General features: G+C 71.7%; 50 protein-coding genes and 5 tRNA genes (2 of these 55 only partly in view). 22 read left to right on the top strand and 33 right to left on the bottom strand.

Going from position 1 to position 57,116, the window contains the following annotated elements; all coding sequences use genetic code 11:
- Both AC4OXY_RS33335 and AC4OXY_RS33330 read left to right on the top strand, forming a co-directional pair.
- Positions 1-1,589: the 3' portion of an HSP90 family protein gene (locus AC4OXY_RS33335; RefSeq protein ID WP_402066864.1), read on the top strand. It extends 283 nt beyond the left edge of the window; only the last 1,589 of its 1,872 coding nucleotides appear in the window; its start codon lies beyond the left edge, outside the window; it ends in the stop codon at positions 1,587-1,589.
- On the top strand, positions 1,586-4,765 hold the full coding sequence (locus AC4OXY_RS33330) for a tetratricopeptide repeat protein (RefSeq protein ID WP_491991544.1): 3,180 nt from the start codon (positions 1,586-1,588) through the stop codon (positions 4,763-4,765). Before AC4OXY_RS33335 ends, AC4OXY_RS33330 begins: the two co-directional genes overlap by 4 nt.
- Before the next feature lie 4 nt (positions 4,766-4,769).
- On the opposite strand, the gene AC4OXY_RS33325 is transcribed toward AC4OXY_RS33330, so the two are convergent.
- A complete protein-coding gene (locus AC4OXY_RS33325; RefSeq protein WP_491994670.1) occupies positions 4,770-6,467 on the bottom strand; it encodes a DAK2 domain-containing protein in 1,698 nt (565 codons plus the stop codon).
- 257 nt (positions 6,468-6,724) lie between these two features.
- On the opposite strand from AC4OXY_RS33325, the gene rpmB reads away from it, so the two are divergent.
- A complete protein-coding gene (gene rpmB, locus AC4OXY_RS33320) occupies positions 6,725-6,910 on the top strand; it encodes a 50S ribosomal protein L28 (protein ID WP_004924906.1) in 186 nt (61 codons plus the stop codon).
- Between the two features lie 103 nt (positions 6,911-7,013).
- Here the strand turns inward: rpmB and thiD are convergent, their stop codons facing one another.
- Both thiD and AC4OXY_RS33310 read right to left on the bottom strand, forming a co-directional pair.
- Positions 7,014-7,805, bottom strand: coding sequence for a bifunctional hydroxymethylpyrimidine kinase/phosphomethylpyrimidine kinase (gene thiD, locus AC4OXY_RS33315; protein ID WP_491991543.1), 792 nt, complete (start codon positions 7,803-7,805; stop codon positions 7,014-7,016).
- Complete coding sequence (locus AC4OXY_RS33310) at positions 7,802-8,767, bottom strand: thiamine-phosphate kinase (RefSeq protein WP_356024618.1); 966 nt, start codon at positions 8,765-8,767, stop codon at positions 7,802-7,804. Before AC4OXY_RS33310 ends, thiD begins: the two co-directional genes overlap by 4 nt.
- A gap of 233 nt (positions 8,768-9,000) precedes the next feature.
- Between AC4OXY_RS33310 and AC4OXY_RS33305 the strand changes: the two genes are divergently transcribed.
- Together AC4OXY_RS33305 and AC4OXY_RS33300 are read left to right on the top strand one after the other, a co-directional pair.
- Entirely contained in the window at positions 9,001-9,234 is a 234-nt protein-coding gene (locus AC4OXY_RS33305) for an Lrp/AsnC family transcriptional regulator (RefSeq protein ID WP_003997603.1), read from the top strand.
- 20 nt (positions 9,235-9,254) lie between these two features.
- On the top strand, positions 9,255-9,776 hold the full coding sequence (locus AC4OXY_RS33300) for a DUF3515 domain-containing protein (protein WP_491991542.1): 522 nt from the start codon (positions 9,255-9,257) through the stop codon (positions 9,774-9,776).
- Between the two features lie 12 nt (positions 9,777-9,788).
- Here the strand turns inward: AC4OXY_RS33300 and AC4OXY_RS33295 are convergent, their stop codons facing one another.
- The 3 genes from AC4OXY_RS33295 to AC4OXY_RS33285 form a co-directional block, all read right to left on the bottom strand.
- A complete protein-coding gene (locus tag AC4OXY_RS33295; RefSeq protein WP_362823229.1) occupies positions 9,789-10,946 on the bottom strand; it encodes a D-alanine--D-alanine ligase family protein in 1,158 nt (385 codons plus the stop codon).
- A gap of 81 nt (positions 10,947-11,027) precedes the next feature.
- Positions 11,028-12,038 carry an NAD(P)H-dependent glycerol-3-phosphate dehydrogenase gene (locus AC4OXY_RS33290; RefSeq protein WP_356024625.1) on the bottom strand — a complete coding sequence of 337 codons (1,011 nt, stop codon included), beginning with the start codon at positions 12,036-12,038 and terminating at the stop codon, positions 11,028-11,030.
- On the bottom strand, positions 12,035-12,823 hold the full coding sequence (locus AC4OXY_RS33285; RefSeq protein ID WP_356024628.1) for a lysophospholipid acyltransferase family protein: 789 nt from the start codon (positions 12,821-12,823) through the stop codon (positions 12,035-12,037). Before AC4OXY_RS33285 ends, AC4OXY_RS33290 begins: the two co-directional genes overlap by 4 nt.
- Positions 12,824-12,976: 153 nt before the next feature.
- Between AC4OXY_RS33285 and cofC the strand changes: the two genes are divergently transcribed.
- Positions 12,977-13,612 carry a 2-phospho-L-lactate guanylyltransferase gene (gene cofC / locus AC4OXY_RS33280; protein WP_491991541.1) on the top strand — a complete coding sequence of 212 codons (636 nt, stop codon included), beginning with the start codon at positions 12,977-12,979 and terminating at the stop codon, positions 13,610-13,612.
- A gap of 10 nt (positions 13,613-13,622) precedes the next feature.
- Positions 13,623-13,826: a hypothetical protein gene (locus AC4OXY_RS33275; protein ID WP_356024632.1), complete on the top strand. Its 204-nt coding sequence runs from the start codon at positions 13,623-13,625 to the stop codon at positions 13,824-13,826.
- A gap of 71 nt (positions 13,827-13,897) precedes the next feature.
- Here AC4OXY_RS33275 and AC4OXY_RS33270 read toward each other — a convergent pair whose 3' ends face one another.
- From AC4OXY_RS33270 to leuC, 4 genes are all read right to left on the bottom strand, one after another.
- The gene (locus AC4OXY_RS33270) at positions 13,898-14,548 is read right to left on the bottom strand and encodes an HU family DNA-binding protein (RefSeq protein WP_356024635.1); all 651 of its coding nucleotides are present in this window, start codon (positions 14,546-14,548) and stop codon (positions 13,898-13,900) included.
- 136 nt (positions 14,549-14,684) lie between these two features.
- Positions 14,685-14,915, bottom strand: a complete 231-nt coding sequence (locus tag AC4OXY_RS33265) for an SCO5555 family protein (protein ID WP_356024637.1) — start codon at positions 14,913-14,915, stop codon at positions 14,685-14,687.
- A 267-nt stretch (positions 14,916-15,182) separates the two neighbouring features.
- Positions 15,183-15,776 (bottom strand): 3-isopropylmalate dehydratase small subunit, encoded by a 594-nt coding sequence (leuD, locus tag AC4OXY_RS33260; protein ID WP_362823226.1) that lies wholly within the window; start codon positions 15,774-15,776, stop codon positions 15,183-15,185.
- Between the two features lie 5 nt (positions 15,777-15,781).
- The gene (leuC, locus tag AC4OXY_RS33255) at positions 15,782-17,209 is read right to left on the bottom strand and encodes a 3-isopropylmalate dehydratase large subunit (RefSeq protein ID WP_356024641.1); all 1,428 of its coding nucleotides are present in this window, start codon (positions 17,207-17,209) and stop codon (positions 15,782-15,784) included.
- A 209-nt stretch (positions 17,210-17,418) separates the two neighbouring features.
- Between leuC and ndgR the strand changes: the two genes are divergently transcribed.
- Positions 17,419-18,135 (top strand): IclR family transcriptional regulator NdgR, encoded by a 717-nt coding sequence (ndgR, locus tag AC4OXY_RS33250; protein ID WP_009320373.1) that lies wholly within the window; start codon positions 17,419-17,421, stop codon positions 18,133-18,135.
- Between the two features lie 99 nt (positions 18,136-18,234).
- Here the strand turns inward: ndgR and AC4OXY_RS33245 are convergent, their stop codons facing one another.
- The gene (locus AC4OXY_RS33245) at positions 18,235-18,744 is read right to left on the bottom strand and encodes a DUF4188 domain-containing protein (protein ID WP_356024644.1); all 510 of its coding nucleotides are present in this window, start codon (positions 18,742-18,744) and stop codon (positions 18,235-18,237) included.
- A gap of 83 nt (positions 18,745-18,827) precedes the next feature.
- Here AC4OXY_RS33245 and AC4OXY_RS33240 point away from each other — a divergent pair, with 83 nt between their 5' ends.
- Positions 18,828-19,472 (top strand): MerR family transcriptional regulator, encoded by a 645-nt coding sequence (locus AC4OXY_RS33240; protein WP_356024645.1) that lies wholly within the window; start codon positions 18,828-18,830, stop codon positions 19,470-19,472.
- Positions 19,473-19,524: 52 nt separating this feature from the next.
- Here AC4OXY_RS33240 and AC4OXY_RS33235 read toward each other — a convergent pair.
- The 9 genes from AC4OXY_RS33235 to AC4OXY_RS33195 all read right to left on the bottom strand — a co-directional run bounded on the left by AC4OXY_RS33235 (position 19,525) and on the right by AC4OXY_RS33195 (position 23,525).
- Positions 19,525-19,597 (bottom strand) — tRNA-Glu (locus AC4OXY_RS33235).
- 28 nt (positions 19,598-19,625) lie between these two features.
- Positions 19,626-19,697, bottom strand: a tRNA-Gln gene (locus AC4OXY_RS33230).
- 21 nt (positions 19,698-19,718) lie between these two features.
- Positions 19,719-19,791, bottom strand: a tRNA-Glu gene (locus tag AC4OXY_RS33225).
- A 29-nt stretch (positions 19,792-19,820) separates the two neighbouring features.
- A tRNA-Glu gene (locus tag AC4OXY_RS33220) sits at positions 19,821-19,893 on the bottom strand.
- Between the two features lie 21 nt (positions 19,894-19,914).
- Positions 19,915-19,986 (bottom strand) — tRNA-Gln (locus tag AC4OXY_RS33215).
- Positions 19,987-20,076: 90 nt separating this feature from the next.
- On the bottom strand, positions 20,077-20,820 hold the full coding sequence (locus AC4OXY_RS33210) for an HAD family hydrolase (protein WP_402066849.1): 744 nt from the start codon (positions 20,818-20,820) through the stop codon (positions 20,077-20,079).
- 88 nt (positions 20,821-20,908) lie between these two features.
- Entirely contained in the window at positions 20,909-22,393 is a 1,485-nt protein-coding gene (gene gltX / locus AC4OXY_RS33205) for a glutamate--tRNA ligase (protein ID WP_362823222.1), read from the bottom strand.
- Positions 22,386-23,174, bottom strand: coding sequence for a fumarylacetoacetate hydrolase family protein (locus AC4OXY_RS33200; RefSeq protein WP_356024652.1), 789 nt, complete (start codon positions 23,172-23,174; stop codon positions 22,386-22,388). Before AC4OXY_RS33200 ends, gltX begins: the two co-directional genes overlap by 8 nt.
- A 162-nt stretch (positions 23,175-23,336) precedes the next feature.
- Complete coding sequence (locus AC4OXY_RS33195; protein WP_356024654.1) at positions 23,337-23,525, bottom strand: hypothetical protein; 189 nt, start codon at positions 23,523-23,525, stop codon at positions 23,337-23,339.
- A gap of 568 nt (positions 23,526-24,093) precedes the next feature.
- Here AC4OXY_RS33195 and AC4OXY_RS33190 point away from each other — a divergent pair.
- The 8 genes from AC4OXY_RS33190 (at position 24,094) to AC4OXY_RS33155 (ending at position 34,785) form a co-directional block, all read left to right on the top strand.
- A complete protein-coding gene (locus AC4OXY_RS33190; protein ID WP_376289305.1) occupies positions 24,094-27,969 on the top strand; it encodes a sensor histidine kinase in 3,876 nt (1,291 codons plus the stop codon).
- Between the two features lie 9 nt (positions 27,970-27,978).
- A complete protein-coding gene (locus tag AC4OXY_RS33185; RefSeq protein ID WP_003973453.1) occupies positions 27,979-28,392 on the top strand; it encodes a roadblock/LC7 domain-containing protein in 414 nt (137 codons plus the stop codon).
- Positions 28,393-28,504: 112 nt separating this feature from the next.
- A complete protein-coding gene (locus AC4OXY_RS33180; protein ID WP_009190816.1) occupies positions 28,505-28,903 on the top strand; it encodes a DUF742 domain-containing protein in 399 nt (132 codons plus the stop codon).
- Positions 28,884-29,459 (top strand): GTP-binding protein, encoded by a 576-nt coding sequence (locus AC4OXY_RS33175; RefSeq protein WP_356024659.1) that lies wholly within the window; start codon positions 28,884-28,886, stop codon positions 29,457-29,459. Before AC4OXY_RS33180 ends, AC4OXY_RS33175 begins: the two co-directional genes overlap by 20 nt.
- Before the next feature lie 407 nt (positions 29,460-29,866).
- The gene (locus AC4OXY_RS33170; protein WP_491991540.1) at positions 29,867-33,133 is read left to right on the top strand and encodes a nitrate- and nitrite sensing domain-containing protein; all 3,267 of its coding nucleotides are present in this window, start codon (positions 29,867-29,869) and stop codon (positions 33,131-33,133) included.
- A 10-nt stretch (positions 33,134-33,143) separates the two neighbouring features.
- Positions 33,144-33,557 carry a roadblock/LC7 domain-containing protein gene (locus tag AC4OXY_RS33165; protein ID WP_003993185.1) on the top strand — a complete coding sequence of 138 codons (414 nt, stop codon included), beginning with the start codon at positions 33,144-33,146 and terminating at the stop codon, positions 33,555-33,557.
- A 96-nt stretch (positions 33,558-33,653) separates the two neighbouring features.
- A complete protein-coding gene (locus tag AC4OXY_RS33160; protein ID WP_071370711.1) occupies positions 33,654-34,223 on the top strand; it encodes a DUF742 domain-containing protein in 570 nt (189 codons plus the stop codon).
- Positions 34,204-34,785: a GTP-binding protein gene (locus AC4OXY_RS33155; protein WP_009314218.1), complete on the top strand. Its 582-nt coding sequence runs from the start codon at positions 34,204-34,206 to the stop codon at positions 34,783-34,785. Before AC4OXY_RS33160 ends, AC4OXY_RS33155 begins: the two co-directional genes overlap by 20 nt.
- Positions 34,786-34,859: 74 nt before the next feature.
- Here the strand turns inward: AC4OXY_RS33155 and AC4OXY_RS33150 are convergent, their stop codons facing one another.
- The 4 genes from AC4OXY_RS33150 to AC4OXY_RS33135 form a co-directional block, all read right to left on the bottom strand.
- Positions 34,860-35,795, bottom strand: a complete 936-nt coding sequence (locus AC4OXY_RS33150; protein ID WP_491991539.1) for a hypothetical protein — start codon at positions 35,793-35,795, stop codon at positions 34,860-34,862.
- 215 nt (positions 35,796-36,010) lie between these two features.
- The gene (locus AC4OXY_RS33145; RefSeq protein ID WP_356024666.1) at positions 36,011-36,202 is read right to left on the bottom strand and encodes an acyl-CoA carboxylase subunit epsilon; all 192 of its coding nucleotides are present in this window, start codon (positions 36,200-36,202) and stop codon (positions 36,011-36,013) included.
- Between the two features lie 57 nt (positions 36,203-36,259).
- A complete protein-coding gene (locus tag AC4OXY_RS33140; RefSeq protein ID WP_376289312.1) occupies positions 36,260-37,855 on the bottom strand; it encodes an acyl-CoA carboxylase subunit beta in 1,596 nt (531 codons plus the stop codon).
- Positions 37,856-38,009: 154 nt separating this feature from the next.
- The gene (locus AC4OXY_RS33135; protein ID WP_491991538.1) at positions 38,010-40,394 is read right to left on the bottom strand and encodes a polysaccharide lyase 8 family protein; all 2,385 of its coding nucleotides are present in this window, start codon (positions 40,392-40,394) and stop codon (positions 38,010-38,012) included.
- A 197-nt stretch (positions 40,395-40,591) separates the two neighbouring features.
- On the opposite strand from AC4OXY_RS33135, the gene AC4OXY_RS33130 reads away from it, so the two are divergent.
- Positions 40,592-41,194: a YceI family protein gene (locus AC4OXY_RS33130; protein WP_356024673.1), complete on the top strand. Its 603-nt coding sequence runs from the start codon at positions 40,592-40,594 to the stop codon at positions 41,192-41,194.
- Between the two features lie 149 nt (positions 41,195-41,343).
- On the opposite strand, the gene AC4OXY_RS33125 is transcribed toward AC4OXY_RS33130, so the two are convergent.
- On the bottom strand, positions 41,344-42,495 hold the full coding sequence (locus AC4OXY_RS33125) for an FUSC family protein (RefSeq protein ID WP_491991537.1): 1,152 nt from the start codon (positions 42,493-42,495) through the stop codon (positions 41,344-41,346).
- A gap of 59 nt (positions 42,496-42,554) precedes the next feature.
- Here AC4OXY_RS33125 and AC4OXY_RS33120 point away from each other — a divergent pair, with 59 nt between their 5' ends.
- The gene (locus AC4OXY_RS33120) at positions 42,555-43,010 is read left to right on the top strand and encodes a MarR family winged helix-turn-helix transcriptional regulator (RefSeq protein WP_402066840.1); all 456 of its coding nucleotides are present in this window, start codon (positions 42,555-42,557) and stop codon (positions 43,008-43,010) included.
- 18 nt (positions 43,011-43,028) lie between these two features.
- Here the strand turns inward: AC4OXY_RS33120 and AC4OXY_RS33115 are convergent, their stop codons facing one another.
- The gene (locus AC4OXY_RS33115) at positions 43,029-44,441 is read right to left on the bottom strand and encodes a hypothetical protein (protein ID WP_491991536.1); all 1,413 of its coding nucleotides are present in this window, start codon (positions 44,439-44,441) and stop codon (positions 43,029-43,031) included.
- Positions 44,442-44,613: 172 nt separating this feature from the next.
- Here AC4OXY_RS33115 and AC4OXY_RS33110 point away from each other — a divergent pair, with 172 nt between their 5' ends.
- Both AC4OXY_RS33110 and AC4OXY_RS33105 read left to right on the top strand, forming a co-directional pair.
- Entirely contained in the window at positions 44,614-46,488 is a 1,875-nt protein-coding gene (locus tag AC4OXY_RS33110) for a ricin-type beta-trefoil lectin domain protein (RefSeq protein WP_356024681.1), read from the top strand.
- Positions 46,489-46,551: 63 nt separating this feature from the next.
- Entirely contained in the window at positions 46,552-47,151 is a 600-nt protein-coding gene (locus AC4OXY_RS33105) for a GOLPH3/VPS74 family protein (RefSeq protein ID WP_356024684.1), read from the top strand.
- Between the two features lie 10 nt (positions 47,152-47,161).
- Here the strand turns inward: AC4OXY_RS33105 and cimA are convergent, their stop codons facing one another.
- The 6 genes from cimA to ureA all read right to left on the bottom strand — a co-directional run bounded on the left by cimA (position 47,162) and on the right by ureA (position 54,473).
- A complete protein-coding gene (gene cimA / locus AC4OXY_RS33100; RefSeq protein ID WP_356024686.1) occupies positions 47,162-48,769 on the bottom strand; it encodes a citramalate synthase in 1,608 nt (535 codons plus the stop codon).
- 285 nt (positions 48,770-49,054) lie between these two features.
- Positions 49,055-50,365: an MFS transporter gene (locus AC4OXY_RS33095; protein WP_402066833.1), complete on the bottom strand. Its 1,311-nt coding sequence runs from the start codon at positions 50,363-50,365 to the stop codon at positions 49,055-49,057.
- A 52-nt stretch (positions 50,366-50,417) separates the two neighbouring features.
- Entirely contained in the window at positions 50,418-51,023 is a 606-nt protein-coding gene (locus AC4OXY_RS33090) for a TetR/AcrR family transcriptional regulator (RefSeq protein WP_356024743.1), read from the bottom strand.
- 20 nt (positions 51,024-51,043) lie between these two features.
- Complete coding sequence (locus AC4OXY_RS33085; protein ID WP_402066831.1) at positions 51,044-52,084, bottom strand: agmatine deiminase family protein; 1,041 nt, start codon at positions 52,082-52,084, stop codon at positions 51,044-51,046.
- An 11-nt stretch (positions 52,085-52,095) separates the two neighbouring features.
- Positions 52,096-53,790, bottom strand: coding sequence for an urease subunit alpha (locus AC4OXY_RS33080; RefSeq protein ID WP_491991535.1), 1,695 nt, complete (start codon positions 53,788-53,790; stop codon positions 52,096-52,098).
- A complete protein-coding gene (gene ureA, locus AC4OXY_RS33075) occupies positions 53,787-54,473 on the bottom strand; it encodes an urease subunit gamma (RefSeq protein WP_362823509.1) in 687 nt (228 codons plus the stop codon). Before ureA ends, AC4OXY_RS33080 begins: the two co-directional genes overlap by 4 nt.
- A 144-nt stretch (positions 54,474-54,617) precedes the next feature.
- On the opposite strand from ureA, the gene AC4OXY_RS33070 reads away from it, so the two are divergent.
- Positions 54,618-56,054 (top strand): cytosine permease, encoded by a 1,437-nt coding sequence (locus AC4OXY_RS33070; protein WP_491991534.1) that lies wholly within the window; start codon positions 54,618-54,620, stop codon positions 56,052-56,054.
- 3 nt (positions 56,055-56,057) lie between these two features.
- Here AC4OXY_RS33070 and AC4OXY_RS33065 read toward each other — a convergent pair whose 3' ends face one another.
- Positions 56,058-57,116, bottom strand: the 3' portion of a protein-coding gene (locus tag AC4OXY_RS33065; RefSeq protein ID WP_356024696.1) for a branched-chain amino acid aminotransferase. The gene runs 30 nt beyond the window's last position; the window shows 1,059 of its 1,089 coding nt (coding positions 31-1,089); its start codon lies beyond the right edge, outside the window; it ends in the stop codon at positions 56,058-56,060.

Raw genomic sequence — 57,116 nt, 5'->3', positions numbered from 1 at the left:
TGCACGAGCTGCTGGCCACCATCGGGCGCAGTTCCAAGCGGGCCGAGGGCCTGCGGGAGGCGCGCTCCGGCTTCCTCGGCCAGTTCGGCATCGGGCTGCTCGCCTGCTTCGTGGTCGCCGAGCGGATCCGCGTGGTCAGCCGCAGCGCCCGTACGCCCGACGCGCCGCCGGTCGAGTGGACGGCCCGCGACGACGGGTCGTACACCGTGCGCACGCTGGACGGCTCGGCGCGGCCCGAGCCGGGCACCACCGTGTACCTGACCGCGCGTCCGGGCGCCGCCGAGTGGCTCGCGCCCGAGCGGGTCCTGGCCCTGGCCCGGGACTTCGGCTCGCTGCTGCCGTACGACGTCCGGGTCGGCGAGGAGCCGGTCACCGAGCTGCCCGCGCCCTGGGACCGGCCGTATCCGAGCCCGGCGGGCCGAAGGGTGGCGCTGGCCCGGCACTGTCGGGAGCTGTTCGGGTTCGCGCCGCTGGACTCGATCGACCTGGACGTGCCGCTGGCCGGGATCCGCGGGGTGGCGTACGTGCTGCCGGCCTCGGTCGGACCGGCCCAGCGGGCACGGCACCGGGTGCATCTCAAGGGCATGCTGCTGACCGAGCGGGCCGAACAGGTACTGCCGGACTGGGCGTTCTTCGTGCGCTGTGTGCTGGACACCGACAGCCTGCGGCCCACGGCCTCGCGCGAGTCGCTGTACGAGGACGAGACGCTGGCCGCGGTCCGCGACGCGCTCGGCGACCGGATCCGCTCCTGGCTCACGGGGCTCGCCGCCGGTGATCCGGAGCGGCTGCGGGCCTTCCTCGCCGTGCACCACCTGGGGGTCAAGTCCCTGGCCCGGCACGATGCCGGGATGCTGCGCACGATGCTGCCGTGGCTGCCGTTCGAGACGACCGACGGGCAGCTGTCCCTGGAGGAGTTCGCGCAGCGCCACCCGGTGGTGCACTTCACGCGGACCGTCGAGGAGTACCGGCAGGTCGCGCCGATCGCGTCCGCGCAGGGTGTGGGCGTCGTCAACGGCGGCTACACGTACGACAGCGAGCTGGTCGAGGCGCTGCCGTCGGTGCGGCCGGGGACGGTGGTCGCCGAGTTGGACGCGGACACCGTGACCGCGCACCTGGACTCCGTGGACCCGGCCGAGGAACTGGCGCTGTCGGGCTTCCTGGCGGCCGCGCGGGCCAAGCTCGACCCGCTGGGCTGCGACGTCGTGCTGCGGGCCTTCCACCCCCTGTCCGTGCCCGCGCTGCACCTGGACGACCGGGGCGCCCGGCACGAGCAGGCGCGCGCGGACGCCGAGGAGCGGGCCGACGACCTGTGGGCGGGCATCCTGGGCTCGCTGCGCGGCAGCGCCCCGCGCGCGCGTCTGGTGCTCAACCATCTCAACCCGCTGGTGCGGCGCATCGGTTCGCTGGCGGACCCGGAACTGATCGGCACCGCCACCGAGTCGCTGTACGGGCAGGCCCTGCTGATGGCGCAGCGCCCGCTGCGGCCGGCCGACTCGGCGCTGCTCAACCGGGCGTTCCTCGGCCTCCTGGAATGGGCCACGCACGGAGAGTCCGCTCAGGGGGCTCGGGGAGAGGACGATCACCGATGAGCGGAATCGACGGCACGCACGGGACCGGCGGGAGCGAGGGGGCCACGGACTTCGACACGCTGCGCCGGGCGATGGCGGAGAACTCCGAGCAGCCGGAGGGGCCCGCCCGCAACGCGCGCGCGGAGCGGCTGCTGGCCGACGCCGAGCGGCTGGACGTCCGGCTCGCCGTGATCGAGGCGCTCGGACACCAGCTGAAGGTCTACAACTACAGCTCCGAGAAGGACAAGATGTTCGTCCCGTTCGCGCGGCTGCTGCGCATGTGGGACGAACGGCCGGAGGACTTCGACGCGTACGAGGCGCACTCGCTGCACTGGGTCTTCAAGTGGATGTCGGCGGGCATGCTCGACCAGCCGCACGTGCCGCTCGCCTCCATCGAGAAGTGGCTCGGCGAGATGGCGCACCGCTACCGGCTCGCCGGGCACTCCGAACGGGCCGTGCGCAGCGCGGAGTTCAGCGTGGCCGCGCACGTCGGCGACCACGCGCGCGCGGAGCGGGCGTACGCCGCGTGGCTGGCCGCCGACCGGGACGAGATGGCCGACTGCCACGCGTGCGAGCTGCACGGGCAGGGTGAATGGCAGGTGACGCTCGGCCGGGACGAGGAGGCCCTGGAGCTGTGGCGGCCGGTGCTGGAGGGCGAGTTCGCGTGCGCGCACGAACCGCACACCGTGCTGGCGTCCTCCCTGGCCCCGCTGCTGCGCCTGGGCCGCGTGGACGAGGCCCGGGCGCATCACCTGCGGGGCTTTCGTCTCGTACGCCCGATGGAGTCGATGCGGGGTGCGTACGCCGACCATGTGGAGTTCTGCGCGCTGAGCGGCAACGAGGCGCGCGGTCTGGAGCTGCTCGCCGAGCGGCCGGCGTACTTCACCGACACCGGGCATCCGCGCAGCCTGCTGGACTTCATGGCCGTGGTGGCGCTGCTCATGGACCGGCTGACCGAGCTGGGCCTCGGCGACCGGCGGGTGCCGGGGCCGGCCGGGCGGACCTGGACCGCGGGCGAACTCGCGGTCCACGCGCGCGCGGAGGCGCTGGCGCTGGCCGAGCGGTTCGACCGGCGCAACGGCACGGCGTACGTCGGCGACCGGGCACGCGCGCGTATGGCCCAGCGGCCGCTCGCTGACCGGCTCCCGCTGGGCGTCCGTACGCCCCGCACCGCAGCGGCGCCGGTGGCACCTGCCGCGCCCTCCGGAACGGCGGCGGCACCCGGCCTGCCCGCCCTGCTCGCCGAGGCCCGGCGCCTGTCGGAGACGCTGCGCCCGCACGCCCTGGAGGCCTGGGCGGCGGTCGCGGAGGCGGCGCGGGGCGCGGAGCTGGAGCCGCGGGCCCGCGCGGAGATCACCGACCACGAGGCGATGGCCCGCGGCCCCGAGGGCGTCGCGCTGTTCGCACGGGCGGCGGAGCTGTACGCGGAGGCGGGCGACCCCGGCGAGGCACTGGGCGCACGCGCGCGTGGCGCCTACGTCCGCGCCCTGACGGGCGAGGTGACGGCCGCCCTGACCTCCGTCACAGCCCTGTACGACGAGATCCTCGCCCTGTACGCCGAGGAGGGCACCGGTCTGCGGCAGACGGCCTCGGTGGCGATGAGCCGGGCACGGATCCTGATGCGGGGCGTACACGAGGGAGCGGTGTTCGAGGAGACCGCACGCCAAGAGGCCGAAGCCGCGTCGGACGGGCCCGCGCCCGCAGAGGCCGATCCGAGCGGCCCGGCGTCCGAAGAGACCGGCTCGCGCGGGCCCGCGGCCGAGCGGCAGGCACCCGGCCGGCCGGGGCCCGAGGGATCGGCGCCCGGAGAACTGGCATCGGACGGTCCGGCGTCCGAGGAGGCCGGTGCGGGTGGGCCCGGTGCAGCTGCGCGCGGTGATGCCGTGGCGCGGGCCGAGCGGGCTGTGCGGGAGGTGCTCGCGCTCGTGGACGGGCGGGGGGCGGACGATGTGCGGCTGGCCGCGCGGGCCGCGGAGGCGAGGGCGATGCTGGCCGAGCTGGCGGGGGTGCGCGGGGACGCCGGGCAAGCGGCGGCGTTGTTCCGCGAGGCGGCCGCCGCCTATGTCGACGCCGGCCTGCCGTGGTTCGCCGTGGAGTACGAGGTACAGGTCGCCGCCCTCGCCCATCAGGCCGGTGACGCGGACGCGGCCGAGCGCGCGCTGCGGTCCGCGCTGGAGCACGGCGGGGCGTACGTGGAGCCGGTCGGGCGGGCCCAGCTGCATCTCCAGCTCGCCGAGGTCGTCGGCGGGCGCGGCGATGTCGTCGAGGCCGCCGAGCAGGCACTCCAGGCCGCGCACTGGGCCGACGAGGCGGGCGAGAGCGGCACGCTCGGCGCCTGGGCGCGCCAGCAGCTGGGCGGTTTCCTGCTGCGCCGGGGCCGCTGCGCGGAGGCCGCCGAGGTGCTGGAGTCGGCCCTGGCGGACCTGTCCGCCGAGACGCACGGCGACGGGCCCGTCGTCCAGGCGTTGTGGTGGCTCGGCGACTGTCTGAGCGAGCTGGGCGATCACCAGGGGGCCGCCGAACGCCGGCTGCGGGCCGCCGAGTTCGCCCGGCACTGGCCCGAGCAGCAGGACCACGCCACGCTCGCCCATCTCGCCGCCGAGTCCCTGGGCAACGCCGGGCTGCTGGACGAGGCGGAGCAGGCGTACACGCGCGCGGGCGAGCTGTGGCGGGCGCTGGGCAACCCGCACTTCCTCGTGCGTTCGCTGCGCGCCCGCGCGTGGCTGGCGCTGCGCGCGGAGTCCGGCGCGCGGGGTGCGCGGGAGCTGATGGCGCAGGCGGTGCGCACCTGCGAGGGCGCGCTGGAGGCCGCGGCGGATCCGGTGGTACGGGAGCAGCTCACCGCCGAACTGGGCGCCACGCACCGCCAGTTCGGCGATCTGCTGGCCCGCTCGGCGACCGAGGAGGCCGAGGAGGTCGAAGACAGTGTGATCCAGGGGGTGTTCGAGGCCGCGCTGGCGCAGATGGACCGGGCGGCAACGCTGTTCGGCGCGCTCGGCGCGGACGGGCTGGCCAGCCGTACCGGTGCCGAACTCGCCGCGGGCTGGCTGGAGGCCGACCTCGGCCGGCCCGCCGCGGCGGCCGCACGCGCGCGTGCGGTGCTCGAAGCCTACGAGAACGCCGACCAGGACGCCGGGGACGAGACGGTGCGGGAGCGGCGGGCGGAGGCCGCGCAGCTGCTGGAGCTGGAACGGTGAACCCTCACTCCACACCGATGAGCAGCAGCGCGCCCTGCCGACCGCCCCGGTACACCACGGTGTCGACGGCGAGGTAGGACTCCCGGACGCAGGCCTGGAGGTGCTGGGCGACGGTCTCGGGGGCCTCGTCGCCGACGACGAGGGTGACCAGCTCGCCGCCCGCCTGGAGCATGCGGTCGAGGACGGTGACGGCGGTGGCGGTGACGTCGGCGCCGATCACCGCCACGTCGCCGTCGATGAGTCCGAGGACGTCCCCAGCCTGGCAGATGCCGGCCGTCGTCCAGGACTCGTGCTCGGCGACGGCCACCTCGGCGTAGCGGGTGGCGCCCGCCGCCGAGGTCATCTGGACGACGTCCTCGTCGAAGCGGCGCCCCTGCTCGTGCACGGCGAGCGCGGCGATGCCCTGGACCGCCGAGCGGGTCGGGATCAGGGCCACGCGGATGCCCTCGGTGCGGGCCTGCTCGGCGGCCGCGGCGGCCGTGTGGCGCAGCTCGGCGTCGTTGGGCAGCAGGACGACCTCGCGCGCGTGGGCCCGCCGAAGGGCCTGCACCAGCTCCCCGCTGGCGGGCGGCTCCCCGGGGCGCGCGAGGACGGTGGTCGCGCCGGCCTCGGCGTACAGCCCGGCCAGGCCCTCGCCCGGCACGACGGCGACGACGGCCCGCTGCACGCGCTCGCGTGGCGGCCGGCCGCGCCCGGTGTGCGCGTCCCCGAGCCCGAAGTGCGTGATCCGGATCCGGTACGGCCGTCCGGCCTCCACGCCCGCCTCCACGGCGGCACCGGCGTCGTCGACGTGCACGTGGACGTTCCACAGCCCGTCGCCGCCGACCACGACCAGGGAGTCGCCGAGCGCGTCGAGCCGTTCCCGGAGCCGAGCGACGGCGCCGTTCCCGGCCTCCAGCAGGTAGATCACCTCGTAGGCGGGCCCGTCCGCGCCGGGCCCGTCGTCGCACGGCCCCGCCTCGGAAACGGCCGTTACGCGCGCGTGCCCCTGAGGAGCGGCAGGGGCCCCCGGCACGTCCGGTACCGCCTCCCCCGTGAACGCCTCCACGAGCGCGCCGAGGACCGCCACGAGGCCGCGTCCGCCCGCGTCGACCACCCCGGCCCGGCCCAGCACCGCCAGCTGGCCCGGAGTGGCCGCCAGGGCCGCCCGCGCGCCCTCGTAGGCCGACCACGCGACCGCCCCGCAGTCGCCCTCGGCCCCCTCCGCGGCGTCGGCGGCGGCCGAGGCGACCGTCAGCACGGTGCCCTCGACCGGGCGGGCGACGGCCTGCCGGGCGGAGTCGGCGGCCTGCCGCAGCGCCCGTCCCAGCCCGGCGCCGTCGACGCGAGCGGCCTCGTCGTCCCGCGCGAGCACCTGGGCCATCCCCCGCAGCAGCTGCGCGAGGATCGTCCCGGAGTTTCCCTGTGCCCCGATGAGCGCGCCGTGGGCCATCGCGTGCACGGCGTCCGCGAGGGACGGCTCCCCGGCGCCCGGACCGGGTCCGGGCCCGGAGCCCGTCTCGTACCCGGCGAAGACGGCCTCCACGGCCGTGGCCGCCGATTCCAGGGTGAGGTAGAGGTTCGTGCCGGTGTCCCCGTCGGCCACGGGGTAGACGTTGATCGCGTCGATCTCCTCGCGTGCCCGGCCGAGTGCGCCGAGCGCCAGACCGCACCAGGTGCGCACCGCGAGAGCATCGAAGAATGTCTGCGGCACCTGCGCCACCTGCGCCTCCTTGAGCCGGCCGTACGTGGGACGCAGCGTAGACCCCGGGCCGGTGTCCGGCGGAAGAGGGCCGGGGGCGGGGGCCTGAGCTGCCATGGTAGTTTCGTTGTACGGACGCAGTCGTTGTATGCTGCTCCGGTTGCCCGATCCACATCGGGCCGTTCCCCTGGCAACGCCACTCAGATTCAGGTCGTACGATCTCGATCCCGGCATGCCGGGATTATCCGTAAGTGCATCTGAAGTCTTTGGAGTGACCCGTGGCTGCCAACTGCGACGTCTGCGGCAAGGGGCCGGGCTTCGGCAACAACATCTCGCACTCGCACCGCCGTACGCCCCGCCGCTGGAACCCGAACATCCAGCGTGTGCGTACCGTGGTCGGCGGGACGCCGAAGCGCGTGAACGCTTGCACCTCGTGCATCAAGGCCGGCAAGGTCTCGCGCTGACGCACAGCTAAGCGCGCGGCCACTGCTGGTTCGCTGCACTGAGCCGGTCCACCTCACGGTGGGCCGGCTTTTTGCCGTACTCACGTTTGCCGTACTCGCGAGGTCACTCGGGCGACCTGAACCGCCAGCCGTGGTCCACCGGCCCGATCCCGGCCCCGAGCGCGAACCCGGCGGCGATGGCCCCCGTGACGTACTCCTTGGCCGCCGCGACGGCCTCCGGCACGCCCTGCCCCTTCGCCAGGCCCGACGCGATGGCGGAGGCCAGCGTGCAGCCCGTGCCGTGCGTGTGCCGGTTGTCGTGGCGGGGCGCCCGCAGCCAGTGCTCCGCCGAGCCGTCCGTGAGCAGGTCCACGGCGTCTCCGGCCAGATGCCCGCCCTTGATCAGCACCCAGCGCGGCCCGTACTCCAGCACGGCCGCCGCGGCCCGGCGCAGATCGTCCTCCGACTCGACGCGCACGCCTGTGAGTTGGGCCACCTCGTCGAGGTTCGGGGTCGCCACGGTGGCCGCCGGGAGCAGCTTCGTGCGCACGGAGTCCAGCGCGGAGGCGGCCAGCAGCGGGTCGCCGTGCTTGGAGACGCCGACCGGGTCGACCACGGCCAGGGCGTCCGTGCCCAAGATCAACTCGGCGACCGTCTCGACCAGTTCCGCCGAGGACAGCATGCCGGTCTTCACGGCCTGGACGCCGATGTCGTCCACGACGCTGCGGTACTGGGCCCGCACCGCCGCCACCGGCAGCTCCCAGGCGCCCTGCACGCCCAGCGAGTTCTGCGCGGTCACGGCCGTGATCACGCTCATGCCGTGCACGCCGAGCGCCAGCATCGTCTTCAGGTCGGCCTGGATGCCCGCGCCGCCGCCGGAGTCGGAACCGGCCACCGTCAGTACGCGCGGGATCACGACTCGATGTCCCCGAAGTGGTCCCAGCCGCCCTTGCTGGTCCAGGGCGCCCCGTCGACGGTCACCTGGGGCAGCGCGGAGGGGTTGAGGACCTCTCCGATGACCTTCCAGCGGGCCGGCAGCTTGGTGTCCGGCGGGAAGGTCGCGACGATCGCGTGGTCCTCTCCCCCGCTCAGCACCCACTGGAGCGGGTCGACGCCGACGGCCTGACCGATGTCGTTCATCTGGGTCGGGATGTCGATCGCGCCGGAGCGGATGTCGATACGTACCTTGCTGGCCTCGGCGATGTGCCCGAGGTCGGCGATCAGCCCGTCGCTCACGTCGCACATCGCGGACGCGCCGAGCCGGGCGGCCGCCGGGCCCGCGTGGTACGGCGGCTCGGGGCGGCGGTGGGCCTCGACGAAGGCGCGCGGGGAGCGGAAGCCGCGCGAGAGGACCGCGTAACCGGCCGCGGACCAGCCCAGCCAGCCCGTGACGGCCACCAGGTCGCCGGGCTGGGCTCCCGCGCGCGTGACGGGCTCCTGGTTGCGCAGATCGCCGAGCGCGGTGATCGACACCATGATCGTGTCGCCGCGTACGACGTCCCCGCCGACCACCGAGGCGCCCGCGACCTGGCACTCGTCGCGCAGGCCGTCCATCAGCTCGCTCGGCCAGGTCACCGGGAGTTCGGCGGGCACGACCAGGCCGAGCAGCAGCGCGGTCGGCACGGCGCCCATGGCGGCGATGTCGGCGAGGTTCTGGGCCGCCGCCTTGCGTCCCACGTCGTAGGCCGTGGACCAGTCGCGGCGGAAGTGCCGCCCCTCCAGCAGGATGTCGGTGCTCGCCACCACGCGCCGGTCGGGCGCGGCGACCACCGCGGCGTCGTCGCCGGGGCCGATCCGGACCGCCGGGGTGGTGGTGAGACGGGAGGTGAGCTCCCTGATGAGCCCGAACTCCCCGAGCTCACCAACAGTGCCCTTCATTTCCCTTGCTCCCCTTCTGTCCCTGGTCGCTGGTCGTGCCCAGTCGCGCGACATCAGTGTCCCCGATACGGTCGAGATGACCGTCGCCCGGTCGAGGTCGACCGTCAACCGCCGTCGCGCCTGCACCCTGGCGCGCAAGCCCGGTTCCCGCAGGTCTCCCCTCGGGGAGCGGCGACGCGATACCGTGGCGTTCCTTTTCCCCACATGATCCTCGTGGCCGCCCTGGAGGTTCCGTGGTACAGGCGTACATCCTGATCCAGACGGAGGTCGGCAAGGCGTCGACCGTCGCCGAGACGATCAGCAAGATCCCTGGAGTGATCCAGGCCGAGGACGTGACGGGTCCGTACGATGTCATCGTGCGCGCCCAGGCCGACACGGTCGACGACCTCGGCCGGATGGTGGTCGCGAAAGTCCAGCAAGTGGACGGCATCACGCGCACCCTGACCTGTCCGGTCGTGCATCTGTAGCCCCCGTCTACGCTTGGCCGGTGAACATCTTCCGTCACCGGCCCCTCGGCCTGCTCGCGCCCGCGCTGCTGATCGCGGTCGCGGGCTGTTCCTCGGCAGACGACAGCGCCTCGGTGGCGGTTCCCACCCCCGACGCGAAGACGGCCCCGGTGTGCCGGGACCTGCGCAAGGTGCTGCCGCAGAAGCTCGACGGACGGAGCCGTGACGACCCCGCACCCCGGTCCGCCTACACGGCGGGCTGGGGAAGCCCGGCGATCATACTGCGCTGCGGTGTCGTACGGCCGCCGAAGATGGTCGATCCGAAGGTGGCGGAAGGGGGCGACCCGGACGCGATCGCGGGCGGGGTGAACGGCGTCGACTGGCTGATGGAGAAGCAGGGCGACGGGACCTGGCGGTTCACGACGGCCAACCGCGTGGCCTATGTGCAGATCGGCCTGCCCAAGGGGATGTCCGCGCAGGACGAGGGCACGGCGGTGCTCACGGACATCGCGCCGGCTGTGAAGAAGGCGATCCCGGTCGGGATCGCCTCCATGCGCGGGTGAACTGCGAGCTGCTCAGCGCAGCCCGGTCGGGCGGCGCAGCGCGGCCTGCACCAGGCGGTCGATCAGCTCGGGGTAGCCGACGCCCGTGGCCTGCCACATCTGCGGGTACATCGAGATCGGCGTGAAGCCGGGCAGGGTGTTGATCTCGTTGATCACGAACTCGCCGTCCTCGGTGAGGAAGAAGTCCGCGCGGACCAGCCCCTCGCAGGAGGCGGCCTCGAACGCCTCGACCGCGAGCCGCCGCACCTCGGCGGTCTCCGCGTCGGTGAGCGGCGCCGGGACGATGCCGGGCGTGGAGTCGATGTACTTGGCCTCGAAGTCGTAGTACGCGTGCGTGTCCGGCGGCGGGATCTCGGCCGGTACGGAGGCGCGCGGGCCGTCCTCGAACTCCAGGACGCCGCACTCGATCTCGCGGCCCCGCAAGGCGGCCTCGACGAGGATCTTCGGGTCGTGCTGCTGGGCGGTGGCGATCGCCTCGTCCAGGCCGGACAGGTCGTCGACCTTGGTGATGCCGATCGAGGAACCCGCGCGCGCGGGCTTCACGAACAGCGGCCAGCCGTGCTCGCCCGCGAAGTCGACGATCTTCTTCCGGGCGGCGGACTCGTCCTGCGCCCACTCACGGGGGCGGATCACCACGTAGGGGCCGACCTTGAGCCCGAAGGAGGTGAAGATCCGCTTCATGTACTCCTTGTCCTGGCCGACGGCCGAGGCGAGCACGCCGGCGCCCACGTACGGCACGCCGGACAGCTCCAGGAGGCCCTGAAGGGTGCCGTCCTCGCCGTAGGGGCCGTGCAGCACCGGGAAGACCACGTCGACCTCGCCCAGCGCCTTGGGCACGGAGCCGGGCTCGCTGTAGACGACTTCGCGGTTCGCGGGGTCGACGGGGAGCACCACGCCGCCCTCGTGCGACTCCGCCAGCTCCTCGACGTCGGGGGTGCGGCGGTCGGTGATGGCCATCCGCTCCGGTTCGTCGGCGGTGAGGGCCCACCGGCCGTCCCGGGTGATGCCGATCGGCAGGACGTCGTACTTGGTCCGGTCGATGGCCTTGAGGACGGCGCCGGCGGTGACCACGGAGATCCCGTGTTCGGAGCTGCGCCCGCCGAACACGACGGCCACGCGCGGCTTGCGCGACGGCTGCTCAGGGCTCTGGGGAAGGTTCTCGGTGCTCATATCGGGTTGAGAGTACCCGGTGGTAGAGCCCGGATACAGCGTCGACTCCGCCCGGGAACGAACAGAGACGGGCGCGTTCGCTCAGCGTCGTTCGGGCTTCGCGCTGCGCGACATCAGCTCCTTGACGGCGACCACGGGCGACTTGCCCTCGTGCACGATGGCGACGACCGTCTCGGTGATCGGCATGTCGACACCGTGCCGGCGGGCCAGATCCAGCACGGACTCGCAGGACTTGACGCCCTCGGCGGTCTGCTTGGTGACCGCGATGGTCTCCTGGAGGGTCATGCCCTTGCCGAGGTTGGTGCCGAAGGTGTGGTTGCGGGACAGCGGCGAGGAGCAGGTGGCCACCAGGTCGCCGAGGCCCGCGAGGCCGGCGAAGGTCAGCGGGTCGGCGCCGAGCGCCACCCCGAGCCGCGCGGTCTCGGCGAGGCCGCGCGTGATCAGCGAGCCCTTGGCGTTGTCGCCGAGCCCCATGCCGTCCGCGATGCCGACGGCGAGCCCGATGACGTTCTTCACGGCGCCGCCGAGCTCGCAGCCCACCACGTCGGTCTCGGTGTACGGCCGGAAGTACGGCGTGTGGCAGGCGGCCTGGAGGCGCCGGGCGACGGCCTCGTCGGCGCAGGCGACCACGGCGGCGGCCGGCATGCGGGCGGCGATCTCCCGGGCCAGGTTGGGCCCGGTGACGACGGCGATGCGCTCGGCGCCGACCTTGGCGACGTCCTCGACGACCTCGCTCATCCGCATGGCGGAGCCGAGTTCGACGCCCTTCATGAGGGACACGAGCACGGTGCCCGGGGCGAGCAGCGGGGTCCACTCGGCGAGGTTCTCGCGCATCGTCTGGGAGGGGATCGCGAGGACCGTGAAGTCCGCGTCCCGCAGGGCCTCGGCCGCGTCGGCGGTGGCCCGCAGGTTCTCCGGGAGTTCGACTCCGGGCAGGTAGTCGGGGTTCGTCCGGGTCGAGTTGACCGCCTCGGCCAGCGCCGGGCGGCGGGCCCACAGGGTCACCTCGCAGCCCGCGTCGGCGAGGACCATGCCGAAGGCGGTGCCCCATGAGCCGGTGCCCATGACCGCCGCCTTTACCGCCTTGCTCACTTGCCCTGCCCCTCCGGTTCCTTGCCCTGCGTGTGTGCTTCGGTCTGTGCCTGCGCCTGTGTGCGGCGCCGCTGCTCGATCCGCTCGCGGCGCGGGTCGTAGGCCGTCTCGGGCGCCTTCTCGCCGCGGATCTCCTCCAGCTGGCGCGTGACGGCCGCCATGATGACCTCGGTGGCCTCCTTCAGCAGGTCCGGGGTCATCTCCTTGTCGTAGAAGCGCGAGAGGTCCACGGGCGGGCCCGCGAGCACGTGATGGGTCTTGCGCGGGAGGAGGTTCGGCTTCTTGGCGTACGGCGGCAGCAGTTCGTTGACGCCCCACTGGGCGACCGGGATGACCGGGCACTTCGTCTGCAGGGCCACGCGCGCGGCGCCCGTCTTGCCGGTCATGGGCCAGCCGTTCGGGTCGCGGGTGAGGGTGCCCTCGGGGTAGAAGGCGACGCACTCGCCGCGCTCCACGGCGTCGATCGCGGCCCGGAAGGCGCTGAGCGCGTCGGTGGACTCGCGATAGACGGGAATCTGCCCGGTACCGCGCATGGCGGCGCCGATGAATCCTGTCTTGAAAAGGCCGCTCTTCGCCAGGAATCGCGGAACCCTTCCGGTGTTGTACTGATAGTGCGCGTACGCGAAGGGGTCCACGTGGGAATTGTGGTTCACCGCGGTGATAAATCCGCCCTCGGCCGGAATGTGCTCCATTCCGCGCCAGTCACGCTTGATCAGAACCACCAGCGGCGGTTTGCAGATCACCGCGGCGAAGCGGTACCAGAAGCCGATTCTGCGGCGGGGCACAAGGACACCTTCCTCTAGGCATGCCACCTCGGCGGGGGCCGCACAAGTGTCGCCCCGGGCCGCCGGTCTGTCGAGAACACCGTACGCCCCGCCCTGCGTGTCCTCGGATACAGCGGGTGACAATGAGCGCGACAAGAGAGGGACGGTACGCCGGTGCAGTGGACCTTGGTCATCCCGCTGAAGCCCCTGGTGCGGGCCAAGAGCAGGCTCTCGGACACGGCCGCGGACAGAGTTCGCCCGGGCTTGGCCCTCGCGTTCGCGCAGGACACGGTGGCCGCGGCGCTGGCGTGCGCGACCGTCGCGGGTGTGGCGGTCGTCACGGACGACGAACGGGCCGGACGGGAACTGGCGGCGCTGGGCGCGCGGATCGTCCCGGACACCCCCGCGGACGGCCTGAACGCCGCCCTGGCGCACGGCGCGGCGGCGGTACGCGCGATTCGCCCCGGAGCGGCCGTGGCGGCCCTGAACGCCGATCTGCCGGCACTGCGCCCGCGGGAACTGGCGCGGGTACTGGACGCCGCCGCGGAATTCCCCCGTGCCTTTCTCGCGGATGCGGCGGCTATCGGCACGACACTGCTGGCGGCGGGGCCGGAACAGGAATTGCAGCCGGCGTTCGGCATCGATTCCCGCAACCGCCACCGGGCCTCGGGCGCGCGGGAACTCACGCCGGCCGGGGTGGATTCGGTACGACAGGACGTGGACACCGGGGACGATCTGCGCGCGGCGCTGGCCCTGGGGGTGGGCCCGTACACGGCTGCCGCCGCGGCGGGCCTGCTGAGCGCCCCGTAGGCTGAACTCCATGCAGGCCACCGCATACACCTACGACCCCGAGACCCGCAGCGGACAGGTGCTGCTCGACGACGGCACCCCCGTGCCGTACGACACCGCGGCGTTCGACGCCGGCGGGCTGCGGCTGCTGCGGCCCGGGCAGCGGGTGCGGATCGAGACCGAGGGCCGCGGGGACACCCTGCGGATCACGCTCGTCACGCTGCAGACGCTGTAACCGTCCCCGCACACGCCGCGGGCCGGGCTCCCCTGGGGAGTCCGGCCCGGCGCGTGAGTGCCCTGGAGACCTTACGACGCCTTGCGCGCGGTGGTCTTCTTCGCCGTGGTCTTGCGAGCCGTCGACTTCTTGGCCGGCGCCTTCTTCGCGGTGACCTTCTTGGCCGGGGCCTTCTTGGCGGCGGTCTTCTTCGCGGCGGCGGTGGTCTTCTTCGCCGCCGCCGTGGTCTTCTTGGCGGTCGTCTTCTTCGCCGTGACCTTCTTCGCCGCGGCCGTCGTCTTCTTCGCCGCCGCCGTCGTCTTCTTGGCGGTCGTCTTCTTCGCCGTGACCTTCTTCGCGGCCGCCTTGGTGGCCTTCTTCGCCGCGGCCTTCTTGATCGCCGTGCCGCCGGTCAGGCTGCCCTTGGGCGCCTTCTTCACGGCGACCTCGCCGCCGCGCGGGAGCTTCTTCGAGCCGCTCACCAGGTCCTTGAAGCCCTGGCCCGCGCGGAAGCGCGGCACGGAGGTCTTCTTGACCCGAACCCGCTCGCCCGTCTGGGGGTTGCGGGCGTAGCGGGCGGGGCGGTCCACCTTCTCGAAGGACCCGAAGCCGGTGACCGAGACCCGCTCGCCCGCGACGACCGCGCGGACGATGGCGTCCAGGACATGATCGACAGCCTCGGCCGCCTGCTGGCGGCCACCCATCTTGTCGGCAATCGCTTCTACGAGCTGCGCCTTGTTCACGTCTTCCCCTTCGGAGACATCGCCAGAACGAAAGTGTTCAAGCTTTTTCGCACGTTAGGCAGATATATACCGCAAATCAAACACGAAACGGGCTTATCACCCTTGTGCCGCAACGGATTCGGCGCTCCCAAGCTGCTCAGTGGTCCTCTTCGGGGATCCGCCCCGCGTCGAGGTCCGCGTTGAACCGCTCGAGCCGCCTTGCCGCAGCGGCGAGATCGTGCTTGGCCGCGGCCGTAATGACCAGCAGCTTCCGGGTCAGCGCCATCCGTACGCCCTCCGGGACTTGCAGTGCGCGCACCCTTGCATGCGCTTCCTTGAGCTGGTTCGCGACCGCCGTATAGAGCTGGAGTTGGCCGTCGTGTCCCATGCACAGATTGTGCCATCTGGGGCGAGTTGTCGCCTGCGCAGGGTGTAACTGCCGCCTCAAATGGCCTTCCAGGCACTTGCGGAGGCTGCGATCATTGCACTCACCTACCCGGCCAACAGCCTTCCTAACGTGGCAAGTTGAGGGCAGCGTAAGAGGTGCGCAGGTCCGATCGGGTGCAGACATGGCTGTACCCCCAATCGTGGCGATCGGGGGTACAGGCGGGGTGTTGCGGTGGCCGAAATCAGCCCTGGGGATCAGGGCCGGCGATCAGGCCTGGAGCGTGCGCGGCTTGTAGGTCGGCCGCTTGGCCTCGTAGGCGGCGATGTCGGCGTCGTTCCGGAGCGTGATGGAGATGTCGTCCAGGCCGTTCAGCAGGCGCCAGCGGGAGTTCTCGTCCAGCTCGAAGGAGGCGGTGACGCCCTCGGCGCGCACCTCACGGTTCTCCAGGTCGACGGTGATCTCGGCCTGCGGGTCCGACTCGACGAGCTCCCACAGCGCGTCCACGACCTTCTGGTCCAGAACCACCGTGAGCAGGCCGTTCTTCAGCGAGTTGCCCCGGAAGATGTCCGCGAAACGGGACGAGATCACGGTCTTGAAGCCGTAGTTCTGCAGGGCCCAGACAGCGTGCTCGCGGGAGGAGCCGGTGCCGAAGTCGGGACCGGCGACCAGGACGGTCGCGCCCTGCCGCTCGGGACGGTTGAGCACGAACTCGGGGTCCTTGCGCCAGGCCTCGAACAGCCCGTCCTCGAACCCGTCCCGGGTCACCTTCTTGAGCCAGTGAGCAGGGATGATCTGGTCGGTGTCGACGTTGCCGCGGCGCAGCGGGACGGCCCGGCCGGTGTGGGTGGTGAAGGCTTCCATGGTTCTCAGACTCCAGCGGGCGCGGGGGTGTCGGCGGACAGGTCGGCGGGCGAGGCGAGGTGGCCCAGGACGGCGGTCGCGGCCGCGACCTGCGGCGACACCAGGTGCGTACGGCCGCCCTTGCCCTGCCGGCCCTCGAAGTTGCGGTTGGAGGTGGACGCGGAGCGCTCACCCGGGGCCAGCTGGTCGGGGTTCATGCCGAGGCACATCGAACAGCCCGCGTGCCGCCATTCGGCGCCGGCCTCCTTGAAGACCACGTCCAGGCCCTCGGAGACGGCCTGGAGACCCACCCGCGCGGAGCCCGGGACGACCAGCATCCGTACGCCGTCGGCGACTTTGCGGCCCTTGAGGAGCTCGGCGGCGGCACGCAGGTCCTCGATGCGGCCGTTGGTGCAGGAGCCTACGAAGACGGTGTCCACCTCGATGGAGCGCAGCGGCTGGCCGGCCTCCAACCCCATGTATTCCAGGGCCTTTTCGGCGGCGAGGCGCTCCGAAGCGTCTTCGTACGAAGCCGGGTCGGGGACGTCGGCCGAAAGCGGCGCGCCCTGGCCGGGGTTGGTGCCCCAGGTGACGAACGGCGACAGCTCGGCGGCGTCGATGACGACCTCGGCGTCGAAGACCGCGTCGTCGTCGGTGCGCAGGGTCTTCCAGTACGCGACGGCGGCGTCCCAGTCCGCGCCCTCGGGGGCGTGGGCGCGGCCCTTGAGGTACGCGAAGGTGGTCTCGTCGGGGGCGATCATGCCCGCGCGGGCGCCGGCCTCGATCGACATGTTGCAGATGGTCATCCGGGCCTCCATCGAGAGCTTCTCGATGGCGGAGCCGCGGTACTCCAGGATGTAGCCCTGGCCGCCGCCCGTGCCGATCCTGGCGATGATCGCCAGGATCAGGTCCTTGGCCGTGACGCCCTCGGGCAGTTCGCCCTCGACCGTGATCGCCATGGTCTTCGGGCGGGCCAGCGGCAGCGTCTGGGTGGCCAGCACGTGCTCGACCTGGGAGGTGCCGATGCCGAACGCCAGCGCGCCGAAGGCGCCGTGCGTGGAGGTGTGCGAGTCGCCGCAGACGACCGTCGTACCGGGCTGCGTCAGACCGAGCTGCGGGCCGACGACGTGCACGACGCCCTGCTCGACGTCGCCCAGCGGGTGCAGCCGCACCCCGAACTCGGCGCAGTTCTTGCGCAGCGTCTCCAGCTGGGCACGGGAGACGGGGTCCGCGATGGGCTTGTCGATGTCGAGGGTCGGGGTGTTGTGATCCTCGGTCGCGATGGTGAGGTCGAGACGGCGCACCTGGCGACCGCTCTTGCGCAGCCCGTCGAAGGCCTGCGGGCTGGTCACCTCGTGCAGGAGGTGCAGATCGATGTAGAGGAGGTCGGGCTCGCCCTCGGCGCGCCGGACGACGTGGTCGTCCCAGACCTTCTCCGCGAGTGTCCTACCCATCGCTTTCCCTCCGGCCGGCAGACGTGCGCCGGCCCAACTAGAGATCCTGAGGATGCGGCGGCTGCCCTTGCGAGGGCCCCTGAACGTCGTGATTCCGGGCGTCCGCCACCGGGCCCGTTGGTCCGCGGGCCGCCTGTGTGTTTCCAGAGTGGCGCGTTCCACGGAAAATTGAACTTGCGTTTCACAGAGTGAGACGTGAGTATCGTTGCATGGACAACAGTAGCGGCGTCGGCGTTCTGGACAAGGCGGCCCTCGTCCTGAGCGCTCTGGAGTCCGGTCCGGCCACCCTCGCGGGTCTGGTCGGGGCCACCGGACTGGCACGACCCACGGCCCACCGCCTGGCCGTGGCCCTGGAACACCACCGCATGGTGGCACGCGACATGCAGGGCCGTTTCATTCTCGGCCCGCGCCTCGCGGAACTGGCGGCGGCGGCCGGCGAGGACCGCCTGCTCGCCACGGCCGGCCCCGTGCTCACCCACCTCCGCGACGTCACGGGCGAGAGCGCGCAGCTCTACCGGCGCCAGGGTGACATGCGCATCTGCGTGGCCGCGGCGGAACGGCTGTCCGGCCTTCGGGACACCGTTCCGGTGGGCTCCACGCTCACGATGAAGGCCGGCTCCTCGGCGCAGATCCTCATGGCCTGGGAGGAGCCCGAGCGGCTGCACCGGGGCCTGCAGGGCGCCCGCTTCACGGCGACGGCCCTGTCGGGCGTACGGCGCCGCGGCTGGGCCCAGTCCATCGGCGAGCGCGAGCCGGGCGTCGCGTCCGTCTCCGCGCCCGTGCGCGGCCCCTCCAACCGCGTGGTGGCCGCCGTGTCCGTCTCGGGCCCGATCGAGCGCCTGACGCGCCATCCCGGCCGGATGCACGCCCAGGCGGTCATCGACGCCGCCGCCCGCCTCTCCGAGGCCCTGCGCCGCTCGGGCTGAGCAGGCGCCGCCCGGGGACACGTCCGGGGACGCCGGGGAGGGCCTGCCTCAACGCCGCGGCAGGCCCTCCCCGATCCCCCGATCCCCCGATCCCCCCGGTCAGCCGGTCTTCTCCGCGACCGGCACCCCCTTCGACCGGTAGGCGAACCGGTCCTTCGCGTACCGGCCCCGCCGCTCCAGCGGGACCTGCCCGTGCGCCGCGGCCAGCCCGAACGCGGGCATGTCGCCGTAGATCGCCTCGTACGACCCCTCGGGCACGACGTACGACTCGTGCCAGATGCCGACCTGCCCGCGCAGCTTCCCGTCCCGCTCCTTGCGGTTGAGGCGCGCCCAGGCCTTGTGATGGAAGGCGTCCGATGCCGTCGCGTAGGCGTACAGCCGGTCCTTGGACTCCCAGTACTGCACGACGTAGTACGTCCGCGGCGAGGCCGTCAGCAGGACGTGGCTGAGCAGGCCGCGCTCGGGTTCCTTCCGCAGATCCCGCAGCATGCGGAGCATCGCGAGCATCACCGGCAGCCAGAGGTGCACCGCCCAGAAGCGGTTGATCCGCATGCCGATCAGCAGGACGACGACCTCGCCCTTCGCGTCAGCGGTCGTTCGGTTCACCATGACCACTCCCCCTTCATTGGTGAGCGAAGCTATCCAAGTAGCGATGCTTGGATAGTGCCGTTATCCGAGAAGGAGCGCAAGAGATGCGACTGGCCGAACTGAGCGAACAGAGCGGTGTGTCCACGGCGACGATCAAGTACTACCTGCGCGAAGGGCTGTTGCCGCCGGGCCGCCAGATCAACGCCACGACGGCCGAGTACGACGAGGAGCATCTGCGCCGGCTGCGGCTGGTGCGGGCGATGATCCAGGTGGGCCGGGTGCCGGTGGCGAAGGTGCGCGAGGTGCTCGGGCACGTGGACGACGACTCCCTGCCCCGCACGATCCGCCTGGGCGCGGCACTGTGGGCGCTGCCACAGGTGCCGGAGCCGGACGCGGAGGACGAGTACGTCCAGGCCGCGCACCGGGAGGTCGGCGCGCTCCTGGAGCAGCTCGGCTGGACGAACGCCAAGCAGCTCACGACCCTCTCGCCCGCGTACCGCTCGCTGGTGGTGGCGGTGGCCGCGTTCCGCCGGATCGGCTACACCTTCGGCGCCGAACTGCTCGTGCCGTACGCCGAGTTGATGTACCGGACAGCCGTCCTCGACCTGGACAACATGGAGGCGTATCCGTCGCAGGCGGAGCGGGTCGAGTTCGCGATCCTGGGGGCGGTCCTCAACGAGCCGGTACTGCAGGCGCTGCACCGGCTGGCCCAGGAGGAGGAGACGGCGCGGCGGTACGGCTTCGAGTAGCCGGCGTCGGACACGACGAAGGCCCTCCGCCGAAGCGAAGGGCCTTCTCCTGTACCCCCGACCGGATTCGAACCGGCGCTACCGCCTTGAGAGGGCGGCGTGCTAGGCCGCTACACAACGGGGGCGTGGACACTGCGTTTCCGCAGGTCCGAGCTGGTCTACCTGGACTCGAACCAAGACTAACTGAACCAGAATCAGTCGTGCTGCCAATTACACCATAGACCAATGATGGTTTAGACCAGTCAGTACCCCCGACCGGATTCGAACCGGCGCTACCGCCTTGAGAGGGCGGCGTGCTAGGCCGCTACACAACGGGGGCCCTAGCGATCCCGACGAGATCGAGATCAGTACCCCCGACCGGATTCGAACCGGCGCTACTGCCTTGAGAGGGCAGCGTGCTAGGCCGCTACACAACGGGGGCTTTGCAGATGAGCTCTGCGAGCTGGCCTACCTGGACTCGAACCAAGACTAACTGAACCAGAATCAGTCGTGCTGCCAATTACACCATAGGCCACTGGAACTCAACCCCCTGTGGGGTTCTCGTTCTAGTTTGCTCCTCGGGGCTCCGGCCTTTCGGCCCGCTCCCCTCGGCACAGGAAGAACATTACCCGAAGGTGGACGGGGCTCCAAAACGGGTATCCGCGCGGACGAGCGCGGGGAGTTCGGCGAGGGTCGTGATCCGGTGGACGGCGCCGTGCCCGACCGCTTCGCCGGCCGGCCGCTCAGCGGCCCCGCCGCGGTCGATCCACACCGACACCAGCCCGGCCTCGGCGGCGCCCCGTCCGTCGATCTCCGGGTGGTCGCCGACGTACGCCACCTCGTGCGGGGGCAGCGCGAGAGCCTCGCAGGCCGCGCGGAAGGCCCCGGGCTCCGGCTTGGAGACACCCAGCTCGGCGGCGCACAGGACGGCCTCGAAGCGGTCGCGGATGCCGAGGGTGCGCAGCTTGTGCTCCTGGACCGTGATGCTGGAGTTGGACAGCACCGCGTGCCGGTGACTGGCCGAGAGGGCCTCCAGGGCGGGCAGGACGTCCGGGAAGAGGCTCCAGGCGGCCTCGTAGTGCCTTATGTACCGCTGGAACCAGGCGTCGGCCTCGCCGTCGGTCAGGTCCGCGGCGAGGAACACACGCACGCGGTCGCGCCGCTGGTCCTGGAAGCCGCGCTCCCCCGCCGCGAACCGCGCCCACTGCTGGTCGGTGACCTCCCGCCACCGGGCCAGGGCCGCCTCGGCACCGCCGTACCCGTCGAACAGCCCCTCGGCCACCAGATGCGCCCGCATGCCCTGCCGGTCCGCGGTCGTGTAGTCGAAGAGGGTGTCGTCGACGTCCCAGACAACGGCTCTGATCGTCATGATCCGAACCTATCCCGTGAGGAACGCGACAGGGGCGGCATCCGGGAACTTCCGGATGCCGCCCCTGCGGGTACGGCGGCGACGACGGTTACGCGGCGAGCTTGGCCAGCGCCGCGTCGATGCGGGCCAGCGTCTTCTCCTTGCCCAGGACTTCCAGGGACTCGAAGAGCGGCAGGCCGACGGTGCGGCCGGTGACGGCGACGCGGACCGGGGCCTGGGCCTTGCCGAGCTTGAGGCCGTGGGCCTCGCCGGCGGCCAGGACGGCCTCCTTCAGGGACTCGGCGGAGGTCCAGTCCGCCGCCTCCAGGTTCTCCCGGGCCGTGCGGAGCAGAGCGTCGCTGCCCTCCTTCATCGCCTTCGTCCAGGACGCCTCGTCGAAGACAGGCTCCGTCAGGAACAGGAAGTCGACGTTGTCGGTGATCTCGGAGAGCACCTTGAGGCGGGTCTGCGCGTGCGGGGCGATCGCCGCCCACTTCGCCTCGTCGAAGTCCTCGGGCGCCCAGGGGGCGAACGGGGCCTGCAGCCAGGGGGCGCAGCGGCCGGCGAACTCCTTCACATCCAGCATGCGGATGTGGTCCGCGTTGATCGCCTCGCACTTCTTCAGGTCGAAGCGCGCCGGGTTGGGGTTCACGTCGGAGATGTCGAAGGCCGCGACCATCTCCTCGATCGTGAAGATGTCCTTGTCCGCGGAGAGCGACCAGCCCAGCAGGGACAGGTAGTTGAGCAGGCCCTCGGGCAGGAAGCCCCGGTCCCGGTAGAGGTTGAGGGACGACTCCGGGTCGCGCTTGGAGAGCTTCTTGTTGCCCTCGCCCATCACGTACGGCAGGTGGCCGAAGGCCGGGGTCCGCTTCGCGATGCCCAGCTCGATCAGCGCCTTGTACAGCGCGATCTGGCGCGGGGTGGAGGAGAGCAGGTCCTCGCCGCGCAGGACGTGGGTGATCTCCATCAGGGCGTCGTCGACCGGGTTGACCAGGGTGTACAGCGGGGCGCCGTTCGCGCGGACGATGCCGTAGTCCGGCACGTTCTCCGGCGTGAAGGTCAGCTCGCCGCGGACCAGGTCGGTGAAGGTGATCGTCTCGTCCGGCATCCGGAAGCGGACGATCGGGCTGCGGCCCTGGGCCCGGTACTCCTCGACCTGTGCGGGGGTGAGGTCGCGGCAGTGGCCGTCGTAGCCGGACGGCCTGCCGGCGGCGCGGGCGGCCTCGCGGCGGGAGTCCAGCTCCTCCTGGGAGCAGTAGCAGTGGTAGGCGTGACCGGCGTCCAGCAGCTTCTGCGCGACGTCCTTGTAGAGGTCCATGCGCTGCGACTGGCGGTACGGCGCGTGCGGGCCGCCGATCTCGGGGCCCTCGTCCCAGTCGAAGCCGAGCCAGCGCATCGCGTCGAGCAGCTGGTCGTACGACTCCTCGGAGTCGCGGGCCGCGTCGGTGTCCTCGATGCGGAAGACCAGAGTGCCCTGGTGGTGCCGGGCGAACGCCCAGTTGAACAGGGCGGTGCGGACCAGGCCCACATGCGGGTTACCGGTGGGCGAGGGGCAGAAACGGACGCGTACGGGGGAGCCGGGTGCGCTAGCCACGCTTGACAACCTTGTTGGTGAGTGTGCCGATGCCTTCGATGGTGACGGCGACCTCGTCGCCGACGTTCAGGGGGCCGACCCCCGCGGGGGTGCCGGTGAGGATGACGTCGCCGGGGAGCAGGGTCATGGCCTCGGAGATGTTGACGACCAGGTCCTCGATGGGGTGGATCATCTCGCTCGTGCGGCCGAGCTGGCGCTGCTCGCCGTTGACCGTGCACTGGACGGTCAGGTCGTTCGCGCGCGCGAGGTCCAGGTCCGTCTCCACCCAGGGGCCGAGCGGGCAGGAGGTGTCGAAGCCCTTGGCCCGGGCCCACTGCTTCTCGCGCTTCTGCACGTCGCGGGCGGTGACGTCGTTCGCGCAGGTGTAGCCGAAGATCACGTCCTTGACGCGCTCGCGCGGGACCTCGCGGCACATGCGGCCGATGACGACGGCCAGCTCGGCCTCGTGGTGCAGTTCCTCGGAGAAGGGCGGGTACTGGATGTCGTCGCCGGAGGCGATCATCGAGGTGCTCGGCTTGAAGAAGGCGAACGGCGCGTCCGGGACCTCGTTGCCCAGCTCCTTCGCGTGGTCCGCGTAGTTGCGGCCGAAGGCCACGATCTTGTTGCCGATGACCGGGGGCAGGAGCCTGACCTTGCTCAGCGGGACCTTGACACCGCTGAGCTCGAAGTCGACGCCGTAGGGAATGCCCTTGATGATGTCCAGGACGAGCTCGTCCTGCTTGTCGCCCTCGACCGCGCCGAAGGCGACGTTCCCGTCGATGGAGAACCTGGCGATGCGCACGGGATCCTTGCGCCCCTCACAGTTGAGAACCGGCGTGCTGACGCCCCAGGTTAACCGGTCGAGGGGTCGGATTCCTCCCGGAAATGCCTTCCGCCGAATTCCCCGGTGCCCGGAATTCGGCGGAATAGGTGAGCGGCCGCGCGGCCGCTCCGCGCCCGTCGGCTACTCTGCGGCCACCGCCTGGGCCGGGACGTCCACCAGGACGGTGCGCCGCGGGTTGGCCGTGTGGACCGGAAGGTCGACGGAGTGCTCCGGCAGCTCGGCGGTCTGCAGCTCGCCGGCGTCCTTGAGGTGCGCCAGGGTCGTGCGCCGAGGATTAGCGATCTTGTGGAACATCATCGTCGTCTTCACCGTTGTCGTCCTGTGCCCTCTGGTCGAGTGGGTTTGCAGAGTCGTCACCCTTGTAAAGCGTCAGGCTAAACATCCAATTCCCCGCCGACGGCGCCAACTGCCCCTGTGGCGCATGTGAGTTTCCTCACGGCGTCGCGGACAAAGCGGTCAAATCACTTCGTCAATCCGGCCTTACGAAACGGACATTGACCACCTGAAGCCCTCATTCCGCTCCTGATCATGGCGACTGGGACACCTGACGCCGACCGACAACTCGCCTGGTTTCACCCGTTATGCACGGGATAAGCTTCCACGTCAGGTGACATGGCACTCACAGCCCGTCACCGAGGTCACGGCTCGGTCCACGGCCCTTGTTGGAGATCCGGCACTGTGCTGGAATTCCACGGACCGCCGCAGGATCGAGCCGGCGCACAGGCGGCGCGACGCAGCGCCGGGTGGCGGCGAGACAGGGGGAACCAGCGCCGGTCACTCAAGACCATCGGGGGACGTTTTCAGGGCGCTCCCCACAACGCCGACACCGTGTCCCTCCGCTCGCGGAGGGGTGCCTGGTCCAGAGGTTGCGACGCTAGTGCAGGGACGTTTCAAGAGGGATGGCAGCGCTTCGGCGGAGCCGGAGCCACACGACGGGACTGCTCCCATGAAGGGCGGCTCCTCCTCCCAGCACGCCCAGAACCAGGGCCCGGCCCCGTCCGGTGACGGCGGTGAGCGCGGCGGGCGGCCCGGCGGCCCGTCGGGTCCGACCTCCTCGACCGCTTCCGCCTCCCCCGGCGGCTCCGCGGCCACCACCCCGGCCGTCAAGCCCGTCAAGGGCACCACCGGCCCCGGTTCGCGCATGGCCCTGCGCAACTGGCGCATCTCCACGCGTCTGGTCTCGCTGCTCGCCCTCCCCGTGGTCGCGGCGACCTCGCTGGGCGCGCTGCGCATCGACCAGAACATCAACGACATCCAGCAGCTCGACAACATGAAGCTGCTGACGGACATGACCAAGCAGGCCACGGAACTGGCCGCCGCGCTCCAGGAGGAGCGCGACCAGTCGGCCGGTCCGATGTCGCACGGTCTGAAGGCCACCGACTACACGGTCAAGGGCTACCAGGAGAAGACCGACCGGGCCCGCGAGAACTTCCTCGACGCCTCCGAGCAGATCGACGCGGCCAGCAAGGACGGCCAGCTCCAGGGCGTCCGCGACGCGCTCGTCGGCCTCGCCAACCAGCTGGACGACCTGGCCAAGATCCGCCGGTCCGCCTACCAGTCGCCGGGCAACTCGACCCAGACCATCGAGTCCTACCACCGCCTGATCACCCAGCTGATCTCGCTGTCCCAGGACATGGCCGAGGCGTCCAGCAACCCGGAGATGATCTCGCGCACCCGCGCCCTGGCGGCCTTCTCCACCGCCAAGGAGTACGCCTCCGTGGAGCGCGCGACCATCGCCGCCGCGCTGCCCTCGACCACCGCCTCCAAGGGCGACCTCTCCGAGAACGACCGGCTCTACGGCCAGTCGGCGTTCCAGAGCGAGAACTCCGAGCTGGCGATCTTCCGCAAGATCTACTCCAGCCAGAACGCCGAGGAACTCCTCAAGCCGATCGACGAGGGCAACCCGACGATCGAGGCCGCCGACACCTACGCCAAGCGCGCCTTCGAGTCCGCCAGCGGTATGCAGCAGCTGCCGGCGCGGTCGTACCGCGACTGGGTGGACGACAGCTCGACCAAGATCGAGCAGATGAAGAAGATCGAGCACACGCTGCTGGAGGAGATGGAGCAGAAGGCCCGCGAGCTGAAGAGCGCCACCCAGCAGGACGCCATCATCTCCGGTGCGCTGATCCTGCTCGTCCTCGGCGTCTCGCTGGTCGGCGCGTTCGTCGTGGCCCGCTCCATGATCCGCTCGCTGCGCCGGCTCCAGGAGACCGCGACCAAGGTCGCCCAGGACCGCCTGCCCGAGCTGGTCAAGCAGCTCTCCGAGTCCGACCCGCAGGACGTCGACACCTCCGTCGAGTCCGTCGGTGTGCACTCCAGGGACGAGATCGGCCAGGTCGCCGCGGCCTTCGACGACGTGCACCGCGAGGCGGTCCGCCTCGCCGCCGAGCAGGCCCTGCTCCGGGGCAACGTCAACGCGATGTTCACCAACCTCTCGCGCCGTTCCCAGGGCCTCATCCAGCGTCAGCTCTCGCTCATCTCCGAACTGGAGTCCCGCGAGGCCGACCCGGACCAGCTGTCCTCGCTGTTCAAGCTCGACCACCTCGCCACGCGTATGCGCCGTAACGGCGAGAACCTCCTCGTCCTCGCGGGCGAGGAGCCCGGCCGCCGCTGGACCCGCCCGGTCCCGCTGGTCGACGTGCTCCGCGCCGCCGCGTCCGAGGTGGAGCAGTACGAGCGCATCGAGCTGGCGTCCGTGCCGACGACCGAGGTCGCCGGCCGCGTCGTCAACGACCTCGTGCACCTGCTCGCCGAGCTGCTGGAGAACGCGACCTCGTTCTCCTCGCCGCAGACCAAGGTCAAGGTCACCGGTCACGCGCTGCCCGACGGCCGCGTGCTGATCGAGATCCACGACACCGGTATCGGCCTGTCCCCCGAGGACCTCGCGGCGATCAACGAGCGGCTCGCCTCGCCGCCCACCGTGGACGTCTCCGTCTCCCGCCGCATGGGCCTCTTCGTGGTCGGTCGTCTGTCCCAGCGGCACGGCATCCGCATCCAGCTGCGCCCGTCCGACTCCGGTGGTACGACCGCGCTGGTCATGCTGCCCGTGGACGTGGCCCAGGGCGGCAAGAAGCCCGCCCCGGGCAAGCCGGGCGCGCCCGGTGGCTCCGGCGGTCCCGCCGCCGCGCAGGCCGCCGCGGGTGCGGCCGCGGCCCGACGACAGGCCGGCAACGGCGGTGCCCTCGGCGGCGCTCCGGCCGGCGGCGGTCTGCTCGGTTCCGGTCCCGCCCCGCGCGGTCAGGTCGGCGCCGGCCAGGGTCCCCGGGCCGCGCTGCCCGGCGGAGGCCAGGGCGGCCGTCCCGGTGCGCCGGGCGGAGCGCGCGGCCCGCAGGGCGGTGCCGGTGCGTTCGGCGGCCCCGGCGGTCCGCAGCAGGGCCGGGCGGTCCCCACGGGTTCCACCGCGGGCGGCTTCGGCGCTCAGGCGCCGGGCGCCCCGCAGAACCTCCAGGCCGCGAACCCGGCCGGGCCGCAGCAGGACGCCTTCGGCGGCCGCGGCCCGCAGCGCCCCGCCGCCCCCGCCGACCAGGGCCGTCAGCCCCAGCTGCCGCCGCGCGGCGGGCCGCGGGCCGAGCTGCCCGGCGCCGAGCCGCAGCAGCCGCGCACGCCGAGCTGGAGCGACTCCGGTGCCCCGCTGTCGCGTGCCTCGCTGGACGCCCCGCGCGGCCACGACGAGCAGGACCCGGCGCACACCGCGCGCATGCCGCGCGTCGACGACCGCCAGGGTCCGGGGGCGACCGCGGAGATACCGGCGATACCCGCGTTCGACGACCACGGTCCGTCCGCCACGGGCGAGTTCCCGCGCCCCGAGCTGAACGGCTTCGACGGCTCCCAGCACACGGGCCAGTTCACCCAGCCCGACGCCCCGCAGCAGTCCGGCCGGTTCGCCCGCCCGGACAACCCGCAGCAGACCGGGCAGTTCGCCCGGCCCGAGGCCCCGCAGCTGCCGGGCCGGTTCGACGGCCCCGCCGGTCAGCCGGACGACGGGCAGTTCCTCCGCTCCGACGTCTTCGGCAGCCCGGCGCCCGCGCGGCCGGACGACAGCCGGCGCGACGGCGGCCGGTACGCGGCCCCGCAGGCCTACGACGGCGGCTTCGACGGCAGCTCCACCGGACAGCACGCGCTGCCCGGGCAGCAGCAGAACCCGGCGCACACCGGCCAGTTCGAGCGCCCGCAGCCGCCCGTCCGGAACGACTTCGGCACCCCGCGCCCGCCGGCCCAGCAGCAGCCGTCGCAGCAGCAGCCGTCGCGTCCGGTGCAGCGCGAGCCGGAGGCCCTGCCGCCGGCCAGCGGTCCCATGGACGGCCGTACGCCGCTGTACGACACGCTGGAGACCAACTGGTTCCACGGCGGTCCGCAGGACGGCACGGCCGCACCGCAGCAGCCGCAGGCGCCCGCCCCTGCTCCGCAGCGCGGTGCGAACCCGGGCGGTGCGGGCGGCACCGGCAACGGCTCGACCACCGGCTCCTGGCGCACCTCGCCGAACGACGACCTCGTCCGGCAGGCCGAACGTGTGCGGCAGCCCGCCGCGGGCGGTATCACCACCTCCGGCCTGCCGCGCCGGGTGCCCCGGGCGAACCTCGTCCCGGGCACGGCTCAGCAGCAACAGCACCAGGCCGGTCCGCAGATCTCGCGTGCGCCTGACGACGTACGCGGACGGCTGACCAATCTCCGTCGGGGTATCGCTCAGGGCCGTCAGGCCGGCAGCGGCCAGACCGGCAGCTACCCGAGCCCCACTCACCAGCAGGAGCGTTAGTTGAGTCCGATGAGCCAGGCGGCACAGAACCTGAACTGGTTGATCACCAACTTCGTGGACAACACCCCCGGGGTGTCGCACACGGTGGTGGTCTCCGCCGACGGCCTTCTGCTGGCGATGTCCGAAGGCTTCCCGCGGGACCGCGCCGACCAGCTCGCGGCCGTCGCCTCGGGGCTCACCTCGCTGACCGCCGGGGCATCCCGGATCTTCGAGGGCGGCAACGTGGCACAGACGGTCGTCGAGATGGAGCGGGGGTTCCTCTTCCTGATGTCCGTCTCGGACGGGTCGTCCCTCGCGGTCCTGGCCCACCCGGAGTGCGACATCGGTCTCGTCGGCTACGAGATGGCACTGCTCGTCGACCGCGCAGGGGCGGTACTCACCCCGGATCTGCGCGCCGAACTCCAAGGCAGTCTGCTCCACTGACCGCCCCCGGCACCACCCACCTCACCAAACCACCGTCCGGCCGACACAATCCCCCCACCGGCCCCCGACAGACGGCTTGACCGACCGACCTGCTGTCCCGCCCGGAGGATTCATGACCCCGCCCACCGCCCATCACGATCCGTACGCGGAACCGTACGGGGACGAGGGCGACCAGCCGCTGGTCCGTCCGTACGCGATGACCGGCGGCCGGACGCGGCCTCGCTATCAGCTCGCCATCGAGGCGCTGATCAGCACGACGGCCGACCCGGCAGCGCTCATGGGGCTGCTCCCGGAGCACCAGCGCATCTGCCACCTGTGCCGTGAGGTCAAGTCGGTCGCGGAGGTCTCCGCGCTGCTGGCCATGCCGCTCGGGGTGGCCCGGATCCTGGTGGCCGACCTCGCCGAGGCCGGCCTGGTCGCCATCCACCAGCCCGGTGGCGACGAGAACAACGGTGGCGCTCCGGACGTGACGCTGCTCGAAAGGGTGCTCAGTGGACTTCGCAAGCTCTGACGCGGGCCGGGCCACCACCTCCGCCAAGATCGTGGTGGCGGGCGGCTTCGGCGTGGGCAAGACCACGTTCGTCGGCGCCGTCTCGGAGATCAACCCGCTGCGCACCGAGGCCGTCATGACGTCCGCCAGCGCGGGCATCGACGACCTCACCCACACCGGGGACAAGACGACGACCACCGTCGCCATGGACTTCGGCCGTATCACCCTCGACCAGGACCTGATCCTGTACCTGTTCGGCACGCCGGGCCAGGACCGCTTCTGGTTCATGTGGGACGACCTGGTGCGCGGTGCGATCGGCGCGGTGGTGCTCGTGGACACCCGGCGCCTGGCCGACTGCTTCCCCGCGGTCGACTACTTCGAGAACAGCGGGCTGCCGTTCGTCGTCGCCCTCAACGGCTTCGACGGCCAGCAGCCCTACAACCCCGACGAGGTGCGCGAGGCGCTCCAGATCGGGCCGGACGCCCCGATCATCACGACGGACGCCCGTCATCGCGCGGACGCGAAGTCGGCGTTGATCACGCTGGTCGAGCACGCGCTGATGGCCCGCCTGCGGTAGCACAAGTGCTGGTCAGCACGTGCATACGTGCTCAAGTACGACGTGCCGTACGGCAGTTGTCGTAATCGGACCGGAGCCAGCTGTGGCCTTTGACACGGTCGGCTCCGGTGTTCATAACAGTTCGGCAGAGGAATCCCCGGGTATCACCACGCGACGCAGTCGGGCTGTACCGCTGCGCTCACAATCGCCCCGCCTTTTGGCGGGGCTCGCTCTTTATGACCGTTTTATCTGCCACCTGCGACAGGCCCCTTCACAGGTTTCCACTGTTTGGAAGAGCACTGGTCCACGTGCTGGAATGCCTGAACTGCCCAATAGTCAAAGACGTACTCAGTAGTCGATGACGAACCGGGCTCTGAGAGACTCTGCGGCACGACGTAGGTGCCGACCGCCGAGAGGTTGTTGGTCGAGTGAGGCGAAGCAAGAACGGTCCCGAGCCGTCGGCACGGGGCAACTTCACCCCGCCGCCGCGCGCTGCGGCGCCCACCCCCGTGACCGGCGCGGAACCGGCGGCCCCGCAGGCCCCGAGCGGCGGTCGTTTCTCCCCGCGCAACTGGCGGGTGCCGACCAGACTGAACGCGATCCTGCTCATACCCGTGGCGGTCGGTCTCGTCATGGGCGGCTTCCAGGTGAAGAACTCGATCGACACCTGGCAGCAGGCCCGTGACGCCGAGAACACCGCCCGGCTCGTGCGCGCCTCGCTCTCCTACGCCGACGCGCTCTACCAGGAGCGCGACACCGCCGCCGCGCCCCTGCTGAAGGGCAAGCTGGAGACCGCCCAGGACAAGGCGACCGTCACGGCGGTCCAGAACGCGACCGACAAGGCCGCCGACGCCTTCGACCAGGCCGCGCAGAACATGCCGCACAAGTCCGGCCTGGAGCGCCGGCTGAAGCTGTTCCGCGAGGCGGAGCCCTTCCTCCAGACGCTGCGCGCGGGTGCGTACACCTCCAAGTTCACCGGTGTGCAGACCGAGGAGGGCTACGTCAAGGTCGCCCACCCGCTGATGGAGTTCGCCAACGAGCTCGGTCTCGGCACCGGCAACATCACCTCCTACGGCCGTACCGTCTACGCCATCTCGCTCACCAAGGCGGCCCTGTCGCTGGAGCGCTCGATCGGCATGCACATCCTGGTCAAGCCGGGCCCGGACGCCCCCAACCTGGCCAGCCAGCGCGTCGCCCTGTCCTCGTACGCCTACCTGGAGGGCATCGCCGTCGAGGAGTACATCGGCGGTGGCACCCAGGCCGACGCGGACAAGCTGGACGCCGAGAAGAAGGACATCCAGACCCAGGCCGTGACGATGGCCCAGCAGGCCAAGGCCAAGGACCCGAGCTACGTCGCGCCGCCGTCCGACCCGCAGAAGATGGTCACGGCGCTCGCCACCCTGGACTCCACCGACCCCGCCGCGCGTGCGGCGCTCGCCCAGAAGGGCATCACCGCGCAGAACTGGTGGGCGGTCAACACGCTCAAGTTCAACGCGTACCGCGACATCGAGTCGGGCATGGCCGACAAGGCCGTGAACGAGGCCTCCGGCATCGCCGACGACGCCAAGACCTCCGCGATCACCACCGGTGCCGTCGTCGTGGTCGCCCTGCTGCTCGCGTTCATCCTGGCCGGTGCCGTGGCCCGCCAGATGAGCCGCTCGATGCGCCAGCTGCGCAACGCCGCCTTCGGCATCGCCGAGCAGCGTCTGCCGATGCTGGTCGACCAGCTCTCGCGCACCGACCCCGGCCGGGTCGACACCCGGGTGACCCCGATCCCGATCACCACCAAGGACGAGATCGGCGAGGTCGCCCGCGCCTTCGACCAGGTCCACCGCGAGGCGGTCCGGCTCGCCTCCGAGCAGGCGCTGCTGCGGGGCAACATCAACGCGATCTTCACCAACCTGTCGCGCCGCAACCAGTCGCTGATCGAGGGCCAGCTGACCCTGATCACCGACCTGGAGAACAACGAGGCCGACCCGGACCAGCTGGAGAACCTCTTCAAGCTGGACCACCTGGCCACCCGTATGCGCCGCAACGGCGAGAACCTCCTGGTCCTCGCCGGCGAGGAGCCCGGCCGCCGCTGGGACCAGCCGGTCCCGCTGGTCGACGTGCTGCGCGCCGCCTCCTCCGAGGTGGAGCAGTACGAGCGCATCGAGCTGTCCGGTGTGCCGGAGGCCGAGATCCACGGCCGCGCGGTCACCGACCTCGTGCACCTGCTCGCCGAGCTGCTGGAGAACGCGACGACGTTCTCCTCCCCGCAGACCAAGGTCCGCGTCACCGCGACCCGTCTCCCCGACGGCCGCATCATGATCGAGATCCACGACAAGGGCATCGGCCTGACGGCCGAGGACTTCGCGGACATCAACCACAAGCTGGCCAACCCGCCGACCGTGGACGCCGCGATCTCCCAGCGCATGGGCCTGTTCGTGGTCGGCCGGCTGTCCGACCGGCACGGCATCCGCGTCCAGCTGCGCCCCTCGGGCGAGCAGGCCGGCACGACCTCCCTGGTCATGCTGCCCGACGCGATCACGCACGGTGGCGGCGGCGAGACGCCGCTGGACCGCGAGGAGTTCACGGTCTCGCAGATCATCCCGGAGCAGCAGTTCCAGCAGTTCCAGGGTGAGAGCTTCGGCCAGGCGCAGCAGCCTCTGCGGACCGCAGCCGAGCTCGGCTTCGACGACAGCCGGTACCCGGAGATCCCCGACGACATCCGGGAGCTGGACCCGGTCGGCCGCTCGCTGATGCGCGAGGAGCGCCGCGCGGCCCTGGAGGCGCAGGGCCAGGGACAGCCGCAGGCCGAGCAGCCGGAGCCCGAGGCGCCCGCCGCCTACGCGGACCCGCTGTTCGACGGCCGCTCGGGCTACCAGGCGCAGCAGCCGCAGCAGGCGTTCCAGGAGCAGCCGCAGCAGGCCTACCAGGAGCAGGCGTACGAGGAGCCGCGGCAGGCCGCGTACGAGGAGAGCTACGACAAGCCGTACGAGGACCAGTTCTTCGCGCCGAACGGCGGTCTGCCGCAGGGCGAGAGCTTCTCGGCCGGCGGCTACCCCGACCCGGCGTACACCGATCCGGCCCCGGCGCAGTCCTACCAGGACGACTGGCCGCAGCAGCCGCAGCAGCCGCAGCAGCAGGACGGGTACCAGAACGGCTACCCGGCCCCGTACGCTCCGGAGGCGGAATCCTCGCAGGCCGCTGACGCGAGTGAGCGGAACCGCGTAGGCTTCGACCGTCCGGGACCGGCCTCTCCCGCCGCCCACGCGCTGACCGACGCCGGGCTGCCCCGCCGCGGTTCCGCCGCGAGCGGTTCCAACGGTTCGAGTGCCGCGAACGGCACGGCCCGTGTGCAGCCGGAAGCACCGGCTCCGGCTCCGGCTCCGGGCGACGCTCCGGCAGCGGGCGGCGACAACGGCTGGCGTTCGGCGAACGACGCGCGGTGGCAGCAGGCCTCGCAGCTCCGGAAGCCGAAGGCGGGCGGGGTCACCGCGTCCGGTCTGCCGCGGCGGGTGCCCAAGGCCAACCTGGTCGAGGGCGCCGCCGAGAGCACCCCCCAGGGAGGCCCCCAGGTCTCCCGCGCCCCGGAGGACGTCCGGGGCAGGCTGAGCAACCTGCGTCGAGGCGTCCAGCGCGGACGCAGCGCAGGCAGTGAAACGAACGGCCAGGGCTTCGGTCCTGACAGCACCTACAACCAGGAGCGTTAGTGTGAGCCCGATGAGCCAGGCGGCACAGAACCTGAACTGGTTGATCACCAACTTCGTGGACAACACCCCGGGGGTGTCCCACACGGTGGTGGTCTCCGCCGACGGACTCCTTCTGGCAATGTCCGAGGGCTTCCCCCGCGACCGCGCGGACCAGCTCGCGGCCGTCGCCTCCGGTCTGACGTCTCTGACGGCAGGCGCCTCCCGGATCTTCGAGGGAGGTGCCGTGAACCAGACTGTTGTGGAGATGGAGAGGGGATTCCTCTTCATCATGTCCGTATCCGACGGCTCCTCGCTCGCGGTTCTGGCCCACCCGGAAGCGGACATCGGCCTCATCGGGTACGAGATGGCCCTTCTGGTGGACCGCGCGGGCACGGTCCTGACCCCGGATCTCCGTGCGGAGCTCCAGGGCAGCCTTCTCAACTAACAATCGGACGGTGCGTATTCGCGTCCCGGGGCCGTAAGGTTTCGGGACGCGGCTCCACAGCGATGGGTGCCCGGCACAGTCGGAGGAGGAGAGAAAGTGGCAACACCCCCAGGTGGTTCGCATTCGGGGAACTGGTCGTACGGCCCTGGTCAGGGTCAGGGCGACGGTTCGGCGAACCGGTACAACTTCCCCTCCGCCCCGAGCCACCGGCAGCCGTACGCGCCGCAGGGCCCCGGCCCGTCGCCGTACGACCAGCCGCCGGCCCCGCGCATCCAGCCGGTGCAGCCGCAGCGCCGCCCCGAGCCGGCGCCCGCGTCCGCATCGAACAACCCCCTGGTGCGTCCGTACGCCATGACCGGCGGCCGGACCCGCCCGCGGTACCAGCTCGCCATCGAGGCACTGGTGCACACCACCGCGCAGCCGCACCAGATGCAGGGCCAGTTGCCCGAGCATCAGCGGATCTGCAACCTCTGCCGGGAGATCAAGTCGGTGGCCGAGGTCTCGGCCCTGCTGACGATCCCCCTCGGCGTGGCCAGGATCCTCGTCGCCGACTTGGCGGAGGCGGGCCTGGTCGCCATCCATCAGCCCGGCGGCGACGAGAACGCCGGTGGCCAGCCAGACGTGACACTGCTCGAAAGGGTGCTCAGTGGACTTCGCAAGCTCTAGCGGCGGTCCTTCCCGCTCCACCACCTCCGCGAAGATCGTGGTGGCGGGCGGCTTCGGCGTGGGCAAGACCACGTTCGTGGGTGCCGTCTCGGAGATCAACCCGCTGCGCACCGAGGCCGTCATGACGTCCGCCAGCGCGGGCATCGACGACCTCACCCACACCGGGGACAAGACCACCACCACGGTGGCCATGGACTTCGGCCGTATCACCCTCGACCAGGACCTGATCCTGTACCTGTTCGGCACGCCGGGCCAGGACCGCTTCTGGTTCATGTGGGACGACCTGGTGCGCGGTGCGATCGGCGCGATCGTGCTCGTGGACACCCGGCGCCTCGCCGACTGCTTCCCCGCGGTCGACTACTTCGAGAACAGCGGGCTGCCGTTCGTCATCGCCCTCAACGGCTTCGACGGCCAGCAGCCCTACAACCCCGACGAGGTGCGCGAGGCGCTCCAGATCGGGCCGGACACCCCGATCATCACGACGGACGCCCGCCACCGCGCGGACGCGAAGTCGGCGCTGATCACCCTGGTCGAGCACGCGCTGATGGCCCGCCTGCGGTAGCACCCCGGCTCCTCCTGACGACGGCCCCTGAACCGGTGGGTTCAGGGGCCGAGTTGTGTGCCGGCGCCGGGCGTTCAGCGTCCGCAGTACGGCATGGAGCGCACGGAGCCGCCGTGGTTCTCGTCGTCGGTGCCGAGCAGGGCCCGGTCGGTGCCGGGCACGCACTCCACGGCCTCGACCTTGTAGCCGTGGAAGGTGCCGAGCAGGGTGGGGGACTCCGCGAGCGTGACGCGCACGGCGCCGGCCGGGGAGACGGTCACCCGGCCGATGTCGGACACGGCGGAGTCGAACGGCCCGTCGTCATCGGCGTCCGCCGCCGAACTCGCCAGGATCCGGCCGGAGTCGGTCACGGTGAGGTCGGTGATGTGCCGGGTTCCCTCGCCGACCGGGTACGGCGCCCGGTACGGCCGACGGCTCACGGCGCCGAACTCGGGCTGCCCCCAGGGGGCGAAGGTGAGCGGCGCCGCGTACAGGACGGCGGGGTGGTCCGGACCGTCGCCCCGGGAGGCCCACAGCGCGGCGAGCCTGCCGCCCCGGGACACCAGCGCGAAGCTCTCGTCGTCGTCGCCCGGGGCGACGCCGGGCAGGGGCGCGTAGTCGACGACGGCCGCCGTGTCGCCGTCCACCCGCACGCGGTAGACGATGCCGCGGGCGGCGAGCGCCATGTACTCCCCCGCCGTGCCGGGAATCGCCTCGATCGCCTCCAGGTCCTGCGGTTCGGCCCCGCTCCAGGTCAGCGGGCTGACCTCGTCGGGGCCGCGGTCCCGGTGGGTGACCCGGGACAGCCGCCGCTGGCCGGGCGCCTTGTTGTCGTGCACGATCAGCGCGTCCACGCCGGTCCCGTCGGCCGAGGGCCCCTCGTGGGCGAGGCCGCTGACGCCGCTGCGGGCGTCGGTGCCGACCCGCTGCCAGCTCTGGCCGGCGGCGCCGGCCGGGATCATGGCGAGCACGGTCAGCAGGGTGGTCGCGATGGTGATCCGGACGGCACATCGCGGCGTCGAGAGTGTCACGGGTGGTGGGGTCCCTTTCCTGGGCCGGTACCTGGGCCGGCTGTGCCGGCTCCTGGGCCGGATCTCCGCGCCAGATTAGGGATCTTGAACTCCCGCCGCCCAGCGCCGGTTGATCCGTTCGCGGGAGCGCACGGGCGCACGGACGGACTGGAAGGGCGCACAACACGACGGCCCCGCCCTCTTGGAGGAGAGCGGGGCCGTGGTGAGGCGTGGACTCAGTGCCAGCTGTGCGGGGCGCGGAAGCCGCCCTCGCGCTCCAGGCGACGCCAGCCGGCCCTGGGGCGGCCGCGGTGCGCCGGGGCCACGGACGTGCGGGCGGCCGCGCGGGCCAGGAGGACGGCCGTGATGGCGGCGACTTCCTCGGGCTCGGCGTGGCCCTTCTCGACGCGGATGTCAGGAGTGCTCATGGGTGTCAGTCTCCGTGAGAGAGAGGTCCGCGGGGTTGCCGCGGCGGGTCCGCTCGGTTACTGCGGGGGGTTGCCGTGCTTGCGGGAGGGCAGGTCGGCGTGCTTGGACTGGAGCATCGCCAGGGACTTGACCAGGACCTCGCGCGTCTCGGCGGGGTCGATCACGTCGTCCACGAGGCCGCGTTCGGCCGCGTAGTACGGGTGCATCAGCTCGGACTTGTACTCCTTGACCATCCGGGCCCGCATGGCCTCGGGGTCCTGGGCGTCGGCGATCTGCCGGCGGAAGATGACGTTGGCGGCGCCCTCGGCGCCCATCACGGCGATCTCGTTGGTCGGCCAGGCGTAGGTGAGGTCCGCCCCGATCGACTGGGAGTCCATGACGATGTAGGCACCTCCGTACGCCTTGCGCAGGATGAGCGAAATCCTCGGCACGGTCGCGTTGCAGTAGGCGTACAGCAGCTTCGCGCCGTGGCGGATGATTCCGCCGTGCTCCTGGTCCACACCGGGGAGGAAGCCCGGCACGTCCAGCAGGGTGACGATCGGGACATTGAAAGCGTCACACATCTGGACAAAGCGCGCAGCTTTTTCACTGGCCTCGATGTCCAGCACACCCGCGAGGACCTGCGGCTGGTTGGCGATGATGCCGACCACCTGGCCGTCCATGCGGGCCAGCGCGCAGATGATGTTCCGCGCCCAGCGCTCGTGGACCTCCAGGTAGTCGCCGTCGTCGACGAGCTCCTCGATGACCTTCGTCATGTCGTACGGCCGGTTGCCGTCCGCCGGGACCAGGTCCAGCAGGACGTCGCTGCGGCGGTCGACCGGGTCGGAGGACTCGGTGCGCGGAGGGTTCTCGCGGTTGTTCTGCGGCAGCATCGACAGCAGGTAGCGCACCTCGGCGATGCACGTCTCCTCGTCGTCGTACGCGAAGTGGCACACGCCGCTGGTCTCGGCGTGCACGTCGGCGCCGCCGAGCCCGTTCTGGCTGATCTCCTCGCCGGTCACGGCCTTGACCACGTCCGGGCCCGTGATGAACATCTGCGAGGTCTCACGGACCATGAACACGAAGTCGGTGAGCGCCGGGCTGTACGCCGCGCCGCCCGCGCACGGGCCGAGCATCACGCTGATCTGCGGGATGACACCCGAGGCCTTGGTGTTGCGCTGGAAGATGCCGCCGTAGCCGGCCAGGGCGCTGACGCCCTCCTGGATCCGGGCACCCGCGCCGTCGTTGAGCGACACCAGCGGGGCACCGGCCGCGATGGCCATGTCCATGATCTTGTGGATCTTGGTGGCGTGCGCCTCGCCGAGCGCACCGCCGAAGATCCGGAAGTCGTGCGCGTAGACGAAGACCGTACGGCCCTCGACCGTACCCCAGCCGGTGATCACACCGTCCGTGTACGGCTTCTTCGCGTCCAGGCCGAACCCCTGCGCCCGGTGCCGGCGCAGCTGCTCGACCTCCTGGAAGGAACCCGGGTCCAGGAGCAGCTCGATCCGCTCCCGCGCCGTCAGCTTGCCCTTGGCGTGCTGCGCCGCCGTCGCCTTCTCGCTCGGGCCGGCCACGGCCCTGGCACGAATCTCGTGCAGCTCGGCGACTCGTCCGCGCGCGTCCGTCGGCTCGCCGGTCGGCTCACCCGTCGTCTCTTCCAAAACGGTCATGTAGCGACCTTACGAAGGACACCAAGGAAAGCGAGACGTCGACTCCGTACAGTCTCCGGCCCGTTTTCCTGGTGCCAGTGAACAGAACCACAGGCGCGTGCAGCCGTTCCGACTGCTCAGAGGGCACCGGGCTTGTAGGGAGACCACAAAGCCATCAGCTGAGACTCACCTCACATACACGGTCGGCACATGCCATCCCTGGAGTGACGCGCAGCCTCAGAGAGCGGTCCGCGGCGAGCACCTCGACGCCCTCGCCGGCCCGGGTCACCGCGCGCACCGGGCGGTCCCAGACGATCTCCAGCGGCCGGCCGGTGCGCGGTGGCTCGCCGATGTGCAGCACGGCCGTACGGCCCCGGCGGACGACGAGCACGCTCGCCCCCGCGGAGACGGCCAGGTCCCCCACCGTACCCGCCCGCCAGAAGTTCGCGCCGGTCAGCCCCAGCCGGGGCACGGCAACGGCCTGCCGGCCGGGGTCGTTGGCGAGGACGCGCAGCCAGTGCCGGTCGGCGGCCCGGGCGGCGGTCTCGGCACGGGTGGCGCCGGGCAGCAGGACGTACAGGTAGCGGGCGCCGGCCGGGTCGGTGCCGTGGTCGAGCCAGAGGGTCTGCCAGCGCCGGGTGCGCCGCTCGTCGGTGCTGGTCGCGTTGATGTCGGACCAGGCGCCGGTGCGGTCCTCGCGCAGGGTGCGCAGTTCGGCGCCGTACGGCCCGTGCGGCAGGATCCAGCCGCCGTGCCCTTCGAGGTGCGCCCAGTTCCGTGCGCGCACGAAGGCCTGGGTGCCGCCTTCCCCCAGGTTGCGGTTGTCCACGACCGTCTCGACCGGGACGGCGTCGGCGCAGGTGATCCCGGCGCCGAGGCAGACCACGGCGTCGTCGAGGAAGAACCAGGACTTACGGGCCTCCAGGCTGGAACCGAGACCCTTGAGATGCTGCCCCACGGCCGCGTACGTACCGTCCGTCGCCCCGCCGACCCACCGGACGTCCGGCTTCGGCGCGCCCCACTCGCCCCCTTCGCGGTCGGCGAGCCGCTTGGTGGAGACGGTGGTCCCGGGCAGCCGGTACCAGTCGACGGTCGGCCAGAACCAGTCCGTGTATTGATCGGCCCGACCGGCCCGATCGGCCCGACCACCACTCGGCCACCAGTACAGCATCCCCGAACCGGTGTGCCAGCCGCGCGGGTTCTCGCCGTTGCCGCACTCGTAGTGGGCGATGCGGTCGCTCGCCATGGACAGGGCGGCGGTGAAGCGGGGCCCGCGGTGGACGGCGCGGTCCATGGCCGGGAAGAGCCGGTGGCCGAGGGGTTCCGGGGCCGCCGGGACGGGCGAGGCGGCGACGGCGTGCAGCCGCGCGAGGTCGGCGACACCGAACTGACCCCCCGTCAGTACCGGTGTCACGCTGTCCCGTTCGATCCATCCCTTCACCATCCCGTACCACTTCGCCCGCCGCGCCTCCCCCACCCCGCCCGCGAGCAGCGCGATCGAGCCGATGAGCGCCTGCCCGTGGAAGTGGTCGCTGCGCATGAGGTGCAGGTCGTCGCCGAGCAGGTAACCCCGGCTGATGGCACGGCCGTTGACGCCGTCCATGACCAGACCGTCGTGGACGAGCGGCGCGAAGGAGTGCTCGACGGCGTCGAGGACGTTCTGCCGGGCGGGGTCGGTGACCTCCCAGGGCGACCCGGCGAGCAGGGCGAACAGCCGCCCGAGTCCGTCGAGCAGGACCTGGCCGTACGTCCCCGCGTAGGCGACCCAGGTGTGCTGCACGAAGGAGCCGTCGGCGTAGAGCCCGTCGCCCTGGGTGACGTACGGGAAGACCGGCGAGAGGGCGTCCCGGGCGAGGGAGATCCTGGCATCGTCCCGCCCGAGGATGCCGCGCAGGACGACGGAGCGGGCGAGGTCGACGCGGTTGGCGCCGGTGGAGGTGCCGGAGTAGTCGGTGAGCATGCTGTCCGGGATGAAGTGGTCCACGGCCGCGCAGGCGGCGGCGATCCGGTCGGCGCCGAGGCGGTCGTACAGCGTGGCCGTGATGTCCATGAGCAGCCGGGGGCTGCCGATCTGCCACTCCCACCAGTTGCCGTAGCGGCTGGTGGAGGGGTTGTAGACGCGGGCGGACAGATGGTCGAGGCCGCGGATGACGGCGTCGAGGAGCGCGGGGTCGCCGCCGGCGCCGGTGCCGGGCTGGGCCCAGGCCTGGGCCATGGTCCACAGCCGGTTGTAGCTGTAGGTGATGCCGGCCGGCGGGTCGAAGGGGTGCCCGGGCCACAGGGAGTCGGGGGCGGGCGCCATGGTGCCGCCGAAGTCCCGCGCCAGGGAACCGAGTTGGCGGAGGCGGGAGGCGTACGGTTCGGCGCCCGGGTCGTATCCGGCCCCGAGGGCGATGTCGAGCCAGCGCCGGCGCAGGGCGTCGTGGGGATCACCGCCTGTCACGGCATCGGCGACTCCGGGGCGGACTTCGGGGCGGGCCCCGAGGACGGGAGCCAGGGCAGGGCCGAGGGCGGCGGCGAGCAGCATCGCGCGCCGGGTCGGTCGCAGGGAACCACTCATCACTGCACCCTTCCCGACGTCCGGCGGTGCACGCAGATGGTGCCCGCTTCCCGGCCGGTGCGCCAGATGGCAGACGCCGTTGCTCCGCGTAACGATGAAGACACACTACGGATGATGTTGAAAACTGAACAGAATGGGTCTACCGTCGGAGACATCGAGTTCGTTTAACGTTCAACTGAAACTTCCTGGAGCACGACATGGGCTTCTTCAGCCGCAAGGACAGCACCCCCGCGACCACGACCGCCGCCACCGGCCCCGACCTGACGGCGCTGACCGGCGACTACACGATCGACCCGGCACACACCACGATCGGCTTCACCGCCCGGCACGCCATGGTCACCAACGTCAAGGGCGCCTTCCACGACTTCACCGGCAGCCTGCACCTCGACGGCGCGGACCCGGCCGGCTCCACCGCGACCCTCGACATCCAGATGGCCAGCGTCGACACCGGCAGCGCCGACCGCGACGGGCACCTGAAGTCGTCCGACTTCTTCAAGGCCGACGAGTTCCCGACCATGACCTTCCGCTCCACCAAGGCGGAGGCCCTGGGCGGCGAGGACTACCGCATCACCGGCGACCTCTCCATCCTCGGCACGACCAGGCCGATCACCATCGACCTGGAGTTCAACGGCTCGGCGAAGGACCCCTTCGGCAACGAGCGCGTCGGCTTCGAGGGCAAGGCCGAGATCCTGCGCTCCGAGTGGGGCCTGACCTGGAACGCGGCCCTGGAGACCGGCGGCGTCCTGGTCTCCGACAAGATCAAGCTGAACTTCGACATCTCGGCCATCAAGAACGCGTGAGCCTCCGGCGGTTCGGCCGGGAGGGGCTTGCGGGGTCGGGCTTCGCAGGGGACTGGAGGGTTTGGGCCACTCATGGCCACCACGAAGGCCCTGGCCCCGCCCCTCACCGGGGCCTCGGACAGCGCCCAGTCGCGGCCCAAGACTGCCCATCACCTGCGGCTGGGCGGCTGCGTCTGATCGCCGTTCGCCGCCGAGCCGGCCCGGCGTGCAGGCGAGGCGCGGACGCGTCCGTGCTGGGGAGCGGGCGGCCCCGGCTCGTTCGTGAGCCGAGGGCCTCGCCTCCTGACGGGGACCGGCAGTACCCACCACGCCGCCGCGATGGACAGAACCGCTCCAACGGCTGTCGCGGCAAGGCGAGTCGGCAGCAGGCTCACCGCGTCCTGGCCGAAGTAGCCGAGGAGCAGGGAGAGAGCGGTCGTGATTCCGGCTGCCCAGTAGGCGTAGTTGAGCGGGCGCAGCCACAGCGCCACGGCCAGGACCGCGAACATCACCGCCACCGACGCGCGGCCCGTGATGCCGGTCGAGGCCACCCCGGTGGCCAGCAGCGTGCCCGCGGCCGCGCCCGCGAGGCGCTCGACCCCCTTGCGCACGACGTCCGTTCGACCCCGGTTGCCGCTCGCCGCCACGTACGCCGTGAGGACCGCCCAGGGCCAGTGGCCGTCGAAGAGAAGGCGGCCGCAGAGGAAGGCCAGGGCCACGCCGACCGCCATCTGCACGGCCATGCGGGTGCTGGAGCGCGGGCGAAGACGCGAGGCCCGGCGGGGAACGACCGGCTCGGGCTCCGGACGCCAGGGGCCGTACCGGTCCCCGAGGGCCTGTACCAGCCACACGCACCCGCACGCCAGGACGCCGATCAGCGCCGACCAGGACCAGCTCACCAGCCCGCTCTCGGCCGCCGGGGGCAGCGCGGGGCCGGGGACGATCAGCAGCGCGACGAACGGCAGCGCCGTCAGCGTGCCGAGTCCGGTCGCCGTGGCGCCGTAGCGGCGCATCCAGATGCACAGCGAGATGCCCGCCGTGAAGACGGCAGCGCCGATCGCGTAGTGGTGCATGATCAGCCGGCCCAGGAACTGCGCCCCGGCGGCCGTGACGGGCAGCAACGCCAGGGCGGCCAGCCGGCGGCGCGTCGGCGCGGTGCGCTGGGTCGAGGACAGGGGGAGGGTGAGGGCCACCGCGAGGACGGGCACGTCCGTGTGCAGCCCGGCCGCGCCCTCCAGCCACAGGGCGGCACCCCAGCAGAGCAGCACCGCCGTCATCGCCAGCATCACTTCGTACGCATTGCGTATGAGTTTTGAGCGCACAGGGCGAGGATACAGCGGGCTTCCCGTCGCAGCTATTAAGCTGCACGTAGGATCTCTGCATGGATCACCACTCCGACGCCGCCCGCCTCCGGCGCGCCGTCGTCCGGCTCAACCGGCGACTGCGGCAGGAACGCGGGGACGGCGGCCTCAGCCCCAACCAGCTCGCCGTGCTCGGTCACCTGAGCCGGTACGGCCCGGCGACCCCCGGCGAGATCGCGGCGGCCGAGCGGCAGCGGCCCCAGTCGCTCACCCGGGTCTACGCGGAGCTGGAGACCGAGGGGCTGATCGCGCGGGAGCGGGGCACCGACGACCGGCGCCAGTCCGTGCTGTCACTCACCGGACCGGGCCGGCGGGCGCTGGAGCGGGACATGGCCGAGCGTGACGCCTGGCTGGCCGAGGCGCTGGGCACGCTCGGCGAGACGGAGCGCGGGGTGCTGAACCTGGCGGCGGCGGTGATGGAACGGCTGGGCTCCCTGTCCCTGACGGACGACGGTCACCACCAGGACAAGGAGTGACGCACCCTCAGAACCCCCTCAGAACCCCCCTCCGAAATCCCCTCCCCCGTCTCCCCCGCCCCCGCCGCCGAAGTCGCCGCCTCCGTCGCCGAAGCCGCCCCCGAAGTCCCCGGGGTCGAAGTCCGTGCCGGAGACGTCGCCGCCCTGGGAGCCGTCGTCGTAGCCGCCGTCGTAGCCGGAGTGCGGGCCGAAGTCGCCGTAGCCCGTGCCGTAGTCGGCCGCGTACGACGGGGTGGCCATCATGGTGCCGAGGAGTGTGCCGACGAGCAGGCCGGGCAGGATGCCGCCGCCGAAGTAGCCGCCCGCCCAGGGGCCGTAGGCGGGGCCCGCGTCCCAGTAGGGGCGGCGGCCGTGCTCGGTGTCGACCTCGCGGATCACCGGGTCGCGGCCGTCGGCCAGCCGGGTGGCGTCGGCCGCGCAGACCGGGACCTGGCGCGGGGCGCCGCCGGGCGGGGTCCAGTCCGCGTCGGCGACCGAGGGGCCGTGGCGCGGGTCGAAGAAGCAGGGCGGCCGGCGCTCGGGCAGCGGGCGGCCCGTGCGGCGGGCGGTGAGCTGGGCGAGCGAGAAGCGGCCGTCCTCCAGCGCCTCGGTCACCGTGCGGACGTCCTCCGGGCGCCGCGCCTCGGACATCCGCTGCTTGGCGGTCTCGTAGGCGTCCAGGGCGCGTTCGTAGTCGGCGCGCATCGCGTCGTCGGCGCCGGGCTCGGCCGGGTGGAAGTCGAGGCGGTCCAGTTCCTCGCCGAAGGCGGTGATGTCCTCGTCGACGACCACGCGCAGCCGGTCGAGGGCGGCCCGCCGCTCCTCCTCGCGCCGGCGGCGGCTGCGCCGCACCAGCGCGTACGCGCCCGCGCCGCCGGCCACGAGGGCGGCGCCCGTGACGAGCACCGCCGTGCCGGACACCCCGCCGCCCGAACCGGCCGGGCCGCCCCAGCTCCTCGGCGCGTGGCCGCCGACCGTGGCCAGGGCGCGGTCGGTGAAGTCGCTGAGCTGGGTCTTCACCGGCTCGTCCTGGACGCTGTTCACCAGGTTGCGCCGGGCCGTCGCCGACATGACGGAGGAGTCGGCGCGGGCGTCGAAGCGGTCGCCGAGGCGGATGCCGTACAGGCCGGTGATGCCGGTGGCCGCGCGGAGGTTCGTGAAGAGTGCGGCCGTCGGGTAGCCGGCCGGGAGGACCGCGACGAACACCGGCTTGTTGGCGTCCACGATCCGCTTCGCGAGGGCGTCGGCGTCCGCCTTCGGCAGCTGGGAGGCGGCGGCCGGGTCGACGTAGACCGGGCTCGCGCGCAGCGCGCGGGCGATCGTGGAGATGCTCGTGTCCGCGCTCGCCCGGGGCGCGAACGGGGGTGCGAGGAGCAGGAGGAACGGGACGAGCAGGAGGAGGACGGCCGGCAGCAGGGCGGGCAGGCTGCGGGTCCGCAGGACGGCCTTCATGGTTCGAAGCTACCCGAATACCTACGAATACCGATGAATTCCGGCATATCGAAGCACGGATCGAAGCACGGCAAGCGGGGCTGTCGTTGGTATAGACCGCCCCTGGTCCCCGTGGTTCACTCATGGCTTAGCTCACGTCATGAGTTAACTAGGACAGGAAGGGCGACGCACGATGAGCAGAACCCGGAGAACCCCCCGCGCGGTCCGGCTGCTGCTGGCCGGACTGCTCTCCGCGGCCGGCGTGACCGCCGCCGTACCCCCCGCGCACGCGGCCGGCGAGCAGGTCACGGCCTGGCTCACCACCACCGACGACTCCGCCGGACGGCATGTCGTACGCGGGCTCCAGGCGCAGGCGCCGTTCGCGTTCCAGTCCGGGACGGGCGGCAGCGGCACGAACATCACCGTGGACGAGAACACCCGCTACCAGACCTTCACCGGCGGCGGCGCCTCCTTCACGGACACCGCGGCCTGGCTGATGAACAGCAGCGGGGCCCTGTCCCAGGCGACCCGGGACGCGACCATGCGCAAGCTGTTCTCGCCGACGGACGGCATCGGGCTGTCGTTCCTGCGCAACCCGATGGGCGCCTCGGACCTCGCGCGCTACGGCTACACGTACGACGACGTGCCGTCCGGGCAGACCGACCCGAACCTGAACGGCTTCTCCGTCGGGCACGATCTCGCGGACGTCGTGCCACTCACCAGGCAGGCGCTCCAGCTCGATCCGTCCCTGACTGTCATGGCCTCGCCATGGACGGCCCCGGCCTGGATGAAGGACAGCGGCTCGCTGAACGGCGGCTGGCTGAAGGCCGAGGACTACGGGGCGTACGCCGACTACTTCGTGAAGTACCTCCAGGCGTACAAGGACCAGGGGATCAACGTCTCCTACGTGACACCGCAGAACGAGCCGACCTGCTGTTCCGGCTATCCCTCGATGAGCTGGAACGCGAGCGGCATCGACTACTTCCTCAAGAACGACCTGCTGCCGCGGCTCCAGTCGGCCGGGCTGAGCACCAAGGTGCTGGCGCACGACTGGAACTGGGACACCTACGACTCCTACGCGGCCCAGGCCGTGGACGACGCGGCGATCCGCGACCACCCCAACTTCGGCGGGATCGCCTGGCACGGCTACGGCGGTGACGTCACCAAGCAGTCCGCCGTGCACGACCAGTACCCCGGGCTGGACGCCTTCGCCACCGAGCACTCCGGCGGCACCTGGATCGCCGACCAGCAGCACGAGGACATGTCCAACATCATCGACTACACCCGCAACTGGGCGAAGTCGGTGACCAAGTGGTCGCTGGCCGTGGACCAGAACGGCGGCCCCCACAACGGGGGTTGCGGCACCTGCACGGGGCTGGTCACCGTGCACGACGGGGACGGTGCGAGCGGGACCGTGGACTACACCGTCGAGTACTACGACATGGGCCAGCTGACCAAGTTCGTCCGGCCGGGCGCCCAGCGGATCGCCTCGACGGCGTCCACCACCGTGCCGAACGTCGCCTGGCGCAACCCGGACGGCAGCAAGGCGCTGATCGCCTACAACGGCTCCTCGTCCGCGCAGGACATCACCATCGACTGGGGCTCCCAGCACGCCACTTACTCGCTGCCCGGCAAGACCTCGGCGACCCTCACCTGGGCCGGCACCCAGTCCGGCAACGGCAGCCGGTCCGGCTCCTTCGTCGGCCTGGCGGGCAAGTGCCTGGACGTCGCAGGCGCTTCGAGCGCCGACGGCACGGCCGTACAGCTCTACGACTGCAACGGCAGCGGCGCCCAGCAGTGGACCGTGGCGGCCGACGGCTCGGTCCAGGCGCTCGGCAAGTGCCTCGACGTGACGTCAGGCTCGACGGCGGACGGGGCGAAGGTGCAGCTGTACGACTGCAACGGCACCGGAGCGCAGCAGTGGTCGTACAACGCCTCGACCGGTGATGTCGTCAACACGGCGGCGAACAAGTGTCTGGACGTCACGGACGACTCGTCGGCGAACGGGGCACGGGCGCAGATCTGGTCGTGCACCGGGGCCGCGAATCAGAAGTGGACCCTACGGTAGGAGTTCTCCAGTAGGAGTGTTGCCGGGCGGGCGGGCGGCCGGTCCGTGGGGGACGATGACCGTATGACGACACCTCGGGATCTGTTCCTCGTCAGCCTGGACGTGCCCGGCGAGCACCCCGTCGAGCGGGGCGATCTGTCGCTCGCGCTCGCGGGCGCCGAACTGGTCGACCTGCTCGGCGTGCGTGCGCTCACCCTGGACGGTGAGCGCATCGTGCCCGGCCCCGCCCTGACCACGGGCGACCGGATGCTGGACGAGGCCGGGGCGGCGCTCACCCGGCGGGAGCCGTACGAGACGGTCGAGGACTGGCTGTGGCGCCGGGGCGAGGGGCTGGCGGCCGCCTACCGGGACGCGCTGGAGTCCGAGGGGCAGCTCACCGCCGAACGCCGCCACCGGCTGTCGCTGAACCCCGCCGAGCGCGTCCCGGCCGACACCCCGGCCCGGCAGCACGCGGCCGACCGCTGGTGGTCGCGCGAACCGGTCCTCGCCGGCCTCGCCGGCATCCTCGCCATCGGCGAGGACCGCCCGGCGGAGGCCCCCGCCGACGAGGACGTGATCACGGTCCTGGCGGCGGTCGGCGAGGCGGTGCGTGAACTGGAGGGCGTCCGCACCCGCCGCCGCATCGAGAACGCGGCCTTCGACAACATCTGGCGCGTTCCCTGAGCCGGCAGTCCTAAGGGGCCTGCACGCCCGCCCGCAGCAGGCCGTAGGTGTACGCGTCCTCCAGGGCCTGCCAGGAGGCGGCGATGACGTTGTCCGCCACGCCGACCGTGGACCACTCGCCGCTGCCGTCGGAGGTGGCGATCAGCACCCGCGTCGTGGACGAGGTGCCGTGCTTGCCCTCCAGGATGCGGACCTTGTAGTCGACCAGCTCCAGCGCGGCGAGCTGCGGGTAGATCTTCTCCAGGGCCACGCGCAGGGCGCGGTCGAGGGCGTTGACCGGGCCGTTGCCCTCCGCCGTGGCGACGATCCGCTCCTTCTTGGCCCACAGCTTCACCGTGGCCTCGTTGGCGTGGGTGCCGTCGGGCCGGTCCTCGACGATGGCCCGCCAGGACTCGACGTCGAAGTACCGCAGCGGGCGGCCCTCGACCTCGCCGCGCAGGAGGATCTCGAAGCTCGCGTCGGCCGCCTCGTAGGTGTAGCCCCTGAGCTCGCGCTCCTTCACCCGCTCGACCACCCGGCCGACGAGCTCGCGGTCGCCGCCGAGGTCGATGCCGAGCTCCTTGCCCTTCAGCTCGATCGAGGCGCGGCCCGCCATGTCGGAGACGAGCATCCGCATGGTGTTGCCGACCAGCTCGGGGTCGATGTGCTGGTAGAGGTCCGGGTCGACCTTGATCGCGGAGGCGTGCAGGCCGGCCTTGTGGGCGAAGGCGGAGACACCGACGTACGGCTGGTGGGTGGAGGGCGTGAGGTTGACGACCTCGGCGATGGCGTGCGAGATACGGGTGGTCTCGCGGAGCTTGCCGTCGGGCAGCACCTTCTTGCCGTACTTCAGCTCCAGGGCGGCGACGACCGGGAAGAGGTTGGCGTTGCCGACGCGCTCGCCGTAGCCGTTGGCCGTGCACTGGACGTGGGTCGCGCCCGCGTCGACGGCGGCGAGGGTGTTGGCGACCGCGCAGCCGGTGTCGTCCTGGGCGTGGATGCCGAGCCGGGCGCCGGTGTCGGCGAGGACCGTGGCGACGACGGCGTGGATCTGGGCGGGCAGCATGCCGCCGTTGGTGTCGCAGAGGATGACGACGTCGGCGCCCGCGTCCGAGGCCGCCCGGACGACCGCCTTCGCGTACTCGGGGTTGGCGCGGTAGCCGTCGAAGAAGTGCTCGCAGTCCACGAACACCCGGCGGCCCTGTTCGCGCAGGTGGGAGACGGTGTCGCGGACCATCTCCAGGTTCTCCTCCAGGGTGGTGCGCAGCGCCAGTTCGACGTGGCGGTCGTGCGACTTGGCGACCAGTGTGATCACCGGGGCGCCGGACGCGAGCAGGGCCTTGACCTGGGGGTCCTCGGAGGCCTTGGCGCCGGCGCGGCGGGTGGCGCCGAAGGCGACCAGCTGGGCGTGCCTGAAGTCGATCTCGGCCTGGGCGCGGGCGAAGAACTCGGTGTCCCGGGGGTTCGCGCCGGGCCAGCCGCCCTCGATGAAACCGACGCCGAAGTCGTCCAGGTGCCGTGCGATGGCGAGCTTGTCCGCGACGGTGAGGTTGATGCCCTCGCGCTGCGCGCCGTCGCGCAGCGTGGTGTCGAAGACGTGGAACGAGTCGTCGAGCTCGTTGGTTGCCGTCTCGGTCATGGTCTCAAGGCTCCTGTTGTGAATCTTCGGTCTTACCGGAATGACCGGCTCCACCGTCCCCACAATGGTCCCGCGCGCTCCGCCCCCGGCTGAAGGTGGGCCGGAAAACGAAAAAACCCCTCGCGGGTGCGAGAGGTCTGCGCGCGGGTCGAGGACGACGGTGGCCACCCGCACCCGTTCGTACGAGGTGGTCACTGCGGACCGGCGCGCCTGCTGCCCATAATCATGGCGAACGAGAGCACGGGGGCAGTCTGGCACAGCCCCGCCCCCGGCTCACGGACCGTCTCAGGATGCGGTCGTCAGGCTGGACTCCCCGGACCCCTGGGCGGCCTTCACCCTGGCCAGATCCAGATCCTTCGTCTCCCGCATGGCGAGGTACACCACGAGCGACACGGCGGCGCATCCCGCCACGTACCAGAAGAAGCCGGATTCGATCCCGGCGTTCTTGAACCACAGGGCGACGTATTCCGCCGTACCGCCGAAGAGGGCGTTGGCGATGGCGTACGGCAGGGCCACGCCGAGGGCGCGGATGCCGGTCGGGAACAGCTCGGCCTTCACACAGGCGTTGATGGAGGTGTAGCCGGTGACGACGACCAGCGCGAGCAGCGAGAGGCCGAGGGCGGGCCAGTAGCCGTTCGCGTGCCCCAGCAGGTTCATGATCGGCACGGTGAGGACGGTGGAGCCGACCGCGAAGGTGATCAGCAGCGGACGCCGGCCGATCCGGTCCGACAGCCGGCCCGCGAGCGGCTGGAGGGCGGCGAAGACGATCAGCGCGGTGAAGGAGACGAGCGTCGCCGTCTGCTTGGACAGGCCCGCCGAGTTGGACAGGTACTTCGTCAGGTACGTGGTGTACGTGTAATAGGCCACGGTGCCGCCCATGGTGAGGGCGATGACGAGGAACGCCTCCCGCCGGTGCTGCCACAGGGCGCGCAGGGTGCCGCGCTCGGCGGCGTGCGAGTCGTCCTCCTCGTAGACCTCGGTCTCCAGCATGCTGCGGCGCAGGTAGAAGATGACCGCCGCGCCGAGCGCGCCCACGACGAACGGGATGCGCCAGCCGTAGCTGTGCAGCGCGGAGTCGGACATCGTCCGCTGGAGGACGATCTGCAGGCCGAGGCCGAGGATCTGGCCGGCGGTCATGGACACGTACTGGAAGCTGGACGCGAAGCCGCGGTTCCGCGGGTCCGAGGCCTCCGTCAGATAGGTCGCGCTGGCCGCGTACTCGCCGCCCACCGACAGGCCCTGGAGCAGGCGGGCGACGAGCAGGACGAACGCGCCGCCGTACCCGGCGACCGCGTACGTCGGCGCGAGGGCTATCAGGATCGCCGACGCCGACATGAGCGTGACGGTCAGGGTCAGCGCCGCCTTGCGTCCCTTGCGGTCGCCGACCCTGCCGAGCAGCCAGCCGCCCACGGGCCGCATGAAGAACCCGACCGCGAAGATGCCGGCCGTGTTCATGAGCTGGGCGGTGGGATCGCCGCTCGGGAAGAACGCGCCGGCGAAGTAGGTGGCGAAGCTCGCGTACACGAACCAGTCGAACCACTCGACCATGTTCCCGGCCGAGCCGACCCAGATCTTCTTCCAGTGTTGTCGTCCCATGGGCCGTTACCTGCCCGGCCCCGGAGAAAAGGATTCCTTTACTCGCCCGCGGCTACGGACGCAGCAGCGAGTCGCCGATGAACTCCCGCACATGCGCGAGCACTTGCTCGCGGTCCGTGCCGCGCAGCCCGATGGCGACGTGGATGGAGAAGCCGTCCAGCAGCGCCCGCAGCCGCGCCGCGAAGCGGTCGGCGTCGACCCGGCGGAACTCCCCCCGCGAGATGCCCTCGGCGATCAGCGCGACCAGGTCGCGGTGCCAGGCGCCCTCGATCGCGGCCTGCCGGGTGCGCGCGTCGTCGTCGGCGTTCTGCGAGCGGTTCCACACCTCCAGCCACAGCGTCCAGTGCGGATCGCGGTGGCCGTCGGGGACGTACAGGTCGACGTAGGCCGCGAGGCGCTCGCGCGCGGTGCCGGGGCGGGTGAGCAGGCGGCCGCGTTCGGCGCCCAGCCGGCCCTCGCTCCACTCCAGGGCCTGGAGCAGCAGTTCGTCCTTGGAGCGGAAGTAGTAGAGGAGATGGCCGCTGCTCATCCCGACCTCGCGGCCGAGCGCCGCCATGGTGAGCTTCTCCAGACCGCGCTCGGCGATCATGTCCATGGCGACGGCGAGTACCTCCTCGCGCGGCGGCGCGTTCTTCCGCGTCCGTGCCGCACCGGCCATCACTGTCTCCTGGATCATGTTCACGCCTTCGGCTGCTGCTGGGTGATGCAGTGGATGCCGCCCCCACCCGCGAAGATCGTACGCGCGTCCACCAGGGTGACCGTCCGCTCGGGGAAGAGCCGGCGGAAGATCCCGGCGGCGATCTCGTCGCGCGGGTCGTCGAAGCCGCACAGCACGACGCCGCCGTTGCAGAGGTAGTGGTTGATGTAGGAGTAGTCGGCCCAGTGGCCGTCGGCCTCCAGGACGGTCGGGGCCGGCACCTCGACGACCTCCAGCGCGCGGCCGCGGGCGTCGGTCGCCGACCTCAGGCGGCCGATGACCTCCTTGGTGACCTCGAAGTCGGGGTGCGCGGGGTCCGGCTGGTGGTGGGCGACGACGACACCGGGGCGGGCGAAGGCGGCGACGATGTCGACGTGGCCGAGGGTGCCGAAGCCGTGGGGAGGGTAGTCGCCGGTCAGGCCGCGCGGCAGCCAGACGGCCTTACGGGTGCCGAGGTGGGCGTGGATCTCGGCCTCGACCTCCTCCTTCGACCAGTGCGGGTTGCGCTCGGCGCCGAGCTGCACGGTCTCGGTGAGCAGCACGGTGCCCTCGCCGTCGACGTGGATCGCGCCGCCCTCGTTGACCAGCCGCGAGGCGTACGTCTTCGCGCCCGCGAGGTCGGACACGTACGCGGCGATCTTCGCGTCGTGCTCCCAGCGAGCCCAGTCCTGGGCGCCCCAGCCGTTGAACGTCCAGTCCACGGCGGCCAGTTGCCCACGGCCGTCGGTGAGGAAGGTCGGGCCGATGTCCCGCATCCAGGCGTCGTCCAGCTCGCGCTCGACGGTCTCGATCTCCGGGCCGAGCAGCGCCCGCGCCTCGGCGGACCGGCCGGGGCCGCAGACCACGGTCACCGGCTCGAAGCGGCGGATCGCGCGCGCGACGGACGCCCAGGCGAGGCAGGACGCGGCGAGGTCGTCCGGGTCGTCGAAGGTGGGGTTGGGGCCCGGCCACGCCATCCAGGTGCGCTCGTGCGGGGTCCATTCGGCGGGCATACGGAAGCCGTCGGCGGCGGGGGTGGTCATACGGAGGTCCTTCACAGGAAGTAGAGACGGTTCAGGGAGACCGAGTCGGCGGGCTGCGAGCGGAGCGGGTCGCCGTCGAGGGTGACCAGTCCGGTGCGCTGGTCGACGTCGACCGCTCCGACGCGGGCGTTCAGCCGCAGGTCTGCGGGGCCGATGCCGCGGGTGCCGCGCACGGCGACGCGACGGCGGCGGGTGGGCATCGTGTCGCCGCCCTGGTCCATGGCGGCCTGCGCGACGAAGGCGACCGAGATGTCGGCGGCCGTGGCGCCGTGCGCGCCGAACTGCGGGCCCAGTACGAGGGGTTCGCAGGTGTCGGTGGCCGCGCCCGGATCGCCGACGACGCCGTACGCCGGGAAGCCCGACTTGAGCACGAGCTGCGGTTTGGCGCCGAAGTACTCCGGGCGCCACAGCACGATGTCGGCGAGCTTGCCCACCTCGATCGAGCCGACCTCGTGCGAGAGGCCGTGCGCGATGGCCGGGTTGATGGTCAGCTTGGCCATGTAGCGCAGGACGCGGGCGTTGTCGTCGCCGTCGCCGTCGCCTTCCATGGGCCCCAGCTCGGCCTTCATCTTGCCGGCCATGGCGAACGTACGGCGCACGGTCTCACCGGCGCGGCCCATGCCCTGGGCGTCGGAGGAGGTGATGCCGATCGCGCCCAGGTCGTGCAGCACGTCCTCGGCGCCCATGGTGCCGGCCCGGATCCGGTCGCGGGCCATGGCGGCGTCGCCGGGCAGGTCCGGCTTGAGGTCGTGGACGGAGACGATCATGCCGTAGTGCTCGGCGACCGCGTCCCGGCCGAAGGGCAGAGTGGGGTTGGTGGAGGAGCCGATGACGTTCGGGACACCGGCCATCTTCAACACGTTGGGCACGTGTCCGCCGCCGCAGCCCTCGATGTGGAAGGCGTGGATCGTGCGGCCCTCCAGCACCTTCAGGGTGTCCTCGACCGACAGGCACTCGTTCAGCCCGTCGCTGTGCAGGGCGACCTGGACGTCGTGCTCCTCGGCGACGCGCAGGGCCGTGTCCAGGGCGCGGGTGTGGGCGCCCATGTCCTCGTGCACCTTGAAGCCGCTCGCCCCGCCCTCGGCCAGGGCCTCGATCAGCGGCGCCTCGTGCGAGGACGAACCCCGGCCCAGGAAGCCGATGTTGACCGGCCAGGCGTCGAAGGCGTTGAAGGCGTGCTTGAGCGCCCAGGGCGAGTTGACGCCGACGCCCCAGACCGGGCCGAACTCCTGGCCGATGATCGTGGTCACGCCGGAGGCGAGGGAGGCCTCCATGATGCGCGGCGACAGCAGGTGGACATGGGTGTCGACGGCACCGGCGGTGGCGATGAGCCCCTCGCCGGAGACGATCGACGTACCCGTGCCGACGACGACGTCCACCCCGTCGAGGGTGTCGGGGTTCCCGGCCCGCCCGATGCCGCAGATGCGGCCTTCCCGGATGCCGATGGAGACCTTCCTGATCCCCTGGGCCGCGTCGATCACGACCACGTTGCTGATGACGACGTCGCAGGTCTCCCGGACGGCGGCGGCCTTCAGGTGCAGTCCGTCGCGGGCGGTCTTGCCGAAGCCGGCCAGGAACTCGTCGCCGTAGCGCTGGGAGTCGGCCTCGATCCGGACGGTCAGCCCGGAGTCGCCGAGGCGGACGCGGTCACCGGCGCGGGGGCCGTGGGTGGCGGCGTACTCGTAGGGGTTCATCGGGGGGGTCATCGGTTCTCCGCTCCCAGGTATCCGCAGGCCACGGCCCTGCGCAGGGCCTCCTCCCGGGCGCCGGGCGCGTCCAGCGGCCCGTCGACCAGTCCGGCGAAGCCGATCGCGATCCGGTCGCCGCCGATCGGCACGAGGCCGACCTCGACGCGCTCGCCCGGCCCGAAGCGGACGGAGGACCCGGCGGGCACGGCCAACCGCGTCCCGTAGGCCGCCGCCCGGTCGAAGTCCAGGCGCGGGTTGGCCTCGAAGAAGTGGAAGTGCGAGGTGACCGAGACCGGCACGGTCGCCGTGTTGGTGACCGACAGCCGCACGACCGCCTCCGGCTCGGCGTGCTCGGGGCCCGGCACCAGCGCGCCCGGCGCCCGGTCGCCCAGAGACCCGCCGCCGATCGGGTCGGAGACGACCGCGAGGCGGGAGCCGTCGTCGAAGACGGCCTCGACCATCACCTCGGTGACGACGTCCGCGACGCCCGGCAGGACGTCGTCGGGGCCGAGCACCGAGCGGGCCGCCTCGACGGCCTCGGCGAGCCGCCGTCCGTCCCGGGCCGCCTCGCAGACGGTGTCCGCGATCAGCGCGGTCGCCTCGGGCACGTTCAGCCTGAGGCCGCGCGCCCGGCGGGCCCGGGCCAGCTCGGCGGCTCCGAAGAGCAGCAGCCGGTCACGTTCCGTGGGGGTCAGTCTCACGTCGCGGCACCTCCTTGCCATCTCCCACTTAGAACACCACTCTAAACACAGAATTCATGAAACAGAAGCATTGACTGTCGGCAAGGCTTCACGGACATTGAACGTCGCTCTAACTCTCTGGCGGTAGTCGAAGGAGACCCAGCCATGCCGATAGAACAGCGCGGAGTCGACACCATCCCGGACGAGGAGCGGACCAGCGGTCCGCGTGATCTCGTCTCGATCCTGCTCGGCTCGAACCTCTGCCTCGGAGTGATCATCTTCGGCTGGCTGCCGCCGTCCTTCGGGCTCGGCTGGTGGGCGTCGGTGAGCGCGATCGTGGCGGGCACGGTCGTCGGTACGGCCGTCACGGCCCCGCTGGCCCTGATCTCCCTGCGCACCGCGACCAACCTGTCCACCTCCTCCGGCGCCCAGTTCGGGGTGCGGGGCCGGCTGGTCGGCTCGGTGGTCGGCCTGCTGCTGGCCCTCGGCTACACCGCGCTGACCGTGTGGATCGGCGGGGACGTGATGATCGGCGTGCTGGGCCGGCTGGCCGGACTGCCGGCCGACGGGGTGGTCTACGCCCTGGTCTACGCCGTGCTCGCGGCGGCGACGGTCGCGGGCGCGGTCTACGGGTACCGGGTGCTGCTCGCCATGTCCCGGGTCCTCGCCGTCGGCATGACGGCGCTGCTGATCCTCGGGATCTTCGCCTACGCCCCGCACTTCACGACCTCGGCGCTGCCGGGTGCGGGCGGCTATCTGCTGGGCTCGTTCTGGCCGACCTGGTTCCTGGCGGCCGTGGCGGCGGGCCTGTCCGGCCCCATCGCCTTCATCACGCTCCTCGGTGACTACACCCGCTACATCTCGCCGTCCCGGCACGGCAGCCGCCGCGTCCTGCACGCGACCTGGCTCGGCCTGGTCCTCGGGCTGCTGGTGCCGCAGCTGTTCGGCACCTTCACGGCGTACGGCGCGCACGCGGCCCTCGACTACGCCGGTCCTCTGGTGCAGGCCTCCCCCGCCTGGTACCTGGTCCCGCTGCTGCTGTCCGCCTCCGCGGGCTCGGTCGGCAACGCGGGCCTGATGCTGTACTCGATGGGCCTGGACCTGGACGCGATCCTGCCGAGGGCCTCCCGGGCGCGGGCCACCTACACGGTCGCCGTCGTCGCCACCGCCTGTGTCTTCGTCGGCCACTACGCCTGGAACGCGCAGTCCGCGATGACGTCCTTCGTGCTGCTGCTCACCGCGATCGGCACCCCGTGGGCCGTCATCACCCTGATCGGCTTCGTCCGGTGCCGCGGGGTGTACGACGCCGACGCCCTCCAGGTCTTCAACCGCCGTTCGCGGGGCGGGATCTACTGGTACCGCGCGGGCTGGAACGTACGGGCGACGGTCTCCTGGGCGCTGGGCGCCGGGGTCGGCCTGCTGGCCGTGTCCCTGCCGTCGTACCAGGGCCCGCTGCTGCGGCTGACCGGCGGGGTGGACTGCAGCTTCCTGCTGTCGGGCGCGGTGGGCGGCCTGGTCTACCTGCTGCTGACCGCCCGCACCGGACCGGCGAGGGCCGCCGCGGAACCCGACGAGGAGTCCGAGGCGGCCCTGAGCCTGTGACGGTCAGCCGATCCTGTGCATCCAGCCGTGCTGGTCCTCGGCGGTGCCGCGCTGGAGGTCCAGCAGGGCCTGGCGCAGGCGGAGGGTGACCTCGCCGGGGTTGCCGTCGCCGTGGGTCCACTCGTCGGCCTTGGTCTTGACGTGGCCGATCGGGGTGACCACGGCGGCGGTGCCGCAGGCGAAGACCTCGGTGAGGGCGCCGGAGGCGGCGTCCGCACGCCACTGCTCCAGGGTGACCACACCCTCCTCGGCGGTGTAGCCGAGGTCGCGGGCGACCTGGAGGAGGGAGTCGCGGGTGATGCCCTCCAGGATCGAGCCGGTCAGCTCCGGGGTGACGATCCGGTCGCCGTAGACGAAGGCGACGTTCATGCTGCCGCTCTCCTCGACCTTGGTGCGGGTGACCGCGTCCAGGTAGACGACCTGGTCGCAGCCGTGCGCGGCGGCCTCGGCCTGCGGCAGCAGGGACGCGGCGTAGTTGCCGCCGGTCTTGGCGTCACCGGTGCCGCCGGGGACGGCGCGGACGTGGTCCTCGGAGACCCAGATGGTCACGGGCCTGACACCGCCGGCGAAATAGGCGCCGGACGGGGAGGCGATCAGCATGAACAGGTACTCGTTCGCCGGGTGCACGCCGAGCGCGGCCTCCGTGGCGAACATGAACGGCCGCAGGTAGAGGGACGCCTCGCCGCCGTGCTCCGGAACCCAGTCGGCGTCCTGGGTGAGCAGCGCGTCCAGCGCGGCGATGAACAGCTCCTCGGGCAGCTCGGCCATGGCCATGCGGCGGGCGGAGTTGCGGAAGCGGCGGGCGTTGGCCTCGGGACGGAACAGCGCGATCGAGCCGTCGGGCTGGCGGTAGGCCTTCAGCCCCTCGAAGATCTCCTGGCCGTAGTGCAGGACATGGGTGGAGGGGTCGAGGGAGATCGGGCCGTACGGGACGAGCTGGCCGTCGTGCCAGCCGCGGCCCTCGGTCCACTTGATCGTCACCATGTGGTCGGTGAAGTGGCGGCCGAACCCGGGGTTGGCCAGGATGGCCTCCCGCTCGGCGGCGGCGAGGGGACTGGCGGA

This window comes from Streptomyces sp. HUAS MG56, assembly GCF_058673395.1.
This window is presented reverse-complemented; position numbering and strand designations above follow the sequence as displayed.

Coding starts and splice junctions, on each gene's coding strand:
- cimA (WP_356024686.1), bottom strand. CDS start 48,769: ATGACCGAGACGGCAACCAACGAGCTCGACGACTCGTTCCACGTCTTC.
- AC4OXY_RS33310 (WP_356024618.1), bottom strand. CDS start 8,767: ATGAAGGGCACTGTTGGTGAGCTCGGGGAGTTCGGGCTCATCAGGGAG.
- AC4OXY_RS33265 (WP_356024637.1), bottom strand. CDS start 14,915: ATGGGACACGACGGCCAACTCCAGCTCTATACGGCGGTCGCGAACCAG.
- AC4OXY_RS33115 (WP_491991536.1), bottom strand. CDS start 44,441: ATGAAGGCCGTCCTGCGGACCCGCAGCCTGCCCGCCCTGCTGCCGGCC.
- AC4OXY_RS33090 (WP_356024743.1), bottom strand. CDS start 51,023: ATGGCCGGTGCGGCACGGACGCGGAAGAACGCGCCGCCGCGCGAGGAG.
- AC4OXY_RS33245 (WP_356024644.1), bottom strand. CDS start 18,744: ATGGTGAACCGAACGACCGCTGACGCGAAGGGCGAGGTCGTCGTCCTG.
- AC4OXY_RS33295 (WP_362823229.1), bottom strand. CDS start 10,946: ATGAGCACCGAGAACCTTCCCCAGAGCCCTGAGCAGCCGTCGCGCAAG.
- AC4OXY_RS33120 (WP_402066840.1), top strand. CDS start 42,555: ATGGATCACCACTCCGACGCCGCCCGCCTCCGGCGCGCCGTCGTCCGG.
- ndgR (WP_009320373.1), top strand. CDS start 17,419: ATGGACAACAGTAGCGGCGTCGGCGTTCTGGACAAGGCGGCCCTCGTC.
- AC4OXY_RS33080 (WP_491991535.1), bottom strand. CDS start 53,790: ATGACCCCCCCGATGAACCCCTACGAGTACGCCGCCACCCACGGCCCC.
- AC4OXY_RS33105 (WP_356024684.1), top strand. CDS start 46,552: ATGACGACACCTCGGGATCTGTTCCTCGTCAGCCTGGACGTGCCCGGC.
- leuD (WP_362823226.1), bottom strand. CDS start 15,776: ATGGAAGCCTTCACCACCCACACCGGCCGGGCCGTCCCGCTGCGCCGC.
- AC4OXY_RS33145 (WP_356024666.1), bottom strand. CDS start 36,202: ATGAGCACTCCTGACATCCGCGTCGAGAAGGGCCACGCCGAGCCCGAG.
- AC4OXY_RS33140 (WP_376289312.1), bottom strand. CDS start 37,855: ATGACCGTTTTGGAAGAGACGACGGGTGAGCCGACCGGCGAGCCGACG.
- AC4OXY_RS33180 (WP_009190816.1), top strand. CDS start 28,505: ATGACCCCGCCCACCGCCCATCACGATCCGTACGCGGAACCGTACGGG.
- AC4OXY_RS33210 (WP_402066849.1), bottom strand. CDS start 20,820: ATGACGATCAGAGCCGTTGTCTGGGACGTCGACGACACCCTCTTCGAC.
- leuC (WP_356024641.1), bottom strand. CDS start 17,209: ATGGGTAGGACACTCGCGGAGAAGGTCTGGGACGACCACGTCGTCCGG.
- AC4OXY_RS33330 (WP_491991544.1), top strand. CDS start 1,586: ATGAGCGGAATCGACGGCACGCACGGGACCGGCGGGAGCGAGGGGGCC.
- AC4OXY_RS33130 (WP_356024673.1), top strand. CDS start 40,592: ATGGGCTTCTTCAGCCGCAAGGACAGCACCCCCGCGACCACGACCGCC.
- AC4OXY_RS33135 (WP_491991538.1), bottom strand. CDS start 40,394: ATGAGTGGTTCCCTGCGACCGACCCGGCGCGCGATGCTGCTCGCCGCC.
- AC4OXY_RS33085 (WP_402066831.1), bottom strand. CDS start 52,084: ATGACCACCCCCGCCGCCGACGGCTTCCGTATGCCCGCCGAATGGACC.
- AC4OXY_RS33070 (WP_491991534.1), top strand. CDS start 54,618: ATGCCGATAGAACAGCGCGGAGTCGACACCATCCCGGACGAGGAGCGG.
- AC4OXY_RS33110 (WP_356024681.1), top strand. CDS start 44,614: ATGAGCAGAACCCGGAGAACCCCCCGCGCGGTCCGGCTGCTGCTGGCC.
- AC4OXY_RS33185 (WP_003973453.1), top strand. CDS start 27,979: ATGAGCCAGGCGGCACAGAACCTGAACTGGTTGATCACCAACTTCGTG.
- AC4OXY_RS33095 (WP_402066833.1), bottom strand. CDS start 50,365: ATGGGACGACAACACTGGAAGAAGATCTGGGTCGGCTCGGCCGGGAAC.
- AC4OXY_RS33240 (WP_356024645.1), top strand. CDS start 18,828: ATGCGACTGGCCGAACTGAGCGAACAGAGCGGTGTGTCCACGGCGACG.
- AC4OXY_RS33165 (WP_003993185.1), top strand. CDS start 33,144: ATGAGCCAGGCGGCACAGAACCTGAACTGGTTGATCACCAACTTCGTG.
- AC4OXY_RS33275 (WP_356024632.1), top strand. CDS start 13,623: ATGCAGGCCACCGCATACACCTACGACCCCGAGACCCGCAGCGGACAG.